Origin of the sequence: Kitasatospora sp. NPDC088264, assembly GCF_040685715.1 — a bacterium.
GTDB lineage: Bacteria > Actinomycetota > Actinomycetes > Streptomycetales > Streptomycetaceae > Kitasatospora.
The window spans coordinates 1-45901 of the sequence record NZ_JBFBIR010000062.1 but is presented as its reverse complement, the minus strand read 5'-3'; the positions used below and the strand labels follow the sequence as shown (position 1 = coordinate 45901).

The window sequence follows — 45901 nt, the reverse complement described above, 5'->3', positions numbered from 1 at the left end:
TCGGGCAGCGCCCTCGGCAGGTGCAGCCAGCTGCGCCCCACGGCCGTCCGCCCGGGCGAGGGGCACATGATCCGCGACTGCGGCTCCTGGAGTCCCGGGGCCTGGGCTCAGACGGCCGTGAAGGAAATGCTAGGGCGTGCCACGGGGCCCTGAACAGAGTCCTGAACTGGCCAATTCCCGCCCAGGACATGCCAGCTGGGGCAGCTGACCGACGTTCCGTCAACCACCGGTCAGGCCGCCGCCCGCACCGGGGCCTGCTGCGCCGCCGCCCGGCCGCCGGCGCAGCCGCCGTGCAGTCGGGCCAGCCCGGCGGCCAGCCCCGCCCGATCCCCGGCGAGCCACAGGCGCAGCGCGGCGGACAGTGCGGCGCTGGCCGGTCCGCTCGACGGGCCGCCGGTCCGCGCGATCCGCTCGCCCAGCAGCGGCAGCAGGTCCGCGATCGGGGCGGGCAGCCAGAGGGTCAGGGCGCAGGGGGCGGGCCGGGCCAGGACGCGCCGCAGCGGCAGCGCGGAGGCGTCGTCGTGCAGCGCGGGGATGACCTCCAGCAGGCCGTCGACCACCACCTCGGAGACGTCCCCGCCGTGGCCGCGCGCGAGGGCCCGCAGCAGCGCGCGTTCGGCGGCGGTGATCCGGACGGTCAGCATGACCTCGTCGCAGTCCATGGTCCCGGTTCCCCTGTCGTGGAAGTCGTGGCGGTCGTGGCGGTCGTGGCCATCGAGGCCGATGGGCCCGCCCCGGTGGTTCTCCTGCCCGTCAACGAGGCTCCGCTACCGGCGTTATCAGGCCGTAGTGGCCGTCGTAGCGGCGGTAGAGCACCCGGGCGCGGCCGTCGCCGGGGTCGGCGTAGCAGACGAACGGGCCGCCGGTCAGCCAGAGCCGCCGGGCCGCCTCGGTGAGGTCGAGCGGGCCCGCCGGGTCGGCGCCCGTGGACCGGCCCGCCCCGGGCGCGCCGCTGAGCGGGCAGCGGTCGACCAGCGCGTCCCGGCCGGTCGCGGCGTCCGCGAAGAGGTGGAACGGCCGGTCCAGCGCGAGCAGTTCGCGGGTGGCCTGCTCGGGGGTGCGGCGGGCGAGGACGACCTCCTTGCGCCGGGCGATCCGCCGTTCGGCGAGCGGTCGGGCGGCGTACTGCGGGCGGTAAGCGCTCTCGTGGGCGGCGGCGAATCCGATGTCGCCCTGCTCGCGCAGCCGGCCGGCCCGGCCGGCGAGGGTGCCCAGGGCGACGTCGACGGCCTCACGGGCGGTGACGGCGGCGAGTTGCACCCGGACCGGGCCGACGCCGGCCAGGTCGGCGTCGGCCTGCGCGAGGGCGGGCCGGGTCATGGCCCGGTCGCGCACGCGGGTGAGCCTGATGCGCAGCACGCGGGTTCCGGGGCCGAGCCCGGCCGCCGTGTCCAGTGCCTGCGCCCGGGCGTACTCGGCGTCCTCGCGCGGCAGCTCGCCGCGGATCTCCACCCGGACGTCGATGGCGGGCCGGTGGCGCAGACTGGTCATCAGGGTCCTCCTTCTCCCCGACCATGCTGGCCCTCGGGCGGCCAGGCGGCGAGGGTCCAAAGACCCTGCGCGAGGGGCCCGGCCCGGATCTTTCCGGTGGGGCCTTCACCGCAGGTCAGCAGCACGTTCCGGGGCGGTCGGAGCCACTGCGGATGATCGACCGTTGGAGTGATCCGCCCGCGTTCGGCGCAACGCCCGTCGGACCGGCGCGTTTGCCATGACGTGCGCCCCTCCAGCCGGGGCACGCGCGGATCCGCGCGAGCCGGCCCCCCACCTCCCGGCCGGCCCGTCGGGGCCCCCGGTATCGTCCGCACCGGCTCCTCTGATGAGAGGTACTGACATGACCCTGCTGACCGAGACGCGGCAACGGGACCTCCCCCCGAGAACCGCACCGACCGCACCCCGCACCACCCGTGCGGCCGTCCCCCCGCTCGCCCCCGGCGCGGTCCCCGGCCTCGGCCACGCGGCCGCCCTGCTCCGCGACCCGCTCGGATTCCTCGGCTCGCTCTCCCGGCACGGCGGCGTCGTCCGGATCCGGCTCGGGCCGCGCACCGTCTGCGTGGTCACCGACGCCCCGCTCGTCCACACCCTGCTCGTCGCCCTCGCCTACGACTGCCCGCGCGGCGCCGTCCAGGACACCCTCAAGACGGCGTTCGGCGACGGCCTGCTGATGTCCGAGGGCCAGGCCCACCGCGACCGCCGCCGGATCATCCAACCCGCCTTCGGGCCGGACCGAATGGCCGAGTACGTCGCCGTGATGCACCAGGTCACCGAGGAGCGGGCCGGGCGCTGGCACCCCGGGCAAGTCCTCGACGTGGCCAAGGAGATGAACCACCTCGCGCTGGAGATCGTCACCCGCTCGCTGTTCGACGCCCGGCTGAGCGAGGACGCCACCCTGGCCTTCCACCAGGCCCTGCCGGACCTGGTGAAGGGCCAGATCGTCCAGTCCCTCTACCCGCACCCGGCGCTCGCCCGGCTGCCGTTGCCCGTCAACCGGCGCTTCGACGCCGCCGTCCGGGTGCTCAACCGAGTCGTCGACCAGGCCGTCAGGCCGACGGGCACCCGGTCCGCCGAGCGGGGCGGCACCCTGCCCGCCCTGCTGCGTGCCGCCACCGACCCGGGCACCGGCCGGCCACTCACCGAGGCGGACGTCCGGTCCGAGGCGATCACCATGTTCGGCGCCGGCACCGAGACCGTCTCCACCACGCTGACCTGGCTCCTCGACGAACTCCTGCGCCACCCCGAGGTGGAGGCCCGGGTGCTCGCCGAACTCGACGAGCACCTGCCCGCCGGCGCCGCCCCCACCCCCGAGGCGCTCGCCAGGCTCACCTACACCCGCAGCGTCACCCAGGAGGTGGTGCGGCTGCACGCGCCCAACGCCTTCCTGATGCGCACCGCCCAGGTGCCGGTGGACCTCGGCCCGTACCGGATCCCGGCCGGCACCGAACTGCTCTACAGCCTCACCGCGCTGCACCGCGACCCGGACCGCTACCCGGACCCGCTGCGCTTCCGCCCGGATCGCTGGCAGTCGGGCGGGGCCGGACGGCACTCCTTCCTCCCGTTCGGGGCCGGCAAGCACAAGTGCATCGGGGAGGCCTTCGCCTGGGCCGAGCTGACGGTCGCGGCGGCCGCGATCCTGCGCCGCTGGCGACCGGTGGCCGTCCCCGACTCCCGGGCCCGGGAGGTGGTGTGGACGACGGTCCAGGCGCACGGGCTGCGCGTGCGGCTGGCCCCGCGCGGCGCCCGGGTGCCCCGCCCGGACAGCCCGCCGGACGACCGGGCGGGGGACGACCGGGTGCCGGACGACCAGGTGGGGGACGACGGGGTGGGGGACGACGAGGTGGGCGTCGAGGCCCCGCCGGCGGCCCGCTGCCCGGTGAGCATCCCCGACCCGGCCCCCGCCGCGCCCCAACTCCCGCAGCGGTCCGGCGAACTGCGCACCGCCGCGGCCCGGCACGCCGCCTGGGTGGTCGGCCGCAACCTCCTCACCCCGCCCGAGATGACCCGCTACGGGGCCTACGCCCTGCACGAGTTGATCGGCCACGCCTTCCCCCGCGCCCACGGCGCCAACCTCGACCTGCTGGTGGACATGCTGGGCTGGTTCACCATCCTCGACGACCGCTTCGACGGCCCGCCGGGACGCCGCCCCGCCGAAGCCCGCGACGTCGTCGACCCGCTCATCGACGCCCTGCGCCGCACCGGGGCCGATCGGACGGGCGCCTCCGCGCCGGTCGGCGAGGGCCCGGCACCGCGCTCGGGCGACCACCTGCTCCGCGCCTGGCACGACCTGTGGAGCCGCCAGGCGCAGGGCATGTCGCTCAACTGGCGCGTCCGGGCCGCCCGGGAATGGCAGGCCTGTCTGGAGACCTTCCCCGCCGAGGCCGAACACCGCGCCCACGGCACGGTCCCCGCCCTCGGACTGCCCGAGACCATGCGGCTGCGCCGCCACGGCAGCTGCCTCTACCCGTTCATGAACATACTGGAACGGGTCCACGGCGCCGACGCCCCCGCCGCCCTCCACGCGGAGCCCGCACTGCACCGGCTGCGCGCCAACACCGCCGACGCCGCCACGCTGATCAACGACCTGTACTCACTGGAGCGGGAGGAACGCCAGAGCGCGGCCGCCTTCAACACCGTCCTCACCCTGCAACGGATCCGCGGCTGCACCCGCAGCCGGGCCGTCGGCGCCGTCCGCTCCCGGGTCGCCCGGCTGCGGCGGGAGAACGAAGCCCTGCGCAGCGACCTGCGCCGCCGCCACCCGGCCGGGCGCTGGTACCTGGACGGCACCCGGGAGCTCATCGAGGGCGTCCAGGCCTGGACCAGCACCAGCGACCGCTACCTCGTGAAGGACGGCCCTCGGACGTAGGAGGTGCCTACTTGCGGCCGCCGAGCGCGAACAGCAGCAACACGAAGCCGGCGAACAGGTGCGTGGCGAAGATGTAGATGCCGGCCCGGATGAGCATGGCCTTGCGTCGGCGCTTCTCCTCGCGCGTGCCGTCGCTCGTGCTCTCGCTCATGGCGGGGGTTCTCCTCGGGTCGGCCGGCCGGGTCGGGCGCGGGTTCAACGGGCTGGCCGGGCTCTCCGGGCTCCTCGGGTTCAGCCGGCCCGAGGGCCTCGGCGGGCTCAATGGTGCGGCCGGCCGCCGGGCTCGCGCAGTTCGGTGAGCAGCGCGCCCTGGTCGGTGATCAGCTCGGTCAGGATCCGGCGCGCGGCCCGCAGCAGCTCGGCCACGTCCGGGGTGCTGAGCGCGTACACCACGGTGTTGCCCTCGCGGGTGGCGGCGACCAGCTGGGTACGGCGCAGCACCGCGAGCTGCTGGGAGAGGTTGGAGGGCTCGACCTCGATCTCGGCCAGCAGCTCGCGCACCGGCCGGGGCCCGTCCTGGAGCAGTTCCAGCACCCGGATCCGGACCGGGTGGCCGAGGGTGCGGAAGAACTCCGCCTTGGCCTGGTACAGCGGGACGGGCATCGTCGGCGCCCCTCCCTCGGGTACGGCTCGCTGGGCGTGCGGCCGCGCCCTCAACGGCGGCCGGCAAGCATCATCGCCACAGATGAAGGTTTCTTCAAGTCGTCACAGTGGGCGCCCGGCCGTCGCCTGGCGGTCGCCCGGCCCGCCGGGGCCGCCCCCGAGTGGTCCACGTCACATCCGGAGGGCGTGCGGGAACGCCGGAAGCCGAGCCCGGGACGCTGCCAACTCCCGGACTCGGCGGCCATGGTGAGGTTCCGTCAGCAGCCTACAGGTACATCCACCTCGACCGGGGCCGGACCCCGCGAGATCGACTCGACGGAGAAGGTCGCGTGAAGGACCGAACCGCACGGCACGGTGACGCTGATGCCGTCGACCCGCACGGTGGCGGTCGTGAACACGGCGCGCACGCTCGCCGAGCCGAGCGACTCGCCGCCGACCACCCCGGCCGACAGGCGGGTGAGCAGCTCCTGCGGCTTCGGCGGCCACGGGGTGTCCGGGGTGGGCGGACCGGCCAGGCCGATCTGCCCGTAGAGCACGACACTGCCGCCGGTGACCTCGGCGCAGACCTTGGTCGACAGCCCGGCCTGGAGACCGTTGTAGCCGCAGGTCGTCACCGTGGCGACGGTCCCGGCCGCGCCGCCGGCCGACGCGGCGAGCGCCGGCGCCGGCGCCGCGAGCAGGGCGACGGCACCGGCCGCGCCCGAGGCGATCCGGGTGATGCGGTTCATTGTCTTCTCCTTCGGAGGGTACGAGGAACGATCAGAACAGGCGAGGTCACATGTGACATTTCACATGTGCCATGACGGTACTTTGCCATGCGATTCCCATGCCACGACCGGGATTCTGCCTTCGAAGTGCCGAGCCGACCGAAACCAGACCTTCGATGGCGTAATCCCACCCCGGAGGGTCGGGATCCGCGCACCTGCCACGGCCGGTCTGCCCGGCGCCCGGCGCGGGGCGGTCGCCCGCCTCGCAGGCGTCGGCCTGGGGACGGCCCGCACGGCGCCCGCGCCCACGGGCGGGCCACTGTCGGCCACCGCCGGCCGACCACCGCCGGTCGGCCGCCGCCGGCTCAGTCCAGAGAGGCCCGCAGGGCGTCGACCCGGGTGACGGCGTCCGCGAAGGCCGCGCGGTCGAGACGGCCGGAGTCCAGGGCGTCGGCGAGGGCCGTGGTGGCGTCCTCGGCCTGCTGCGGGTCGCGGGCGGAGCAGAGGATCAGGTCCATCCCGGCCTCGGCGGCAGCGACCGCACGGGAGCCCGCGCCGCCGTACGAGGCGAGGGCCTCGGCCTCCAGGGCATCGGTGACCGTGACGCCCTGGAAGCCCAGGCGTCCGCGCAGCTCGCCCTGGACCACGGCGGGCGACATCCCGGCCGGGCGGTCCGGGTCGAGCGCCGGGTAGACCGCCCAGGAGGCCATCACCAGCCCGACACCCGCCGCGATGGCCGCCCGATAGGGCTCCTCGCCGCGGGCGCGCAGCTCGTCCAGCGGCACGGACAGGGTGACGGGGCGGTCATCGGTGTTCTCGCCGTTGGCGGCCGAGCCCAGCCCGGGGAAGTGCTTGGCGGTGGCGGCCACGCCCAGGCCCTGCTGGGCGGCGAGGAAGGCGCTGCCCAACTCGCCTACACCGGCCGGGTCCTGACCGTAGGAGCGCTCATGGCGGTCGATGAAGTTGCCCGGGGTGTCGTAGACGTCCAGCACCGGCGCGAGGTTCACGTTGAGCCCCGCGTCCGCGAGCGTCCCGGCGGCGCCGACACCGGCTCGGCCCGCCGCGCCGAGCGGGTCGGGGTCCGATCCGGTCCGGCGGGCGGAGAGTTCGGGCGCGCCGGGCAGGCGGCGCACCTTGCCGCCCTCCTGGTCGGTCATCAGCAGCAGTCCCTCGGGCACCGGCGACTGCGCCGCCGCCTCCCGCAACTGACCGACGGCCTCGGCGAGTTGCGCCGGGCTCGTGACATTCTCGGCGAACAGGATGACCCCGGCCGCCCGCCCCTCCCGGATCGTCCGCAGCACGCCCGGCGGCGGTGTCGGACCGGCGTACGAGAGTACGATCCGGCGCCCAGCGAGCTGCCGCGCGTCCTGATCGGCCATCTCCGCCGCCACCGCCCCCTCTCCCGGGGCAACTCCGCGCCCCGGTATCGACTCCGGTATCGACTCCGGTATCGACGCCGGCGCGGACACCGGTGCCGACGCCGGTGCCGACGCCGGTGCGGACGCCGGTGCCGACCCGGCCGGAACCGGCCCGAGCGTGGCCGCCAGCACCACCAGCATCGCGCCGAACTGGACGGTGCGCCGAAGCACGGCCATCACGCCTCCCTGAGGTCGGCAGCGGGATACGGCCCGTCAAGGCACCCACGCCTGTCAAGGCACCCGAGCCCGTCGCCACCATAGCCCGGACCCCGGAGGAGCACACCCGCGCCGGCGCGGACGGGGGACCCGGGCGCCGGACGCCCTCAGCAGCCCTACCGGCGCAGCAACCGCCCCAGGACGGCGACCCCCTCCGCGATCTCCCCCGGCGCACCCGCCGCGTAGCCGAGCACCAGCCCCGGCGGGTACGGCAGGCGCGCGTGCCAGGACAGCGGCTGCACCTTGACGCCCTCGGCGAGCGCCGCCGTGGCCAGTTCGGTGTCCGTACAGCGGGCCCCGGGCGGCAGGGTGAGCATCAGGTGCAGGCCGGCCGCCGCGCCGTGGACGGTGGCGCCGGGGAGGTGGGCGTGAACGGCGGCGATCATCGCGTCCCGTCGTCGGCGGTGGCGGTGGCGCAACAGCCGCAGGTGGCGGTCGAGTTCGCCGGACTCCATCAGCCGGGCCAGCACCAGCTGCGGCAGCACCGGGTTGCCCAGGTCGGCGAACCGCTTGGCCTCCAGGACGGCCTCGCGCAGCCGCGGCGGCACCAGCAGCCAGCCGGTGCGCAGCGCGGGGGCGAGCAGTTTGGAGATGCTGCCCGCGTAGCAGACCTGCTCCGGCAGGGCGGCGCGCAGCGCGGGGACGGGCGGGCGGTCGTAGCGGTGCTCGGCGTCGTAGTCGTCCTCGATGACCAGGCCGCCCTCGCCCGCCCAGCGCAGCAGTTCGCGCCGCCGCTCGCCGCCGAGGACGACCCCGGTCGGGTACTGGTGGGCCGGGGTGAGCAGGACGGCCGGGGCACCGGTGGCGCGCAGCGCGTCGACCCGGACGCCCTCGGCGTCGACCGCGACGGGCGGGGTCGCGGCGAGCCAGTGGGCGAGGTGCTGGCGGGCGCCGAGCGAGCCCGGGTCCTCGACGGCGACCTCGGTGACGCCCACCCGGCCGAGCGCCCGGCCGAGCAGGGCGAGGGCCTGGGCCGTCCCGGCGACGATCAGCACCTCGTCCGGGTCGGCGCGGATGCCCCGGTTGCGGGCCAGCCAGTGGGCGACGGCCTGGCGCAGCGCGGGGGTACCGCGGACGTCTCCGTAGCCGAGGTCCGCGGCGGCGAGGCCGTCGAGGACGGCGCGTTCGGCGCGCAGCCAGGCGGCGCGGGGGAAGGCGGCGAGGTCGGGCACACCGGGGGTGAGGTCGATCCGGGCGGACGTGCCGCGCAGCAGGTCGAACACCTCGGGGTCGGGGTCGGCGTGGAACAGGACAGGCTCCGGCCGGGCGCGCGACGAGGCCGGGGACTTGTCCGACCACGGGGATGTGGCCGACCACGGGGGCGCGGGCGGCGCCGGGGCCGCGACGACGACGGTGCCGCCCCTGCCCCGGCCGGCGATCTGGCCCTCCTCGGCCAGGCGCCGGTAGGCGTCGGTCACCACTCCCCGGGAGACGCCGAGTTCGGCCGCCAGCCCCCGGGTGGCGGGCAGCCGGCTGCCCGTGGGGAGACGGCCGTCGGCGATGGCCTCGCGCAGCCGGCGGGCGAGCCAGCCGGTCAGGCCGCCGGGCGGGGCGTCGGCGGTGTCGAGCTGGAGGAAGTCGGCGCCCGGGTCCGCCTGTTTGGACCTGCCGTCTGGCGCTTCTTTGGACCTGTTCACCGGGCCATTGTGGCGCGAAGGTGGGGCCATGACCACGGAAACGGCATCACTGAACGACCGGCAGGACGCCGCAGGCCCCGGCCCCGGCCACGACTACGCCCCGGGTTACGTCCACGGCTACTCGGAGACCGAGGCGCAACGGCTCGGCGACCAGGCGGACACCCTCGCCGAGCTGCTGCACGCGGGCACCGCGTACCCGGCGGGCAGCCGGGTGCTGGAGGCGGGCTGCGGGGTGGGGGCGCAGACCGCGCACCTGCTGGCCGCCGGCCCCGGCGTGCTGCTGACGGCGGTGGACGTCTCCGCGGACTCGCTGGCGCGGGCCCGGGCCCGGGTGGCGGCCGAGGCGCCCACCGCGCGGGTCACCTGGCACCACGGCGACCTGCACCGACTCGCCTTCCCGGACGGCTCCTTCGACCACGTCTTCGTGTGCTTCGTGCTGGAGCACCTGGCCGACCCGGTGGCCGCGCTGACCGCGCTGCGGCGGGTGCTGCGGCCGGGCGGCACGATCACGGTGATCGAGGGCGACCACGGCTCGGCCTTCTTCCACCCGCAGGGCCCGGCGGCCCGCGACGCGGTCGACCTGCTGGTGCGGCTCCAGGCGGCGGCCGGCGGTGACGCCCTGCTCGGGCGCCGCCTGTACCCGCTCCTGACGGAGGCCGGCTTCCGGGACGTGGCTGTCCGCCCCCGCACCGTCCACGCCGACGGCGCCCGCCCCGCCCTGGTCGAGGGCTTCACCCGGCGCACCTTCGTCGCGATGGTCGAGGCCGTCCGCGCCGAGGCGCTGGCCGCCGGTCTGACCACCCCCGACGCCTTCGACCACGGCATCGCCGAACTGCGCCGCACGGCCGAGCCGGGCGGGACGTTCCACTACACCTTCTTCAAGGCGGTGGCGGTCAACCCGTAGGCCGGTCGGGCGGGGAGGTCCGCCCGCGCGCCCGCCCGCTCACTCCGGGCTGTCGCCGAGGGCGGCCAGGAGGGTGCGCATGGCGTCGACGAGGGTAGCGGTCCCGGGGTCGTCGAGGCCGGCGAGGAGGGCGCGCTCGGTGGCGAGGTGGTCGGGGAGGGCGCGGTCGATCAGGGCGTGGCCCTCGGGGGTGAGCGCGACCACGCGGCTGCGGCCGTCCTGGTCACTCTGGGTGCGGGTGACCAGGCCGCGGGCCTCCAGACGGTCGAGGCGCTGGGTGATGGCGCCGGAGGTGACCATGGCGGACTGCATCAGCCCGGTGGGGGTGAGGCGGTAGGGCGGGCCGCTGCGCTTGAGGGTGGCGAGGACGTCGAAGGAGGCGGCGTCCAGGCCGTGTTCGCCGAAGGTCCGGTTGAGCTCCGCATCCACCAGGCGGTAGAGGCGCTTGAGCCGGCCGAACACCTCCATCGGAGAGACGTCCAGGTCGGGGCGCTCGACGGCCCATTGCGCGACTACTCGGTCCACATGATCTGCATCTGCCACAGGTTCAGGGTAGGGGATCCCGGCGGGATTCCTTAGCGATGAGGTAACTGTGAGCCACGCCACCCCGCCAAAGCGGTGAGAGATGCCTTAGCGCTGAGATACATTTGCTTAGTGCTAAGAAATCGCCTCGGAATCGTGCTGGTGACGGCGACAGCCCCCGCCGTCTGGGGGTCGACGTACATCGTCACCACCGAACTGCTCCCGCCCCACCGTCCACTCCTCGCGGCCGTCCTCCGGGCCCTGCCCGCAGGGCTGCTGCTGATCGCCGTCACCCGCCGGCTGCCGAAGGGCAGCTGGTGGTGGCGCGCGCTGGTCCTCGGCGCGCTGAACATCGGCGCCTTCCTCGCCCTCCTCTTCATAGCCGCCTACCGCCTCCCCGGCGGGGTCGCCGCCACGGTCGGCGCCGTCCAGCCGCTGATCACCGCCGGACTCTCGGCCGCGCTGCTCGGCGACCGGCTCACGCCGCGCACGGTGATCTGCGGCATCGCGGGGATCGCGGGCGTCAGCCTGCTGGTCCTGCGGGCCGACGCCCAACTGGACGCCGTCGGCGTGGCCGCCGCGTTCGCCGGCGCGGTCGTCATGGCCACCGGCGTCGTCCTCTCCAAACGCTGGGTCTCCCCCGCCCCGCTGCTCGCCACCACCGGCTGGCAGCTCACCGCCGGCGGACTGCTGCTGGTGCCGGTCGCACTGTTCGTCGAGGGCGCCCCGCCGTCCCACCTCACCGGCGGCAACCTGCTCGGTTACGGCTACCTCAGCCTGATCGGCGCGGCGCTCACGTACGCGCTCTGGTTCCGCGGGATCCGGGCACTGCCGCCGACCTCGGTCTCCTTCCTCTCGCTGCTCAGCCCGGTGGTCGCCACCGCGATCGGCTGGCTGGCCCTCGGGCAGGACCTCAGCCCGCTCCAGGCGCTCGGCGCACTGATCGTCCTCGGCTCGCTGATCGCGGCCCAGACCCGGCGCCGCCCCGGCACCGCCACGCCCTCGGCGCCCTCCGCGCCCGCCGCCCCGGACGCCCCGGCCGCCCCCGCCTCCGCCTCCGCACCGCCCGTCCGCGAGAACGCCTGACCCCGCCTCGTCTCCGCCGAATCCCCTCCCGCACTCCCCGATCCCCGCCCAGCAGCCGCTGGCACCCACCGCACCAGGAGAACCTCCATGCACATCACCGTGTTCGGCGCCACCGGCAACGTCGGCAGCCGGGTGGTGACCGAGGCACTCGCCCGCCGCCACCGGATCACCGCCGTCCTGCGCGACCCCGCCAAACCGCACGGCCTGCCGGCCGCCGTCGCCCTCGGTGTCGGCGACGCCCGTGACCCCGAGGACGTCGCCCGCCTCGCCGCCGGGCAGGACCTGGTGATCACCGCCACCCGCCCGGCGCCCGGCAGCGAGCACGAGCTGTCCGCCGCCACCCGGGGCCTGCTGGCCGGTCTCGCCGGAACGGGCGCGCGCCTGATGGCCGTCGGCGGCGCGGGCAGCCTCACCCTCCCCGGCCGCGGCGGGACGGCCCTCGCCGACGACCCCGGCTTCCCCGCCGAGCTCCGGCCGATCGCCCGGGCCTGCCGCGAGCAGCTCGACCTCTACCGCGCCGCCGACCCGGACGTCGACTGGACCTACCTGAGCCCCGCCGCCCTGCTCGAACCCGGCGAGCGCACCGGCCGCTTCCGGCTCGGACGGGACGAACTGCTGGTGGACGCCGAGGGCGCCTCGGTGATCTCCATGGAGGACCTCGCCGTCGCCCTGCTCGACGAGGCCGAGCAGCCCGCGCACCGCCGCACCCGCTTCACCGCCGCCTACTGACCTGGGGCGATCCTCCGTGTCCGGGGTGTACCCAGCACCACCCCGGACACGGAACCCCGCATGATCGACCGTCAGGGCGAGCTCGGACAGGATCATTCCCGTGAACACCAACGCATCGAACACCACGGCCTCGCACCCCATCACGCCGAGCACCACCGCGCCGAACACCACCGCCTCGCACACCCCGGCGGCCGGCGCCACCGCCTCCCGCACCCGGCGCGCCGCCCTGGCCGTCGCCGCCGCCGTCCTGGCCGGCCTCGCCGTACCGGCCACCGCCAGCGCCGCCCCGGACGCCGGCCGGAACCCGGGCGACGCCGAGGTCGCCCCCGCCCGCTACACCCACCAGACCCTCGCCTGGCAGCCCTGCGCCAAGCAGCCGGCGCTGGACTGCGCCACCATGACCGCCCCGCGCGACTGGCACCACGCCGACGCCGGCGCCGACGTGACGATCGCCGTCTCCCGGCACCGCGCCGGCGACCCGGCCAAGCGCAAGGGCACGCTGCTGATGGCCGCCGGCGGCCCCGGCGCGTCGGGCCTGCTGCGCCCGGCGAACCTGGCCACGGCCGCCCCGGCCGTCGGCGCCGCGTACGACATCGTGGGCTTCGACCAGCGCGGGGTCGGCGAGAGCACCCGGGCCGTGTGCCAGACGCCGGAGGAGTTCCAGGACTTCCTGGCCGGCGACTTCCGCGACCAGTCCCCGGCGGCGATCGACCGGGTGGTCGCCAACTCCAAGAAGCTGGCCGCCAGTTGCCAGGAGCGCACGGGCGACCTGCTGCCCTACCTGAACACCGAACAGACCGCCCACGACATCGACCTGTTCCGCGGCCTGCTCGGCGAGCAGAAGCTCAGCTACTTCGGCCCCTCCTACGCCTCGATGATCGGGGCCTACTACGGGACGCTCTTCCCGCACCGGGTCGAGCGGATGATCCTGGACAGCAACATCGGCTTCGACGGCACCTGGGAGAAGTTCGAACTGGGCCAGCCGATGAGCTTCCAGCGCCGCTTCGACGAGGACTTCGTGCCGTGGCTGGCGGCCCGCGACGCCACCTACCACTGGGGCTCCACCCCCGAGGATGTGCAGGCGCACTGGGAGCAGCGGCGCGCCGCGCTGCACGACCAGCCCATCGTCGACGGCTCCCTGACGATCGGCCCGAACCAGCTGGACAACGGCGCGATCAGCGCGATCTACGAGCGGGACACCTTCCCCTTCCTCGCCCAGGCCCTGACCGCCGTCGACGACTGGCAGGGGGCCGACCCCGCGGCCAGGACGATGGCCGGGCGGCTGTTCGGCCAGTACCTCAGCCCGGAGTTCCTCGCCGAGTACTTCTCGGTGACCTGCAACGACACCCCGTGGACCAAGGACATGGACACCTGGGTCCAGCGCGGCGCGGAGAACACCGCGCGCTATCCGCTGGCGGGCGCGCGCACGCTGGCCTTCAGCGCGGTCTGCGCGGCCTGGCCGACTGCGCCCGCCCCCAAGGTCAAGGTGACCGGCGCCCACCTGCCGACGGTGCTGATGCTCAACTCGGTGCACGACCCGGCGACGTACTACGAGGCCGCGCTCGGCGCGCACCGCGCGCTGCGCGGCTCCAAGCTGGTGACCGTCACCGGGAGCGGCGACCACGGCCAGTACCCCACCGCCAACTCCTGCGTCACCGACGTCGTCGAGAGCTACCTGCTGGGCGGCCGCGCCCCCGAGCGCGACCTCGTCTGCCCCACCCCGCAGGCGGGTTGAGTGCCCGGCCGCTCGACCGCGGCCGTCGGGGCGCGCGTCGGGTGAGGCACGGCGGGGCGCCGACCGTCACGGGTCGACGCCCCGCCGTGCCGGCGCCCCTCGGGGCGCGTTCGTCCAGCAGGCGGCCCGCGACTGGCCGAAAGACTGCGAAAGCCCGAGCGGGCGGCCGCTGTTGTGCCTCACGTCCCCCGGCTCCGGGGAATACTCCCATGGCCGTAGTCGCCATACACAGGAGCGAGCCCATGGTGAAGGTCGTCGAGACCACGGATACCCAGATCACCGCCGCAGTGGCCGAGCAGGCGCAGCAGGCCGGCCTCGGCCTGCTGCGCCAGTGCTTCCTGGTGCTGACGAAGACACGGCTGTTCGGCAAGCCGCGCGAGGAGGAGAAGCTCCGGGTCTACCACTTCGACCACGGCCTGGTGCACGAGGGCGGGGGCCTGGAGCTCACGGTCTTCCGCTGGGACGAGGTCTCGACCGTGATGCAGGCGACCGTCGCCCACTACTCGCACAACATCTACACCGAAACGGACTTCTCCTACCGGTTCATCCGGGACGACGGGGAGACGTTCACGATCGACGGCAAGTACCGCGACCCCCGGCGCGCCAAGCTCAGCGGCGGGGACAGGGGCACCCAGCTGGGCAGGTGGGCGGAACTGGGCGAGGTCGCCGCGCACTACGTCGCGGCCACCCAGCTGTCCGGGGCCCGGGCCTCGCTGGCGGACGGAGGGGAACTGGCCTTCGGCGACCTGCTGGTCAGCTCGGCCGGTCTGCGCACGGTGAAGCGCGGTCTGGTGCCCTGGTCCGACATCAAGTCGATCAGCGTGGTCAACGGCTACCTGGTGGTCAAGAAGGACGGCAAGTTCCTCTCGCTGTCGAACACCGCGGTCAGCCGGATCCCGAACTACGCGCTCTTCATGATGCTGCTGGGCCGTTCCGGCTGACGCACGGCCGGCCCGGACAGGCCCTGGATCGCCGTCAGGACCGCGAGTCGCTCGCCGCACGCCCCAGCCGCGACCGGAGCCAGGCGAAGGCGGCGGCGAGCCCGGCGAAGCCCCCGACGGCGAGCTTGATGCCGGCCTTGGCGACGATCCAGCCGACCCAGGGGACGCTCCAGCCCAGCCAGTGGAAGACGGCCAGCAGGACGGCGGCGCCGCAGAGGGCGGCGAGCACCGTCACGGCCACGGCGGCGGCCCGCGAGAGCTCTCGCGGGCCGTCGTCCGTCGCGTCCTGCGCCTGGTCGCCCGTCAGCTGCTTCGTGTCCCCATCACCCATGGGGATCATCCTACGGATTCCTCACCGGCGGGCGCGATGGGTGTCGCCGAGGTGCTCGCCGGTCTCGTCGTCGGGAAAGCTGACGGCGAGGGTGACGCGGTACTCGTCCACGTCCTCGCGGTGCCCCGGCACCCGGGCCCAGGCGAGCGAGTGCACCTCGGCCCCGGGGGCCTGCCGGCACCAGGCGGCGGCCTCCTCCAGTACGCGGGCGGCCGAACGCCCGGTGCACACCACCGCGGTGTACGCGGCGACGGCGAGGTCCCCACCGCTGCGGGCGACCCGCGAGACCGCCCGGACGGCGGCCGCGGCCTGGGTCAGGTCGCGGGCCAGGTCGTCGACCGCCCGAGGGGGGGCCGGAAGGACGACCGCTCCCTCGGCGACGGTCTCGGGCAGGTTCGCGCTCACAGTCCGGGCCTCCATCCGCATGGTCACGGGGCACAGCATGCCGGGCGGAGATTCCTGGCATGCCCTTTTCACCAGAACGTCACCCGTCCAGGGGCGAGTTGGGGCCGCCCCCTGGTGTCCGCACGCCCGCCCTGGTAGGGAAGCGCCCGCCCGGCGGCGGACATCCACGCAGGTCAGGAGGGTCGGAGGCGGGCGCCGCCGGGGAGCCCGGAACGACGCGCACGCACCACCCCCGCGCCCCGGACCGCCGGTCCGGGCCCCTGCACGCCCGGCCCACCACCGGCACGCCCTCGGTCAACTCCCTTGGCAGGAAAGGGAGATAACGTCGAAGCTCGACCCGCACAGCCCTCCGGTGCCGCCACCGGGCCCGCGGACGGAACCCGTGGCGGACGCGCACGCACCCCAACTCCCTTACCCGGCCGGGCCGTCGGCCAGCCTGGCCGCGACGCGGATCGAGTCCCGGCCCGAGCCCGAGCGGGCATTCCCCCACCCCTGCTGACCTGCGGTATTCGATGTCGGCGCCGGGCCGCGGCAACCTCCGGCCACCCCTGTCGCGTCAGACCGTCGTGATACTAATCGTTGCGACGGCGGGAGCCGCCGTCCGGCGGCAGGCACGATGACGACGGTTCATCCGTTCCGGCAGGGTCGGGACGGCTACGGGGAGGGGCACGGTATGACGGCGAGGTTCGGCAAGGTGCAGGGCGGGCGCGGGCTGCGGCTCGGCAAGCGGGTCACGGGGACGGCTGCGGCCTTCACCGCACTCGCCGCACTGACGGGCTCCCAGGTGACGGGCTTCGGGCTCGCCCCGGTCGCGGCCGCCGACGCCGTGACGTCGCCGGACGCCTCCGCCTCCCAGCCCGGCGGCAGCCCGACCGGCGGCGCCGGCAGCGCCTTCGGCACCGGCGTCCCGGCCGACGGCGGCGGCACCGTCCAACTGCCGCAGCCGCCCGGCACGGTGCCCGGCGCGCCCGCCGCCGGCCCCTTCGCCGCCACCGGCCCGGCCCTGCCCGCGACCGTGCTCGCCGCCTACCGCCAGGCCGAGGCCTCGGCCGCACAGCGCTCGCCCGGCTGCCACCTGCCGTGGCAACTGCTGGCCGCGATCGGCCAGGTCGAATCCGGCCAGGCCAACGGCGGCCAGGTGGACGCGACGGGGACGACCCTCACCCCGATCCTCGGTCCGGCGCTGGACGGCAACGGCTTCGCCGCGATACCCGACAGCGACGGCGGGCGCTACGACGGCGACGCGCGCTGGGACCGCGCCGTCGGGCCGATGCAGTTCATCCCCTCCACCTGGGCGACCTGGGGCACGGACGCCAACGGCGACGGCAAGGCCGACCCGAACAACATCTTCGACGCCGCCGAGAGCGCCGCCCGCTACCTGTGCGCGGGCGGGCGCGACCTCGCCGACCCGGCGCAGCTCGACCGGGCGATCCTCAGCTACAACAACTCGGGCGAGTACCTGCGGACGGTCCGCAACTGGATGGCGCACTACGGCAGCGGCAGCGTCACCACCGTGCCGAACCGCCCGGCCTCCTCGACCCCGCCGGCCTCGTTGCCCTCCCCGCTCCTGCCCCTCGCGCCGCTGCTGCCGCCGACCGGGACGACTCCTGGCGCCACCCCCGGGACGCCGAGCGCCCCCGGGACCACCCCGCCCCCGGGCGGGCAGCCCTCGCCGAGCGCGCAGCCGACCTCGCCGGCCCCGACGCCGTCCTCCTCCGCGCAGCCGACGACGGACCCGAGCACCACCCCGACGGGCACGCCCGGCACCACACCGCCGTCGACCGCGCCGGCCACGCCGTCCGGCACGCCGTCGACCACTCCGTCGGGCACCCCGTCCTCGACGGCCACCCCGACCGGCACGCCGTCCGGCACCCCCACCACGACGCCGACCACGACGCCGACCGGAACGCCCACCGACTGCCCGAGCCCGACGGCCACGACCACCCCGACGGGCAGCCCGTCCCCGACGGCCACCCCGACCGGCACGCCGTCCGGCACCCCGGCCGCCCCCGGGTGCGCCACGGCGACGCCGACCCCCGGCGGCACTCCCACCCCGGGCGGCACCCCCTCCTCCGCCGCCCCGAGCACGACCCCCAGCGCAGGCCTCTCCCCCTCGGCCGCCCCGCCGACCCGCTGACACCGCCCCATCCGCCGACGGCCCGCACCCCTGGTGCGGGCCTTCCGCGTTCCCCACCCCGCCGCACCAAGCTCCCGAGACCGAGCTCGAGACCGAGAGCTGGACCGAGACCTACGCCGGATCCGACCCGGCCCCGGCCCTGGGCAGCGCCCCCGGACCCAGCGTCGCCCGGTGCACCCGCCACCGCGCGAGCATCCCGTGCAGTTCGTCCACCATGAACGCGAAGAAGGCCGCGCTCTCCGCCAGCCGCTCCCCCGCGACGGTGCCCGCGCCGACGGTGGCCTCGCCCTCCCTGAGCACCCGCACCCAGCGCAGCAGGTACTCGTCGCGCCGGGTCAGCGACTCGAACCAGACGTCGTTCAGCACCCGGTAGCGGTCGCGCCGCGAGCCCGGCTCGCGCTCCTTGGCGGCCAGGCCGATCTGGGTGAGGTAACGCATCCCGCCGGACACCGCGGCCGGGCTGATCCGCAGCCGTTCGGAGAGCTCGGCGGAGGTCAGGACGCCGCTCTCCTCGGCCATCAGGCAGGAGAAGAGCCGGGCCGGCATCCGGCCCATGCCCGCGGCCACCAGCTCGGCCGCGAACCGTTCGACGAAGTCCGACACCGCCTGCTCGTCGCGCTCCTTCTCCGCTTCCCGCTCCACCACGCGCGCCTTCCCCTCTCCGGTGATCAACAACTCGACTGAACTTTAACGCCTTCCCAATATTCACGTTTTTCTGAAACTACGGTAGCTTCAGCAGCATGACGAAGGCAATCGCTCTGACCGGCCTCCGCAAGACCTTCGGCCGGACCACCGCGCTGGACGGCCTCGACCTCACCGTCGAGACCGGCGAGGTGCACGGATTCCTGGGGCCCAACGGCGCCGGGAAGTCCACCGCCATCCGGGTGCTCCTCGGTCTGCTGCGCGCCGACGGCGGCAGCGCCCGGCTGCTCGGCAAGGACCCCTGGCACGACGCCGTCGAACTGCACCGCCGCCTCGCCTACGTCCCCGGCGACGTCGAACTGTGGCCCAACCTCACCGGCGGCGAGGCCATCGACCTGCTCTCCCGGCTGCGCGGCCGGCTCGACCGCCGCCGCCGCGACGAGCTGATCGAGCGCTTCGACCTCGACCCCACCAAGAAGGGCCGCAGCTACTCCAAGGGCAACCGGCAGAAGGTCGCCATCGTCGCCGCGCTCGCCTCCGACGCCGAACTGCTGCTGCTCGACGAGCCGACCTCCGGCCTCGACCCGCTGATGGAGGTGGTCTTCCAGGACGTCGTCCTCCAGGCCCGGCGGCAGGGGCGGACCGTCCTGCTGTCCAGCCACATCCTGGACGAGGTGGAGAAGCTCGGCGACCGGGTCAGCATCATCCGCCACGGCCGGGTGGTGCAGACCGGCAGCCTCGGCGAACTGCGCCACCTCACCCGCACCACGGTCGAGGCCGAGACCCACCGCCCCGTCACCGGGCTGGAGACGCTGGAGGGCGTGCACGCCGTCCGCACCGAGGGCGCCCGGGTGCGCTTCGCCGTGGACGGCGCCCACCTCGACGCCGCCGTCCGCCGCCTCGGCGAGGCCGGGCTGCGCAGCCTGGTCAGCCACCCGCCCACGCTGGAGGAGCTGATGCTGCGCCACTACGGCGACGAGCTGGCCGCCAACGGGCACCCGGTCGACGGCGAGGCCGCCCGATGACCGCCACCACCACCGCGACCAGCGCGCCCGCCACGGCCCCGCGCCCGCCCCGCCCGCGCACCACCCTGGCCGGCACCGCCACGCTGCTCCGCTTCGCCCTGCGCCGTGACCGGCTCCGCCTCCCCGCCTGGGTGCTCGGCCTCGGCCTGCTCACCCTCGCCAGCGCCAACAGCGTGCACACCCTCTACCCGACCGCCGCCGACCGCGCCTCGATCGCCCACGCCTCCGCCGGCCCGGCCGTCCTCGCCATGACCGGCCCCGGGCACTACCTGGCCGACTACACCTGGGGCGCCATGCTCGGCCACCGGCTGCTCGGCCTGCTGGCGGTGCTGGCCGGGCTGATGAGCGTGCTGACCGTCACCCGGCACACCCGGGCCGAGGAGGAGAGCGGGCGGGCCGAGCTGGTCCGCTCCGCCGCCGTCGGCCGGCACGCCCAGCTCGCGGCCGCCCTCGGCGCCGCAGCCGTCGCCGACCTCGCGCTCGGCCTGCTGCTCGCCGCCGGGCTGCCCGCCCTCGGCGTCCCCGGGCTCGACACCGGCGGCGCGCTGCTGTTCGGGGCCGCGACCACCGCCGCCGGACTGCTGTTCGCGGCGGTCGCCGCCGTCGCCGTCCAGGTCACCGCGCACGCCCGGACGGCCTCCGGGCTGGCCCTCGCGGTGCTCGGCGCCGCCTACGCGGTGCGCGCCGCCGGGGACGCCGGGTCGAACGGGCTCTCCTGGGCCTCCCCGATCGGCTGGCTCCAGCGCAGCTACCCCTTCGTGGACGACCGCTGGTGGCCGCTGCTGCCCGCGCTCGCCCTGGCCGCCGTCACCGGGGTGGCCGGCTTCGCGCTGAGCACCCGACGGGACGTGGGCGCCGGGCTGCGCGCCGCCCGCCCGGGGCCGCCCACCGCCCGCCCCGCCCTCGGCACCCCGCTCGGCCTCGCCCTGCGCCTGCACCGCGGCCTGCTGGGCGGCTTCGCGGTCGCGCTGCTGCTGCTCGGCGCGATGTACGGGTCACTGCTGGGCGGCGCCGACGCGATGGTCAAGGACGTCGACCAGCTGAAGGAGGCCCTCGCCCGGCTCGGCGGCCGCTCGCTCACCGACTCCTTCGCCGCGATGACCCTGCTGGTGGTGGCGGTGGTCGGCGCGGTCTACGCGGTGCTGGCGACGCTGCGCCCGCGCGCCGAGGAGAGCGCCGGGCGGGCCGAGCCGGTGCTGGCCACCGGGGTGTCCCGGTCCGGTTGGCTGGGCGGGCACCTGGCGGCGGCGATGCTGGGCTCGACCGCGGTGCTGCTCGCGGCGGGGGTGGGCTTCGGCCTGGCCGGGGCGCTGTCCACCGGTGACGCCGGCGCGTTCCCGCGACTGGTCGGCGCGGCCCTGGCGTTCGCGCCCGCCCAGTGGGTGACGGTGGGGTTCGCCGCCGCCGTGTACGGCTGGCTGCCCCGGGCGACGCAGCTGGCCTGGCTGGTGCCGGCGTACGCGTTCGTGATCGGGTACCTGGGCCCGCTGCTGAAGCTCCCCGCGGGCCTGGACCGGCTCTCCCCGTTCGGGCAGGTGCCCCGGCTCCCGGCGGCCGCCATGGACTGGACGCCGCTCGCGGCGCTCACCCTGGTCGCGGCCGCCCTGATCGCCCTGGCGCTGGCCGGGTTCCGGCGCCGCGACCTCGAAACGCGCTGACTCCCGGGGCTGCGGCGGGGGAAGCGGACGGGGCCGGCCACGGCGGGCCGGCCCCTGGCCGGGTCACAGGTGCTTGACCAGCTCCGGCATCAGGTCCTGGAAGGTCCGCCCGCTGGCCGGCTGCCCGATCGCGGTCATCTGCCAACCGGCGGGCGTGCGCTGCACCTTGGCCATGATCTGCGCGGTGTACGGGCCGCCCCCGGTGAGCGTGTACCGGGCCAGCTCGGCGCCCGTCTGCTCGTCGACCAGCCGGCAGAAGGCCGCCTCGACCTCCTGGAAGGTCTGGCCGGTGAAGGAGTTGACGGTGAAGAGGATCTGGTCGACCTCGGCGGCCATCTTGGTCAGGTCGACGGTGATCGACTCGTCGTCGGTCGCGTCGCCCGCGCCGCCGACCAGGTTGTCGCCGCTGTGCCGGACGGAACCGTCATTGCTGTTGAGGTGCTGGAAGAAGACCACGTCCACCGGCCGCCCCTGGGAGAACAGCACCGCCGAGGCGTCCAGGTCGATCTCCCGACCGGCGGCCAGCAGCTTGGCGAAGAAGCCCTTGGGCTGCGCGGCCTTCCAGCCCAGGCCCATCCGGACCACACTCAGCTGACCGCCGCCCGGCTTCTCCAGGCTGATCTTCTGCCCCTTGGCCAGCGAAACGCTCATCGTGCCCTCCTCGTCCCTGCCGCCGCTCCGTGCCGTGAATCTACAGCACTGTCGAACATCTATGATCATCCGACCGGCGCGCTCCCAGCACCCCTACCCCGCACTCCCCCCGCCGTCACCACCGGGGGCGGTCTGCACACTGTCAAGCGCCCCGGGGAGGAGCTTGCGCGGGGCGGCGCGCAATCCGGCTCGGCCAACCTGGCAACCGGCGATTCCGACGTCTGGCGTAGCCGCGAGCAGGGGCCGAACAGGCGGGCGGCCTGCGGACTAGGGTCAGCTCGGAGGCGCCGCCGACCGGGAGAACGGCCGCCGACGCACCGAGCGTTCCGCGCACGTTCCCGTGATCCGCCAACCCACGCTGGGGGGACCACCATGTCCGAGCACGAAGGAACACCGCCCGCACCCGCCACCGCCGCCACCACCTCGCGCCTCGGCCGCCGCCGCCTGCTGCGGGCCGGCCTGGGCACCGGCGGCGCGCTCGCCGCCGTCCGGCTGCTGCCCGGCGGCCAGGCCTGGGCCGCCGCCCCGGAACCCGCGCCCGCGCCCGTACCGGAGTCCGTGCCCGCCACCCTCCCCGGCGGCGGCGCCGCCACGGCGCAACCCTGGCCGGACTGGGCCCGGTTCGCCCGCGTCGGCGACGGCACCTTCAACGAGCCCGCCGACATGCAGAGCGCCGTCGACGCCCTCAGGGCGCAGAACGTCAGCGTCATCGAACTCGACACCCTGCTCTCCAACTGGCTCACCGACGCCGAGTTCGCGGCCCACATGGCCGAGGTGAAGACCTTCACCGGCCTGGCGCACGCCGCCGGCCTCAAGGTCGTCATGTACTACCCCTCCCTGGAGCTGATCTCCCCCGGCGGCGAGAAGGGCCGCTCGTTCTACAAGAACGACCAGGGCGGCGCCTGGGTCCAGCGCGACCTCGCCGGAAAGCCCAACGTGTTCTACGGCAGCGTGGTGGTCTGGGTCGACCCGGGCGACGAGAGCGTCTGGCTCAGCCCCAACTCGCCCTGGCGGGACTACTACCTCAAGCGGATCAAGGGCGTGGCCGCCACCGGTGTGGACGGCATCTGGCCGGACGTCCCGATCTACTTCGACGGCGTGCTCTCCTGGTGCGACGCCTCCACCTGGGGCGCGGCCGCCTTCAAGGCCGACAGCGGCCTCGCCCTGCCCAAGGCCGCCGACTTCGCCGACCCGGTGTTCCGCCGCTACCTCGAATGGCGCCACCGCAACCTGCTCCAGTTCCAGCTCGACATCGCCGCCGCCGGACGCGCGGTCAACCCCGACCTGGTCACCTTCGTCGAGACCGTCTCGATGGACTACCGCTACGCCACCTCGATCGGCCTGGACGGCGGCTACCTGCGCCAGGCCGAGGGCGCCGTCAGCCAGGTCTGGGAGGTGGACATCCTCGGCAACTACGACGGCATGCGGCACGCCACCGCCTCCGACTGGGTCTGTCTCATCTCGATGTACAAGTACGCGCGCGGCGCCAGCGGCACCAAGCCCGCCTGGGCGTTCTCCTACGGCTGGCAGGCCGACGACGCCTCGCTGGTGATGTCCCAGCTGATCGCGGCCGGCTGCAACCCCTACGAGGTGAAGACGCCGTACAAGAACGACACCGTGGACGCGGCGATGCGTGCCCGGATGTACCGCTTCGTCCAGACCAACCAGGAGCGGCTCTACAACGCCGCCTCGGCCGCCCAGGTCGGCGTCTACCACTCCAGCCCGTCCCGGGACTACGTCAGCCCGGGCGCGGGCATCGGGATGTACGTCAACGCGACCGCGCCGGCCGGGATCAGCGACTGGTGGGGCGGCGACGACCCGGAGCAGAGCTGCGCCTCCGTCCCCTGGCTGGGCGAGTTCCGGGGCGCGGTGAAGGCGCTGGTGTACGCGCACATCCCGTTCGACACGGTGCCCAGCCCCGGCCTGGCCGCCGCCGACCTGGCCCGGTTCAAGGTGCTGCTGCTGCCCGACCTCCAGGCTGTCTCGGACGCCGAGGCGGCCGTGCTGCGGGGGTTCGTCGCGGCCGGCGGGACGATCGTGATCACCGGCCCGGCTCCCACCGCGCTCGACGAACTGGGCGGCCAGCGCGCCGAGTTCGCGCTCTCCGACGTGCTCGGGCTGCGCCGGGGCAGCCCGCTGCCGGCCGGCAAGCAGAACCCCTACGGCAGCGGCACCTGCTGGTACGTCCGCAACCGGGCCGGACTCAGCTACCTCACCAAGACCGACCAGGCCTCGGCCGACCAACTGCTCGCCCCCGTCCGCCAGTCCGCACCGCCCGCCGTCACCCTGGCCGGGGACCCCCGGATCTTCCTGGACGCGCGGCGGCTCGGCAACGACGCCGTCGTCCACCTGGTGAACTTCACCAACTTCGGCGACACCCCGGCGGCCTTCCGCACCACGCCCGCCAACTGCACGCTCTCTTACGCCCTCCCGGTCGGCGCCGCCGTCACGGCCGTCACCGTCGCCACCCCGGACGGCACCGACCCGACGCCCAAGCCCGTCCCGTACACCGTCACGGGAGCGACGGTCAGCGTGCCGCTGACCGTCGTGCAGTACTCGGTGGTGACGGTGACGGTGAGCTAGAGCGCGGGCGCGGGGATGCGCCAGAGGGCGGCGGGGTTGGCCTCGCCGCCCGGGGCGGACTCGAAGGCGATCCACTTCCCGTCCGGGGACCAGCTCGGCGCGCCGTCGTACGAGCCGTCGTCGCCGGTCACCCGGACGGGGCGTCCGCCGTCGGCCGCGACCACGAAGACCTGGGCGTTCGGCAGGTTGCCGAGGTTGGAGGAGAACACCAGGTACCGGCCGTCCGGGGACCAGGTGGGATCAGTGTGCTCGCCCGGCACGTCGGTGACCTGGCGCAGGCCGGTGCCGTCCGCGCCGACCGTCCACAGCGCCCAGTTCTCGCCGCCGGCGGCGCGCCGCTGGAAGACGATCCGGTCGCCCCGGGGCGACCAGTTCGGCTGCCGGTTGTCGGTGCCGGTGCCCTTGCCGTCGACCAGCCGGAGGGGGGCGCCGCCGTCGCGGCGGACCTTCCAGAGCGAGTCCTGTTCGGCGTCGTCGCCGTGCACGGCGGCGTGTTCCGGCTCCCAGCTCTGCTGGAAGACGATCCACGCGCCGTCCGGGGAGAAGCTCGGCTCGCTGTAGCCGCTGCCGTCCTCGTGCCGGGTGACCCGCTCGGGGCTGCCGCCGGGCGTCATCAGCCAGACCTCGTCGTGGCCGGACTCCCGGTCGGTGGCGAAGGTGAAGGCGCCGGTGGCGGCGTTCCAGCTGGTGCCCGGGAGGTTGACGGCGGCCTTGTCGGGATCCTCCAGGACCTTCTGCGGCGCGCGGGCGCCGTCCAGCGGCAGCACCCCGAGGGCGGCGGCGCCCTTGTTGTAGCCCTCGCTGAACTCGGTCAGCAGCACCGAGCGGCCGTCCGGGGCGAAGGCGGGGTTCTGGGCGCTGCGGCCACCCTCGGCCCGGTAGAGCAGCTCGGCGCCGTCGGCCCGGCGCTCGCCCCCGGTCGGCGGCGCGCCGCCGGCCCGGGTCGGCCGGGGCTGCGGCCCGTCCTCGGAGCCGGATTCGGCGCAGCCGGACAGCAGCAGCATTGTGACGGCCGCGGCGGCGAAGAACGTGCGAGTCCTCATGACCCACAAGCTAGTTGACGCTTCGTCACATCGCGTACGCCCGCAGGCGGATCAGGCGTCGCCGTCCAGCAGGTGCTGGCGGACCTCCTGGAAGGTCCAGGCTCCGCCGGCCGGGCGGGCGAACACCCAGACCAGGTCGAAGCGGTCCGGCCAGGTGGCGGGTGCGCCGCTGCCGGCGGCGCCGAGCGCCTCGACGATCCGCGGGATCCCCGAGTGCTCCCAGCAGATCAGTACCGGCTGGGGCCCGGCCAGGGCGGCGCCGGCCAGGGCGGTCTCCTGGGACTCGGCGTACCCGGTGTCGACGGTCAGCCCGAGCTTGGCGGCGAGCGGGGTGACGGTCTGCCGCATCCGGTGCGCCCCCGCCAGTGGGCCCTGGTCGGCGGCGGCGAGGATCCGGGCGGGGGTGCGCAGGCCGGGCGCGGGCGGGGCGAACAAGGTGGGCAGCGCCCGGGCGCGGGACCAGCCGCGCTCGGTGAGGGACTTGCCGTCGTGGCCGCCGTTCTCGTCCAGTCCCGGGTGGCCGCCGTCCGGCTTCTCGCCGTGCCGGATGATCATCACCAGGGCCTCGCCGCCCGCGTCGCTCGCCCTGGCCGCGCCGGCCTCCTTGCCCGCCTTCTTGCCGGCCTTGCCGGAGGAGGCCGAGCAACCCGCCAGCAGCACCGGAGCGGCGATCGCCAGGCCGGTGAGCAGGGTGCGCCGGGTCGGCCGCGCCGCCACTCGGTGCTCCATCTCTCGGCCCCCCGTCACCTGGTCCCCCGCCACTCGGTGCCCCGTCACTCGGTCCCCCGTCACTCGGCACCCCGCTCCAGGCGCACCAGCGCGTCGACCGCGACGCCGTCGCCCTCGCCCTTGTGCCCGGGCTCCGGGCCGACCGTCCGGTGCACCCGTTCGGCCCGGACGGTGCGCAGGCCGCGGTCCGCGAGGTCGGCGAGGACGTCCTCCGGGGTGAACAGCACGGCCGGGTCCTGCGGGCCGCCGACGCCCTCGGTGAGGTTGCTCAGGTCGTGCCCGACCACCAGCAGGGTGCCGCCGGGAGCGAGCGCGGCGGCGGCGCGGCGCAGCGCGGCCCGCCGGTCCCGGGCGGGGACCTGGAGGTAGGCGACCAGGATCAGGTCGTAGCCGGCGGCGGGGGCCTCGAAGGTGCGGGCGTCGCCGTGCCGCCAGGTGAGCCGGTCGGCGACCTCGTCGGGCAGGTCGGCGGTGAGCCGCTCGGCACGTTCCAGGGCGACGGCGGAGTAGTCCAGCCCGGTGACCTCCCAGCCCCGGCCGGCCAGCCAGATGGCGTTGCGGCCTTCGCCGGCGGCCAGGTCGAGGGCGTGGCCGGGGACGTGGGCCGGGGTGAGGCCGGTCAGTTCGCGGACCACCCAGCGGTTGGGCTCGGCGCCCCACACCAGCTCGGTCGCGGCGTAGCGGTCGTCCCAGTCCTGGCTGTCCATCGCGAGTCCTCCGTTCGGCGGGCCTGCTCCGCAGCGGTCAACCTACCGGGCCCGGGCGTCGGCGGCCCGGAACGGTCCAGCGGGCGGACACCCTTGACGGCGAATATTGGTCCAGTCCAATCTGTGATGTCGTGACGCGAGCGGGTCAGCCGACCCGCCGCGCCCGCCGTCCGTACGTCGGCACGCTCCACCTGCCCGCGCGCCCCCACAGCGCCCGGGCGGCTCCCCCGGCCCACCCCGGGCCACGCACCGCCGGAAACCCCCACACATCCGGAGGACAACCGCATGCACGACCGCGTCATGCCCGCACGGCCCGCCCAGGCCGCCGGGCACCGGACCGCCCCGCGCAGACGGGCCATGGCCCTGGCCCTCGCCGCCACGCTCAGCACCAGCGGCGCCGCCCTCGCCCTGACCCTCAGCCCCGCCTCGGCCGCCCCGGTGAACCTGCTGGCCAACGGCGACTTCGAGGCCGGCACCCTGACCGGCTGGACCTGCGCCAACGGCTCCGTCGTCACCACCCCGGTGCACGGCGGGAGTTACGCGCTCAGCGGCGCGGCCTCGGCCTCCGACACCGCGCAGTGCCAGCAGACCGTCACCGTCCAGCCGAACACCACGTACACCCTGTCCGGCTTCGTCCAGGGCAGCTACGTCTACCTCGGCGCCACCGGGACGGGCGTCAACTCCTCGGTCTGGACACCCGGCGGCACCGGCTGGAACCAGCTGAGCACCACCTTCACCACCAGCGCCACCACCACCTCGGTGACGGTCTTCACCCACGGCTGGTACGGCACCGGCGCCTACTACGCCGACGACCTCAGCCTGACCGGCCCGGCCGGGCCCACCTCCACCGGCAGCCCGACCGCGAGCGGCAGCCCGACGGCCTCCACCAGCCCGACCGCGTCCAGCAGTCCGACCGCGTCCGGCAGCCCCACCGCGAGCGGCAGTCCGACGGCCAGCGGCAGCCCCACCGGATCCGGCAGCCCGACCGCGACGGCCACCGCCAGCGGCCCGGCCGGGGACGGCAAGGTCACCACGCCCACCGGCGTCGCCGTCACCAAGGTCACCGCGGGCGCCGTGGTGCTCACCTGGCAGCCCTCCACCCTGACCACCGGCGACGGCCCGATCGCCTACAAGGTGTGGTCCAACGGCCAGCTGGTCGCCACCTCGATGGGCACCTCCGTCGCCGTCAGCTCGCTGCTGCCCGGCAAGGCGTACACCTTCAGCGTCCAGGGTTACTCCGGCTCCCACGCCTCCGCCCAGTCCGCCGCGGTGAGCACCACGACGGCCGCCGCCCCCGCGCAACAGCCCGTCCGCTCGGCCTACTTCGACCAGTGGGGCGTCTACGAGAACGCGTACTACCCGAAGAACGTCGACACCAGCGGCGCCGCGGGCAAGCTGGACGTCATCCACTACGCGTTCGCCAACATCGACCCCACCAAGCTCACCTGCTTCCAGGCGGTGAAGGCCTCCGACTCGACCAACGAGAACAACCCCAACGCCGGTGACGGCGCGGGCGACGCCTACGCCGACTACCAGTCCGACTACAACTCCGGCACCAGCGTGGACGGCAGCAGCGACACCTGGGAGCAGCCGCTCAAGGGCAACTTCAACCAGCTGCGCCAGCTCAAGGCCAAGTACCCGAACCTGCGGTTCACCATCTCGATCGGCGGCTGGACGTACTCCAAGTACTTCTCCGACGCGGCCGCCACCGACGCCTCCCGGAAGACCTTCGTCTCCTCCTGTGTCGACATGTTCCTCAAGGGGAACCTGCCGACCGGCGTCGCGGGCGACGCCTCCGGCGGCGCGGCCACGGCGGCCGGCATCTTCGACGGCGTCGACCTCGACTGGGAGTACCCGGGCTCGGCCGGCGGCCACACCGGCAACCACTACTCCCCCGCCGACAAGCAGAACTTCACCCTCCTGCTCAAGGAGTTCCGCACCCAGCTGGACGCGATCGGCTCCGCCCAGGGCAAGCGCTACCTGCTGTCCGCCGCCCTGCCCAGCGGCCAGGACAAGATCGCCCAGCTGGAGACCGACAAGATCGGCAACTACCTCGACTACGCCGACGTCATGTCCTACGACATGCACGGCGCCTGGGACGCCAAGGGCCCGACCAACCACCAGGACCCGCTGCACGACAGCCCGGCCGACCCGACCACGCCGATCACCCCCGGCACCCGCAAGTACAACGTCGACACCATGCTCGCCGCGTACACCACCGGCCTGCCCGAGTACGGCATCCCCGGCGGCTTCCCGGCCAACAAGCTGGTGCTCGGCATCCCGTTCTACTGGCGCGGCTGGACGGGTGTCCCGGCCGGCTCCAACTACGGCCTGTACCAGAGCGCGACCGGCCCGACGGCCGCCAAGCCGCTGAGCCAGGAGGCCGGACTGGCCGCCTGGAAGGAGCTCAACCCGACCGCCGCCACCACCCACTGGGATCCGGTCACCGAGAGCAGCTGGGTCTACGACGGCACCAACTTCTGGACCGGCGACACCCCGCAGGCCATCCAGGCGCGCGGGGCCTACACCAAGAGCAAGGGCCTCGGCGGCCTGTTCGCCTTCTCCCTGGAGAACGACGACGCCTCCGGCACGCTGCTCAACTCCATGGACGGCAGCCTGCGCTGACGTCCGGCACGCCGGTGGGCCCGCGCGGATCTCCGCGCGGGCCCACCCGCTTCGGCGAGGTTCGGCGGGCCCTGCTCAGCCCTTGAGCCCGAGGGAGGGGAACAGGTCGACGAACGGCTGGGTGGTCACCGAGACGCTCCGGCCGAACGGATCGTCGAAGTCCCAGATCATGAACAGCAGGAACGCGATCAGCGCGCTGAAGCAGCCCGCCAGGATCAACTCCCTCGGCGTGCGCCGGATCTGCAGCGCGAACAGCATGCCGACGGTCACCACGGCACCGGTGATCAGGCCGAACCAGACGACCCCGGGCATGGTCGGCCCGGCGTTCTGCCCGCGCGAGTTGCGGGCGTCGTCGGCCTGGCTGATCCGGTCCATGATCGGCTGGTAGGACTGCGACTCCAGCTCGGAGGCCGGCGGCCGGGTGGCGACGTCCACCCGCAGCTTGTCCAGCAGTTCGGTGCCCTTGTCGGAGATCTCGCCGTTCTTGCGCATGTAGTCCCACTCGACCTTCACCACGTACGAGACGTAGGCGTCCACGTCGGCCCGGACCTGGTCGCGGAACTCGGCCGGGTAGACCACCGCCCGGTCGCTCACCTCCTGCAACGACTGCGCCTCCCGGAACAGGTCGTCCTGGGCGGCGCCGCGCGCCTCCCAGACACCCGCGAGGGCGAGGCCGAGGACGATCGCGTAGACCACGCCGATCATCATCGTGATGTAGTCGATGACGTCCGGGGTCTCGTCGACGTTCTTCTCGGTGCCCACCCGGCGGTGCCGCAGCACCACCACCGCCACCACGACGGCACAGGCCGCCGCCATCGCGATGGCCAATGCCAACCATTCGGACATGGGAACTCCCTTCTCTGGCTCGGCTTGTGACGGAACAAAGGATCGAGGCCGGCCCCGGGCCAGGCAGGTCGGGCTCCAGGGCCGGACCGGGGGCCGGGGCGGGCCGCCTCGGTGGGGCGGTCAGGACCGCCCGGAACGGCCGCGGCCGCGTCCACGGCCCGGGCGCAGGGCCGCCGCCGCCAGGATGGCGGGCACGGTGACCAGCAGCATGGTGGTCGTCGCCGGGGCGTTGTGGTGGTGCTGCGGCGGGACCGGCGGCTGCGCCGCCCGCACGTGGTACACGGGCTGCGCCGCCGGGGTCGGCCACAGCGGGCTCGGGCGCACCGGGCTCGGCGCGTCCGGGCTGGGGGCCACCGGGTCCGGTGGGGGCGCCGGTGCTGCCGGGGCCGGCGCCGGGGGTGCGGGCGGGTTCGGCGCGGGTGCCGCCGGCGGCGGGGTGGGCCCAGGTGTCCTGCTGGGAGCCGGCGTTGTCGGCGCGGGGGTCGGCGACTGCGTGGGGACGGGTGCCGGAGTCGGACTGGGCTTCGACGTCGGCGAAGGCGTCGGCGTGGCACTCGGCGTCGGGGTCGCCGTCGGGCTGGGCGTGCGGGTGGGGCTCGACGTCGGGGTCGGCGTCGGCGTGGGGCTCGGGCAGGGGTGCGGGTGGTGATGGTGGTGGTGCCACCAGTCCCCGTGCCACCAGTCCCCGTCGTGGCCCCCGTACCCGCCGTGCTCGTCGTCCGGGCGGCCGGGCTGCCCACGGACCCCCGTGGTGTCCGAGGGCCGTGGTGAGGCCGGTCCGGGCACGGCCTTCGGCGTGCGGCAAGGGTGGTGCCGGTGCGGGAGCCCGGGCCCCTGGTGTCGCGCGTCGACCGTCGGGGCGACGGTGACGCCGACCTGGACGTCCACGTCGACCCCGACGTTCACGTCCCCGCCCGGCCCGACCTGCACCGACACGTCCGTCGCGGTGCAGACGCAGGAGTCGACGGTCGTGCCGTGCTGCTGCTCCCCGCCGTGGTGTTCGGTGCCGGACGCCGAGGCGCCGCCGACCAGGGCGCACATCGCGACCACTCCGACCGCGGCGCCGATCAGCCTGGTCCGCCGACCGGAGGCCGCACCCCCACCGCCGTCCAGCGATATCCGTCGGGACTGCCGGCGCTGCGGCATGGGCTCCACTCACCTCTCGGGTCGCCGGGGACGGGATCAGAACAGGGCGATCCGCCCGGCCCGCAGGAGGACGCGGGCAGGCGCGATCAGACGTGATGAGGCACGATCAGGCGGACGGCCCGCCTTCCAGGGGCGGGCCGTCCGTCATCAGGTCAAACGATCTTCGAGCCGGCCGGTTACGGCCCGGCCCCGTTGTCGGCCGTCCTCAGTGGCGGCGGTGCGCGATCTCGACGTTCTCCAGGACGCCGACCGCGTCCGGCACCAGGATCGCGGCCGAGTAGTAGGCGCTGACCAGGTAGGAGATGATCGCCTTCTCGTCGATGCCCATGAAGCGGACCGACAGCGACGGCTGGTACTCGTCCGGGATGCCGTTCTGGTGCAGGCCGATGACGCCCTGGTTGTCCTCACCGGTACGGATCACCAGGATGGAGCTGGTGTTCTCCTTGGTGATCGGGATCTTGTTGCACGGCAGGATCGGCACCCCGCGCCAGGCCGGCACCTGCTGCCCGCCGAGGTCGACGTGGTGGGGGTACAGGCCGCGGGCGTTGAACTCGCGGCCGATCGCGGCGATCGTCCGCGGGTGGGCGAGCAGGTAGTCGGGGTCGCGGCGGCGGTTGAGCAGCTCGTCCAGGTCGTCCGGGGTGGGCGGGCCGGAGTGGGTCTGGATCCGCTGGTCGAAGTCGGCGTTGTTGAGCAGGCCGAACTCCGGGTTGTTGACCAGCTCGTGCTCCTGGCGCTCGCGCAGCGCCTCGATGGTCAGCCGGAGCTGGTGCTCGATCTGGTTCATCGGCTCGTTGTACAGGTCGGCGACGCGGGTGTGGACCTTGAGGATGGTCTGCGCGACGCTCAGCTCGTACTCGCGGGGCTTGAGCTCGTAGTCCACGAAGGCACCGGGCAGCTCGAACTCACCGTGGTGGCCGGCCGACATGGCGATCTCGGCCTCGCCGCGCTCGTTCTGGGCCTGCTGCGGCAGGGCCAGGAACCCGAGCAGGTGCTCCTGGAGGCTCGGCGAGTTGTCCCGGATGGCGGCGAAGTCACGGCGGGTCAGCGTGAGCGCGACGCCGGCGGTGGCGGTCGTGGCGGTGAACTCCCAGACGGCGTCCGGGTCCAGCAGGGCGTCGTCGCCGAAGCGGTCGCCGTCGCCGGCCACGCCGACCACGGTGTCGTCGCCGTACTTGCCGGTGCCGATCTTGTTGACCTTGCCGTGCGCGATCAGGAAGATCCGGTCGGCGGCCCCGCCCTGGGTGGTGAGCACCTCGCCGGGGCCGAAGTCGCGCTGCTCGCAGCGGTCGGCGAGGGCGGTCAGCACCTCCTCGTCCTCGAAGCCGCGCAGCAGGGCGAGCTCACCCAGCTCGGCGGGGATCACCCGGACCTGGGAGCCGGTCTTGATGAACTCGACCACACCGTTGCCGACGGTGTAGGTGAGCCGTCGGTTGACACGGTAGGCGCCGCCGGCGGCCTGTACCCAGGGAAGCACCTTGAGCAGCCAGCGGGAGGTGATCTCCTGCATCTGCGGTGCGGACTTGGTCGTGGTGGCGAGGTTGCGGGCAGCGGCCGTCGTGAGGCTGGACTGCTGCGGGACCTGCGCTGTCTCCGGGCTCGTGTCCACGGGCATCGGCAGGGGTCTCCATTCATCTGGTCGGATCACGCGGTCAGGGAAGGACGGCGACGGGGTCGCCCCGATCCACCCCGACTGATGCCATGACGGCTCATCAGACACGCGTATCGATGGGGGTGTTGGCGATTCATCGCGATCACGGCCACCGTCTCCCGGCGGCCCATCGGGAACCCTAGATCACCAGCGCCCGACCGGGCCCGCACGGAGGCCGACTACCCCCCGATAGGGTGAATCTGAAGCAGTCCCATTCCGCTCGGGCCCCGGGTCGCGAGAACATCCGTTCCCCGCCGCGGATCCCGCGCGACCGACCCCCGTGCGCGGACAGCGGACAGCGGACAGGCGGCGTACCCCCCGTACGACATCGGCGGGAGCGGGTCGTCAACGGGGGGCCGGCACAACGGGGCCGACGCAACGGGGCCGGTCAGCTGCGCCCCGACCATGGGCGCCGGCCCGCCACCGGGATCCGGGCACGCGAACGGCCCGTCAGGTGCCGGGACGGGGGCGGCCGGCACCTGACGGGGGATCGGGGATGCGCAGTGGGGGTGCGACGGGGAAGCGGCGAGGGAGCGCCGGTCGGGCGATGCGTCAGGCGCAGGCGATCTGGCTGCCGGGGATGCCGACGATGCCGGAGTTCTTGGCCTCGCCCCCCTTGTACTCGTAGTACAGGTAGGAGTAGAAGTCGATCCTGGTCGCCGCGCCGCAGGTCGAGTCCGGCGCCACGGTGTAGGTGACCGTGAAGCTGCTCGTGGCACCGGGGGCGAGCGGCACGTTGTACCGGGCGATCCCGCCGTGGACATTGTCGCTGCAGCCGTTGGTCTGGGTGCCGCAGGCCGTGGCGGTGAACTTGAGGCCGTTCTCCAGACTGGTCTGGTAGGTCGGCTGAACGCTCTGGTACACGAACTGGATCGGCGTGTCGTACGGGTTGCTGAGCGTCAGGGTCAGGGTGAACTCGCCTCCCCGGACGGTCGTTTGCCGGTCGGAGACGGCCGTGAACGGCAGCGGGGTGTCGGCCTGGGCGGGTGTGGCGGAGAGGAGCAGACCGACGGCGAGGGCCGGGCACGCGGCGAGGGCGACACGGCTCAAATGTGTTCTGCGCATGACCAAGGAGCGTAGGGCGCGGTACCGGTTCCGTTGCCCCGCTCCGCCCCGGTCCGTACCGACGCACGAGTCGGGGGCGGACACCGCGGACCACCCCGGCTGCGTTCCGCCCCCACCGCCCCGCCCGGGGCCCTATGCTTCGCCCGCCGCCCCGGACGGCCACCCGGAGCCGGTCGCCCGGCAGGCCGGTGCCGGTCCGGCCGCCCCGGGCCCGGCCGGTTCAGGCGGGCGGCGGCAGGATGTCGCAGAGCGCGGCGAGCGCCGCCGGGTAGGCGTGGTCGGGCGGCGTGGCGTAGCCCACGACCAGGCCGTCCATGGCCGGCATGGCCTCCGGGCCGATCCCCGGGTGCCGGTAGTCGGCGAGCCCGTCCAGGCCCAGGCCCCGGCGGGCGGCGGCCTGGAGCACCGCGTGCTCGGTGCCGGGCTCCAGCCGCAGGACGGCGTGCAGGCCGGCCGCGACGCCGGAGACCCCGATGTGCGGGGCGCTCCCCGCCAGCGCGGCCACCAGCTGGTCGCGGCGCTCCCGGTAGCGGCGGCGCATCCGCCGCACGTGCCGGTCGTAGCCGCCGGAGTCGATCAGCTCGGCGAGGGTCAGCTGGTCCAACGCGCTGGCCCAGCCCTCGCGTTCGCCCTTGGCGGCGAGCACCCGGTCGACCAGATGGTCCGGCAGCACCATCCAGCCGAGCCGCAGCGCCGGTGACAGGCTCTTGCTGACCGAGCCGAGGTAGACCACCCGCTCGGGGTCGAGCCCCTGGACGGCGCCGACCGGCTGGCGGTCGTAGCGGAACTCGCCGTCGTAGTCGTCCTCCAGCAGCAGGCCGCCGCGCCCGCGCGCCCAGTCGACCACGGCGGCGCGGCGGCCGGCGTGCAGCGGTCCGCCGGTCGGGAACTGGTGGGCGGGGGTGAGCAGGGCCGTCCGGACGTCCTGACGGTGCGCCAACCCGCCGAGCCTGGCGCCGTGTTCGTCGACCGGAAGGGGCACGGTGGCGACCCCGGCGGCGGCCAGCAGCCCGCGGTGGAACCCCAGCCCGTACGCCTCGACGGCCAGCGGCCCGGTCGACTCGGGCGGCAGGGCGGGCGCCCCGCCGGCGAACAGCAGCCGCAGCGCGTGGGCGAAGCCCGAGCAGACCACGATCCGGTCCGGGTCGGTGCGCACCCCGCGGACGCGGGCCAGGTAGTCGGCGAGGACGGTGCGCAGTTCGCGCCGCCCCTGCGGATCGCCGGGCCCGAAGGCCTCGTTGGGCGCCGCGGTCAGGGCCCGGCGGGCGGCGGCCAGCCAGGCGGCGCGCGGGAAGGACGCGGCGTCCGGCCGGCCCTGGCGCAGGTCGTGGACGGGCCCCGGCCGCACGGAGGGTCGGGGGGACGGGCTCGGCGGGACGGGCTCGGCGCGCTCGGCGACGGCGGTGCCGGAGCCCTGACGGGCGGTCAGCCAGCCCTCCGCCACGAGTTCGGCGTACGCCTCGGCGGCGGTGTTGCGGGCCAGCCCGAGGTCGGCGGCGAGCGCGCGGTACGGCGGCAGTCGGGTGCCGGGGGCGAGCCGGCCGCTGCGGATCGCCTCGCGCAGGGCCGCCATCAGCGCGGCACGGCGGCCCCCGACGGCGGGGAGGTCGAGGTGCAGGTCGCTGCCGGTCGGGTGGGCGGGCCCGGTGGGGTGCGCGCCCGGCGTTTCCGTCATGGTCACGCACCCTACCCGCCGCCACCCGGCCCCCTGCCGGGCGGCCCGGCCGCGCTACGGCACCACGGTGACCGGCCAGCGGCCCGCCTTCACCAGGCGGACGGCGACCGAGCCGATCACCCGGTGCCCGGCCTGCTCGGAGGCGCCGACCACGACGGCGTCGGCGCGCAGTTCGTCCGCGAGCTTGGCCAGCCCCGTATAGGGGTCGCCGCGCATGGTGAGGAAGCGCCATTCCACCCGCCACACCTCCTTCACGTGGTGCTCGGCCTCGCGCAGGGCGGTCAGCAGCTCGTCGGCGATCTCCTGAGTGGTCTCCTCCACCACGGCCCCGGCCAGCGCGGTGGCCGCGCCCAGGATCGGCTGGACGTACGCGACCGCGAGGGTGGCGCCCTGGCGGCGGGCCAGCCCGGCGGCGTAGGCGGTGGCGCGCCAGGAGGAGTCGGAGCCGTCCAGCCCCGCCAGGATCACCTTGGGCCCGTCCGTCCCCAGTTCGAAGCCCGCGGGGGCCGCTGCCGCCCTGGGCTCCCCGGCGCCGCCGACGGCCTCCACGTCCTCTGCATCGCTCTCGTTGCTCATGGCCCCGAGGCTATGCCCGCCACCGTGCGTGACCGGAGGGGGCCCTCCCGGTGAGGGTTGTGGCGCGGGCCACCCGGGGCGCCGGGCGGTGCGGCGATTTCGACACCGGGGGCTGGTGGGACGTCACGCGCTGTCGACGATGTGGGCGGGCTCACACGACTTTCGGCGTGACGCAGGCCACTTCGGCGGGTGGTTTGATCTTGAAAATGGTGGCAAATCGGGCCAAATCATGTCATTTCCTTGATCCTTACGCCCGGTAACGGCCCCCTGACGTGCCTAAACCTCCAAATCCTTGAAACCGCCTCAACCGCCCCCGTACCTTCGAATCCGTTGCACCAAGCACTCCGCTCCGGTCGGCTTCACCGCCCCGGAACCGGAACGGTGCCGGACCACGCGAGTGACGTGTCCCCCGAAACCAACGGCCTTCCGAGGGCCTGGTTCCGCGCGCTCGCAGCCTCCTCCGAAAGGAACCGCATGACCTTCCGTAACGAGACTGCCGCTACCACCACCACCGCCACCCCGAAGCGCCGCAACCGCGTCCGGATGGCTCTGATGGCCGGGGCGATCACCGCCCTGCCGGTCGCCGGCCTCGTCACGGCCACCAGCGCCTCCGCCGCGCCGGCCACCGTCTGGGACAAGGTCGCCTCCTGCGAGGCCACCGGCAACTGGGCCGTCAACTCCGGCAACGGCTTCTTCGGCGGCCTGCAGTTCACCTCCAGCACCTGGGCCGCCTTCGGCGGCACCGCGTACGCCCCGCAGGCCCACCAGGCCACCAAGGAGCAGCAGATCGCCATCGGCGAGAAGGTCCTCGCCGCCCAGGGCCCCGGCGCCTGGCCGATCTGCTCCGTCAAGGCCGGCCTGGGCAAGTAGTCCCCACCCCCCGGCCCGCCTGTCCCGGGCCCCCGACGCCGCCGCACCCTCCCCGGGTGCGGCGGCGTCGTCGCGTTCCCGCCCGCTGCGGCCGACCGCACGCGCCGGCCTGCGGGCCGCGCCCACGGGCGGCGGTCGGGCTACCGGACCGGGGCCCGTTCCGGGCCGCCGCCGGGCGGGCCGGCCGCCACCGTCACCGAGAAGTCGGTGTGCCAGTCGGGCGAGGGGCAGTCCTCCTGACCGGACACGTCCAGCGTCCCGCCGGACAGCACCTGGCCGGCGGTCGTCGCCGGATCGATCACCACGGCCGGGTCGATGAAGATCGCGTCCTGGTAGCGCGGCCCGACCCCGTAGTGGCAGGTCAGGGTCCGCGGCCCGGCGGCCGTGCAGTCGTACGGCGTCGGGCCGGTCAGCGTGGTGTGCTCCGGCACGGTGATCCGCACGTCGATCGGGTGGGTCGAGTACGACGGACCCGCGTTGTACACCCACAGCGGCAGGTCGATGGTGGCCCCGGGTGCGCCGGTGAGGTCGCCCGGCTGCGGCACCGGGTGCCCAGCCTGCCAGGCGGAGGAGGCGCCGACCATGAAGTGGGCCCGGGTGTCGGCGGTGGTGAAGCTGTACGGCGTGGTGTGGCCGGACTGGTCCGGGTCGCCCGGGTAGAAGGCCTGCACGTCACCGCTGATGGTGGTGAACGGCGAGGTGATCGGCGCGACGTACAGCGACAGCCGCTCCACGGACGTGGCCCCCGGCGCCAGGCCGGCCGGGACGAAATAGGAGCTGCCCGTCCCGAAGTACGTCAGCTCCACCGACGGGTCGGCCGACTTCACCACGCCCGGCGGGGGCAGGTGGACGACCACCAGGGTCGGATCGGTGGTCGCCGCCGGGCCCTGGTTGGTGACGCGCACCTCCAGGGTCCCGTTCTCGCCCGGGACCACCGGGCCCCGGGGCGGGCAGAGCTCGACGGACAGCCGCGCGGTCGCCGACCGCTCCGCGCGCGGGGCAGTGACGGCCTGAGCCGGCCAGGCCACGAGTACTAGGGAGAGCGAGGCCAGGGCGGCGGCACGCAGGGTTCGTATCATGACCATCACGCTCCCCCCGTCCGACACTCAGGGCAACCGGATGAATGCCGTCCGTAGCGAGTCCGGCGGCGCCGTTCCGCTCCGGCACGAGCTTGCCCGGGGCCCCGGAGCGTACCGAGGTGGCGACGGTCCGGCCGCGAGCCGGTCACGAACCGACCCGGCGCACCGCACGGCAGGTACGGTCGGTTCGCCGGGACCGTAGGCGAATTCCACCGGGGGGACCATGCGCCGCACCTGGGCCCTGCTCGTGCTCGTGTCCTCGCTCGGGCTGGCCGCCTGCGATCCGCACACCGATCCCGGCCGCACGCTGCCGCCGGACGACCGGCCCGGCTACGCGATCCCCGCACCCAGCCCGCCCCACCCGCCGATGCCCGAGCTGCGCGGCCAGACCGTCCTGGCGGCACGGGCGCTGCTGCCCCTGTGGTACCCGGTCAGCGTGCGGGACGCCGGTCCGCGGGGGCGGGTCGTGGTGGTGCAGTGGGAGTGGCGGGTGTGCGGGCAGAGCCCGGCGGCCGGCGAGGTGCTGACCGGGCAGGCGATCGGCCTGACCGCGATGCGCGTCGAGGAACCCTGCCCGTAGCACGGGCCTGACGGGCCTGCTAGGTCCTGTCCGGTCGGGGCGGGAGCGGCAGCGGGAGAGCGGGGAGGCCGTCGATGCTGGTGCCGACGTACTGCTTGCCCTCGCAGTAGGTGCTGAACTCCTCCTCGTCCTTGCGGCCGAAGAACTGCGCGTGCAGTTCGCGGTCGGCGCGGTAGTCCATCAGCGGGACGGCGAACCCGCAGGAGTCGCTGACCCGTTCGGCCCGCACCAGCACGATCGCACGCAACCCGGAGCCGTCGGCGGCCGGGTCGAAGCGGCCCAACAGCCCGGCGAAGCGCGGGTCGTCACGGAACACCGGCTCGCCCCGGCCGTGCACCCGCACCACGGTCGGCGGGCCGTCGAAGGCGCACCACATCAGCGTGATCCGGCCGTTCTCCCGCAGGTGGGCGATCGTCTCGGCGGTGGATCCGCCGAAGTCCAGGTAGGCGAGGGTGAGTTCGTCGATCACCACGAGCGTGCCGGAGCGGCCCTTGGGCGAGACGTTGACGTGCCCGTCGGTGGAGAGGGGCGCGGTCGCGACGAAGTAGAGGGGCTGCCGTTCGATGAACTCCCGCAGCCTGCCGTCGATGCTCTCGTACTGCTTTCCCATGCCCGCCAGTGTGCGCCCATCTCGCCTGGCAAGAAAGGATGATCCGCTGGGCGAGACGGCCGCCTCGCCGGGGGCGCCCACCGGGACGCCCGCAGAGCGGCCGAACTCGGCGGCCCCGGTGCGCATTTGTCCAAGACGCCCGCCCCCGCCGCGCGGCACGCTCGCCACCGGCCGCCGATACTGGGAACGTGACGACGGAAACCCCCGAGACGTCCGCAGCCGGCGCAACCGGGCCCGCGGCCGCAGCCACAGCCGACGAGGCCGCAGACACGGCCGCCGACACCGACGCCGGCCTGGTCGACGAAGCCGTCCGCGCCCGGCCCGCGCCCGCGCTGCGCCCGTACGTGGCCTGGTACTCCGGGTACCGCCAGCGCGGCATCCCGCCCGCCCTGCACCGCGGCCTGCCGTCCCCGTACCTGACGTTCATCCTCACCCTGGACGAGCCGCTGGTGATCACCGGGCACCCCGACCCGGCGCAGCCGCCCGGCAGTTACCCGACGCTGCTCGGCGGCCTGCACACCGGCCCGGCGCTGATCACCCACGACGGCCGGCAGTCCGGCGTGCAGATCGCCGTGCACCCGCTGGCCGCCCGGGCGCTGTTCGGGCTGCCCGCCGGCGAGCTGGCCGGGATCGACCTCCCGGCGGAGGAGGTGCTGGGGCAGCTCGGCCCGCGCCTCCAGGAGCAGTTGCAGTCCGCGCGCACCTGGTCCGAGCGCTTCGCCGTGCTGGACCGGACGCTGCTGCGGGCCGCCCGCCCGTCCGGGCAGGTGCCGCCGGAGGTCGGCTGGGCCTGGCGGGCGCTGCGGCGCAGCAACGGCACCCTGCCGGTGGCGGCGCTGGGCCGGGAGACCGGCTGGAGCACCCGGCACCTCCAGGAGCGGTTCCGCCGGGAGACCGGTCTGACGCCGAAGGCCGCCGCCCGGGTGATCCGCTTCGACCGGGCCCGCCATCTGCTGGCCGCCTCGCCACCGCCCCGGCTCGGCGACCTGGCCGTCCGCTGCGGGTACTTCGACCAGGCGCACCTGGCCCGGGAGTTCCGCGCCCTGGCCGGGGCCGCGCCGAGCGCGTGGCTGGCGGCGGAGGGGCCGGAGGAGGCGAAGTTCCGAAACGTCCAAGGCGGGGCGGGTGCGGCGGCCGCAGAGTGGGAGGCGTAAGCAACCCGCCCCCCCGAGGAGACAGCCATGGACGGCACCGCCCCCGCCCCGCAGGTCTGGCCCAGCCTGCGCGCCACCGACGCCCGGGCCCTGATCCGCTTCCTGGTCGACGCCTTCGGCTTCCAGGAGGTCGTCGCCTACGGTGAGGGCGGGTTCGTCGCCCACGCCGAACTGGCCTGGCCGGAGGGCGGCGGCGTGATGCTCGGCTCCGACCGGGAGACGCCCGAGGGCGGCGCGCCCTGCCCGGGCCGGCCGGGCGGTTTCACCGCGTACGTGGTCACCGCGGACCCGGACGGCGTGCACGACCGCGCCGTCGCCGCCGGGGCCCGGATCACCACCGCGCTCACCGAGACGGACTACGGTTCGCGCGACTTCGCCGCCGCCGACCCGGAGGGCAACCAGTGGTACTTCGGCACCTACCGGGGTGCGCCGCGGCCCGCCGCCCCCGCGCGGGGCTGAGCGGCCCGCCTCCGACGCCGGTGGACCGGCTGCGCCCCCGCCGCCGCCCGGGCAGACTGGCTGCGGGGGCCACGCACAGGCCCACCCAGGCTCCGGGGAGCACCCATGCCGCAGCTCACGGTGGACGGGCGCACCCTCGCGCTCTCCCACCTCGACAAGGTGTACTACCCGCGCACCGGCACCCTCAAGGGCGAGGTGCTGCGCTACTACGCCGCCGTGCACGGCGCCCTGCTCCCCCACCTGCGCGACCGCCCGGTCTCCTTCCTGCGCTGCCCGGACGGCGTGGAGGCCGAGGTGTTCATCGCCAAGAACCCGCCGGCCGGCACCCCGCGCTGGGTGCGCACCGTCGAGGTGCCGAGCAGCGGCGGTGGCCTGCGCCAGGTCGTCCTCGACGACGGCGCCGCGCTGCTCTGGGCCGCCAACCTGGGCTGTCTGGAACTGCACGTCCCGCAGTGGCACGCGGCCGCGCCCGGGCTCGCCGACCGCCTCGTCCTGGACCTCGACCCCGGTGCGGGCGCGTCCGTCCTCACCTGCCGCACCGTCGCCGTCCTGCTGCGCGAGCGGCTCGCGGCGGACGGCCTGGCGGCGTGGGTGAAGACCTCCGGCTCCAAGGGCCTGCACCTGCTGGTCCCGATCGAGCCCACTCCCAGCACCCGGGTCTCGGCGTACGCGAAGGCGCTCGCCGCCGCCTTGGAGGGCGACCGCCCGGAGCTGGTGGTGCACACCATGGCGAAGGCCCGGCGGGCCGGCCGGGTGCTGGTCGACTGGTCGCAGAACAACGCCAGGAAGACCACCGCCGCGCCGTACACCCTCCGGGCCCGGCCGCTGCCGACCGTCTCCACCCCGCTGACCTGGGCCGAGCTGGAGCGCGCCGGCACGGCGGACGACCTGGTGTTCACCCTCGCCGAGGTGCCGGAGCGCCTCGCCGCCCACGGCGACCTGTTCGCGCCGCTGCTGGACCCGGAGCGGGCCCGGCCGCTCCCCACCGGCCCGGCGACCCGGCAGGAGCAGCCCCGCCAGGTGCTCCACCCGCCCGTCGAGGTGATGCGCCCCGCCGCCGTCACCGCCGTCCCGCCCGCCGACGGCCTGGGCGGCGCGGGCGTGCAGTACGAGCTGAAGCTGGACGGCTTCCGCTGCGTCGCCTTCGCCCGCGGCGCCCGCCCGCCCGTCCTGCAGTCCCGTACCGGCCGCGACCTCGCCCCCGAGTTCCCGCCGATCGCCGCCGCCGTCGCCCGGCTGCCCGAAGGGCTGGTGCTGGACGCCGAACTCGTCGCCTGGCGGGCCGGCCGGTTCGCCTTCGGGGAACTGCTGCGCACCCGCCGGGCCCGGGCCGCCGCCCCGGACGTCGTCCTCGGCCTGATCGCCTTCGACCTGCTCGCCCTGCCGGGCCGCGACCTGCGCCGGCTGCCGCTCACCGACCGGCGCCGGCTGCTGCTCGCCGCGCTGGCCGACGTCCCTCCGCCGATCCAGCCGGTACTGGCCACCACCGACCGGACGGAGGCGCTGGACTGGATGGCCCGCCTCGCCGACACCGGCGTCGAGGGCCTGGTCTGCAAGGCCGCCGGCTCCCCCTACCGCCCGCGCGGCACCGGCCGTGCCTGGGTCAAGTACCGCCGCAGCGACACCCTCGACGCCACCGTCCGCGCCTTCACCGGTCCGGCCTCCCGTCCGCACGCCCTCGTCCTCGAACTCGACGACGGCCGGGTGCTCCTCAGCACTCCCCGGCTCACCCCGGTCCAGGCCCGCGAGGTCGCCGAGGCCGTCGGTCCCCTCGCCGGCCCGCCCGTCACCGACCCCGAGCACGGCCCGGTCCACCCCCTCACCGGACCGCTGCGCGCCGAACTGACCCTCACCGGCCGCCCACCCGTCGCCGCCTTCGTCCGGCTGCGCGGCGACTGACCCCCCTGCGCGGCTCGCGCCGGGCACGCCGGGAACTCCCCGGGACGGGAAGCGGGTTCACCCCTTCCGCCGCTTCGCCGCGTGGACGAACTCGGTGACCAGGGTGTCGTTGAAGACCGGCAGGTCGGCGGGTCGGCGGCTGGTGACGAGGGGGCCGGGGCCGGCGCGGCAGACGTGCACCTCCTCGTCCACCCAGTGGGCTCCGGCGTTGCGCAGGTCGGTGCGCAGGCTCGGCCAGGAGGTGAGGGTGCGGCCGCGGACGGCGTCGGCCTCGATCAGGGTCCAGGCGGCGTGGCAGATCGCGGCGACCGGGCGGCCGGAGGCGCAGTAGGCGCGGACGAAGACCACCGCGGCCTCGTCCAGCCGTAGCGCGTCGGGGCTCGCGACGCCGCCGGGCAGGACCAGGCCGTCGAAGGCGGACGGCCGCGCCCCGGCGACGAGGAGGTCGACGGCGAAGGTGTCGCCCGGGGCTCGGTGCCGGACGGCCTGGACGCGGCCGGGCCCGGTGGACAGCAACCGCGGGGTGCCGCCGGACTCGGCCACCGCCTGCCACGGCGAGGTCAGCTCGACCTGCTCCGCCCCGTACGGCGCGACCAGGAAGGCGATCGTCCGGCCGGTGAGCGTGGTGGACGGCCAGCCCATGGCTCAGCGCCGGTGTGGGTCGCAGGCGGAACCCAGGTGGACGGCGGCGGCCGGGGCGGGGCTGAGCCGGGCGCGCGGGCAGTCCAGGTGGACGGTCAGCTCCAGGTGGTCGATCCGCGACACCAGACCGACCGGAACGGACAGCCGGGTGCCCGCCACCCAGGGCCCGGCGTCGATCAGCAGGTGGTCCCCGGTGTCCTGTTCGACCCGGCCGAGCGGGCCGTCGGTGGCCTGCACCTCGTACCCGGTCAGGTTCAGGTCGGCAGCGTGGTGGGGTCCCGGACGGTACTCCCACAGGTCGGTGGTCATCACGCCTCCGGTTGGTCCCAGGGGCGGCGTTCGCGGCGCTCGTCCCGGTCGGGGGGTGCGGCACGGTGTTCGCCCCGGTCCCGGCCCGCAGCCTGGTCCCGGCCCTCACCCCGGCCCGCGGCCCGGCGGCGCAGCAGCGCCGAGGTGGCGATCGCCGCCGCCACCGAGGCCGCCCACACCAGCCCGAGGGCGGTCAGCACCGCGGTGGTCGGGGTCCGCACGCCGATGCTGAGGCAGATCGCGGACATCACCAGGGCGGTCAGCACCACCCCGGCGGACAGGCGGCGCCCGACGCCGCGCAGCACGCGCCGGGCCCGGCTCGGCGACTTGGCGCCCATCGTGCTCAACTTCCGGTCGAGGCGCGTGTCCTGGCGCAGATCGGACTCGATCTCCTCAAGGAGCCGTCGCTCCCATCCGCTCAACGCGGGTCCGTCCATCTCGGTCACCTCCGACACTTCCGGTGACGTGCTCGCACCCGGGCGGTTGCCCGGTACGGGCAGGCGCTAACCGCTCAGGGGGCCGCCGGTTGCGGCGTGTGGTGCGGCGCCGGCGGCGGCGCCCACGGGGCCGAAGGCCCGGGGCCGGGCCAGCAGGCTGTCGTCCAGGACGCGCAGCAGGGCGTCGGCGTCGCGGTGGACCTCGACCGCGCCCGCCGCCCTCAGCTCGGGGCCGGCGTCCGCACCGGCCGCCAGGGCGACGCACGGCACCCCGGCCCGCCGCGCGGCCAGCACCTCGCGCACGCTGCCGGCCACCGCCACGGCGTGCGGCGGTGTGCCGCCGACCAGTTCCAGCGCGGCCCGCACCGGGTCACGCCCGGGGGCGGTCACGGTCAGGGCCGGTGCCCCGCCCGGCCCGGGCCCGGTCAGCACGACCGTCCAGCCCCGGGCGGCGCACTCGCGCAGCAGTTCGGCGGAACCGGGCGGCGCAGGGCGCCAATCGGTACCGAAGAGAGCCGCCGAGATCACCGTCATGGCCGACCGTTTCCCTTCCCGGGCCACGCACCGTACGCGCCCTTCCAGGTTAGGCCGCTCCCCCGCCGTGCGCGCAGCCTGCGGCCCACCGGTTTCCCGGCACCGGGAGGACCCGCGCGGCAGCCGGTCGGCGAACCCGGCTACCCGGCGTCCGGGTCGGTGGCGAGGCGGGCGTGGAGGTGTTCGTCGACGTAGTCGCCGTCGCCGTAGCGGTAGGAGGCCCGGGTGGTGCCCTCGTGGCGGAAGCCGCCGCGGTCGGCGACGCGGCAGGAGGCCTCGTTGCCGACCGCGTGCCAGAGCTCGATGCGGCGGGCGTCGGCGGTGGCGACGGCCCAGCGGGTGACGGCGGTGACGGCGCGGGTGGCGATGCCCCGGCCGCGGACGGTGGGGAGCAGCCAGTAGCCGACCGTGGCGATGCCGTCCGACTGGTCGGTCCAGCCCAGGAAGGCGTTGCCGTGGAGGGTCCCGTCGAGGGCGTCGGTGATCGCGAAGGCGGCCGCGCGCCCCTCGGCCCAGCCGGTGTCGCAGCGGTCGAGGTAGGCCTCGGCGCCGGCCGGGTCGGCGATGCGCAGCGGGTTCCAGCGGGCGATCTCCGGGTCGGCCGCGGCCGCCACCAGGGCGGGGACGGTGCCGCCGGGCACGTCGAGGGCCCTGCCCCAGGGGCGCAGCGCGACGTCGCCCAGGTCGAGGGTGGCGGGCCGCAGGACGCGCCGCTCGGCGGAGGTCTCGGTAGTGCTCATCCGGCCTTCCTATCCCGCCCGCTCCGGTGCCCGCCAGCGAATTTTCCCGGCCGGCAATCCGCCCCCGCCCGGCCGGCGGGGGCGTGCGGCCCGGCCGGTGGTCGAGCGGCCCGGCGGTGACGCCCGGGACGTCCGGTGAGCGGGGACAGGAACTGGTCGAGCAGGTAGCCGTGGGCGCCGTGCAGCTCGACGCCGTCGAAGCCGATCCGCTCGGCGGCCGCGGCGGCCTCGGCGAACG

The 45901-nt window shown here is 75.0% G+C and carries 44 protein-coding genes and 2 pseudogenes; 17 read left to right on the top strand and 29 right to left on the bottom strand.

The window, feature by feature from the left end; genetic code table 11:
- Positions 1-230: 230 nt before the first annotated feature.
- Together AB0O82_RS32150 and AB0O82_RS32145 are read right to left on the bottom strand one after the other, a co-directional pair.
- Complete coding sequence (locus AB0O82_RS32150; protein ID WP_063350641.1) at positions 231-662, bottom strand: hypothetical protein; 432 nt, start codon at positions 660-662, stop codon at positions 231-233.
- A gap of 91 nt (positions 663-753) precedes the next feature.
- Positions 754-1491, bottom strand: coding sequence for a sigma 54 modulation/S30EA ribosomal C-terminal domain-containing protein (locus tag AB0O82_RS32145; protein WP_363587506.1), 738 nt, complete (start codon positions 1489-1491; stop codon positions 754-756).
- Between the two features lie 340 nt (positions 1492-1831).
- Between AB0O82_RS32145 and AB0O82_RS32140 the strand changes: the two genes are divergently transcribed.
- Positions 1832-4357, top strand: coding sequence for a cytochrome P450 (locus tag AB0O82_RS32140; protein ID WP_363587504.1), 2526 nt, complete (start codon positions 1832-1834; stop codon positions 4355-4357).
- A 7-nt stretch (positions 4358-4364) separates the two neighbouring features.
- Here the strand turns inward: AB0O82_RS32140 and AB0O82_RS32135 are convergent, their stop codons facing one another.
- From AB0O82_RS32135 to AB0O82_RS32115, 5 genes are all read right to left on the bottom strand, one after another.
- On the bottom strand, positions 4365-4508 hold the full coding sequence (locus AB0O82_RS32135) for a DUF6126 family protein (protein WP_159398578.1): 144 nt from the start codon (positions 4506-4508) through the stop codon (positions 4365-4367).
- A gap of 107 nt (positions 4509-4615) precedes the next feature.
- Positions 4616-4960 (bottom strand): metalloregulator ArsR/SmtB family transcription factor, encoded by a 345-nt coding sequence (locus tag AB0O82_RS32130; RefSeq protein ID WP_363587502.1) that lies wholly within the window; start codon positions 4958-4960, stop codon positions 4616-4618.
- A 257-nt stretch (positions 4961-5217) separates the two neighbouring features.
- The gene (locus AB0O82_RS32125; protein WP_363587500.1) at positions 5218-5688 is read right to left on the bottom strand and encodes a hypothetical protein; all 471 of its coding nucleotides are present in this window, start codon (positions 5686-5688) and stop codon (positions 5218-5220) included.
- A 344-nt stretch (positions 5689-6032) separates the two neighbouring features.
- Positions 6033-7046 carry a glycoside hydrolase family 3 N-terminal domain-containing protein gene (locus AB0O82_RS32120; protein WP_363587498.1) on the bottom strand — a complete coding sequence of 338 codons (1014 nt, stop codon included), beginning with the start codon at positions 7044-7046 and terminating at the stop codon, positions 6033-6035.
- A gap of 371 nt (positions 7047-7417) precedes the next feature.
- Entirely contained in the window at positions 7418-8938 is a 1521-nt protein-coding gene (locus tag AB0O82_RS32115; protein ID WP_363587496.1) for a PLP-dependent aminotransferase family protein, read from the bottom strand.
- Positions 8939-8966: 28 nt separating this feature from the next.
- Between AB0O82_RS32115 and AB0O82_RS32110 the strand changes: the two genes are divergently transcribed.
- A complete protein-coding gene (locus AB0O82_RS32110) occupies positions 8967-9842 on the top strand; it encodes an L-histidine N(alpha)-methyltransferase (RefSeq protein WP_363587494.1) in 876 nt (291 codons plus the stop codon).
- Positions 9843-9881: 39 nt separating this feature from the next.
- Here the strand turns inward: AB0O82_RS32110 and AB0O82_RS32105 are convergent, their stop codons facing one another.
- Positions 9882-10385 (bottom strand): MarR family transcriptional regulator, encoded by a 504-nt coding sequence (locus AB0O82_RS32105; RefSeq protein ID WP_363587492.1) that lies wholly within the window; start codon positions 10383-10385, stop codon positions 9882-9884.
- A gap of 141 nt (positions 10386-10526) precedes the next feature.
- On the opposite strand from AB0O82_RS32105, the gene AB0O82_RS32100 reads away from it, so the two are divergent.
- The 4 genes from AB0O82_RS32100 to AB0O82_RS32085 all read left to right on the top strand — a co-directional run bounded on the left by AB0O82_RS32100 (position 10527) and on the right by AB0O82_RS32085 (position 14855).
- Positions 10527-11450: an EamA family transporter gene (locus AB0O82_RS32100; protein WP_363587490.1), complete on the top strand. Its 924-nt coding sequence runs from the start codon at positions 10527-10529 to the stop codon at positions 11448-11450.
- A gap of 87 nt (positions 11451-11537) precedes the next feature.
- Positions 11538-12179 (top strand): NAD(P)H-binding protein, encoded by a 642-nt coding sequence (locus AB0O82_RS32095; protein WP_363587488.1) that lies wholly within the window; start codon positions 11538-11540, stop codon positions 12177-12179.
- A gap of 100 nt (positions 12180-12279) precedes the next feature.
- Positions 12280-13914 (top strand): alpha/beta hydrolase, encoded by a 1635-nt coding sequence (locus tag AB0O82_RS32090; protein ID WP_363587486.1) that lies wholly within the window; start codon positions 12280-12282, stop codon positions 13912-13914.
- Positions 13915-14156: 242 nt separating this feature from the next.
- Positions 14157-14855, top strand: a complete 699-nt coding sequence (locus AB0O82_RS32085) for a DUF6585 family protein (protein WP_363587484.1) — start codon at positions 14157-14159, stop codon at positions 14853-14855.
- A gap of 34 nt (positions 14856-14889) precedes the next feature.
- On the opposite strand, the gene AB0O82_RS32080 is transcribed toward AB0O82_RS32085, so the two are convergent.
- Complete coding sequence (locus AB0O82_RS32080; protein WP_363587482.1) at positions 14890-15186, bottom strand: hypothetical protein; 297 nt, start codon at positions 15184-15186, stop codon at positions 14890-14892.
- 21 nt (positions 15187-15207) lie between these two features.
- Positions 15208-15591, bottom strand: a complete 384-nt coding sequence (locus AB0O82_RS32075) for a hypothetical protein (RefSeq protein ID WP_363587480.1) — start codon at positions 15589-15591, stop codon at positions 15208-15210.
- 673 nt (positions 15592-16264) lie between these two features.
- Here AB0O82_RS32075 and AB0O82_RS32070 point away from each other — a divergent pair.
- Entirely contained in the window at positions 16265-17728 is a 1464-nt protein-coding gene (locus AB0O82_RS32070; RefSeq protein WP_363587478.1) for a lytic murein transglycosylase, read from the top strand.
- Between the two features lie 111 nt (positions 17729-17839).
- Here AB0O82_RS32070 and AB0O82_RS32065 read toward each other — a convergent pair whose 3' ends face one another.
- The gene (locus AB0O82_RS32065) at positions 17840-18373 is read right to left on the bottom strand and encodes a MarR family transcriptional regulator (RefSeq protein ID WP_363587476.1); all 534 of its coding nucleotides are present in this window, start codon (positions 18371-18373) and stop codon (positions 17840-17842) included.
- A 95-nt stretch (positions 18374-18468) separates the two neighbouring features.
- Here AB0O82_RS32065 and AB0O82_RS32060 point away from each other — a divergent pair, with 95 nt between their 5' ends.
- Both AB0O82_RS32060 and AB0O82_RS32055 read left to right on the top strand, forming a co-directional pair.
- On the top strand, positions 18469-19395 hold the full coding sequence (locus tag AB0O82_RS32060) for an ABC transporter ATP-binding protein (protein WP_363587474.1): 927 nt from the start codon (positions 18469-18471) through the stop codon (positions 19393-19395).
- A complete protein-coding gene (locus AB0O82_RS32055) occupies positions 19392-21053 on the top strand; it encodes an ABC transporter permease (RefSeq protein WP_363587472.1) in 1662 nt (553 codons plus the stop codon). The genes AB0O82_RS32060 and AB0O82_RS32055 overlap by 4 nt, the downstream gene beginning before the upstream one ends.
- A 63-nt stretch (positions 21054-21116) precedes the next feature.
- On the opposite strand, the gene AB0O82_RS32050 is transcribed toward AB0O82_RS32055, so the two are convergent.
- Positions 21117-21704, bottom strand: coding sequence for a TerD family protein (locus AB0O82_RS32050; RefSeq protein WP_350879397.1), 588 nt, complete (start codon positions 21702-21704; stop codon positions 21117-21119).
- A gap of 372 nt (positions 21705-22076) precedes the next feature.
- On the opposite strand from AB0O82_RS32050, the gene AB0O82_RS32045 reads away from it, so the two are divergent.
- Positions 22077-24287 (top strand): hypothetical protein, encoded by a 2211-nt coding sequence (locus AB0O82_RS32045; RefSeq protein ID WP_363587470.1) that lies wholly within the window; start codon positions 22077-22079, stop codon positions 24285-24287.
- Here the strand turns inward: AB0O82_RS32045 and AB0O82_RS32040 are convergent.
- Genes AB0O82_RS32040 through AB0O82_RS32030 form a run of 3 tightly spaced genes read right to left on the bottom strand, consistent with a single transcriptional unit; the run spans position 24284 to position 26766 of the window.
- Positions 24284-25330 (bottom strand): hypothetical protein, encoded by a 1047-nt coding sequence (locus tag AB0O82_RS32040; protein WP_363587468.1) that lies wholly within the window; start codon positions 25328-25330, stop codon positions 24284-24286. The two genes, AB0O82_RS32045 and AB0O82_RS32040, sit on opposite strands and share 4 nt — an antisense overlap.
- A 51-nt stretch (positions 25331-25381) precedes the next feature.
- Positions 25382-26059: a hypothetical protein gene (locus tag AB0O82_RS32035; protein ID WP_363587466.1), complete on the bottom strand. Its 678-nt coding sequence runs from the start codon at positions 26057-26059 to the stop codon at positions 25382-25384.
- 59 nt (positions 26060-26118) lie between these two features.
- Positions 26119-26766, bottom strand: coding sequence for a class I SAM-dependent methyltransferase (locus AB0O82_RS32030; RefSeq protein ID WP_363587464.1), 648 nt, complete (start codon positions 26764-26766; stop codon positions 26119-26121).
- 357 nt (positions 26767-27123) lie between these two features.
- Between AB0O82_RS32030 and AB0O82_RS32025 the strand changes: the two genes are divergently transcribed.
- Positions 27124-29391 carry a glycosyl hydrolase family 18 protein gene (locus tag AB0O82_RS32025; protein ID WP_363587510.1) on the top strand — a complete coding sequence of 756 codons (2268 nt, stop codon included), beginning with the start codon at positions 27124-27126 and terminating at the stop codon, positions 29389-29391.
- A 75-nt stretch (positions 29392-29466) separates the two neighbouring features.
- On the opposite strand, the gene AB0O82_RS32020 is transcribed toward AB0O82_RS32025, so the two are convergent.
- The 6 genes from AB0O82_RS32020 to AB0O82_RS31995 all read right to left on the bottom strand — a co-directional run bounded on the left by AB0O82_RS32020 (position 29467) and on the right by AB0O82_RS31995 (position 36350).
- Positions 29467-30237 (bottom strand): DUF4239 domain-containing protein, encoded by a 771-nt coding sequence (locus AB0O82_RS32020; RefSeq protein WP_063350621.1) that lies wholly within the window; start codon positions 30235-30237, stop codon positions 29467-29469.
- Positions 30238-30357: 120 nt separating this feature from the next.
- Positions 30358-31383: a hypothetical protein gene (locus AB0O82_RS32015; RefSeq protein ID WP_363587462.1), complete on the bottom strand. Its 1026-nt coding sequence runs from the start codon at positions 31381-31383 to the stop codon at positions 30358-30360.
- 205 nt (positions 31384-31588) lie between these two features.
- Positions 31589-32998, bottom strand: coding sequence for a family 2B encapsulin nanocompartment shell protein (locus AB0O82_RS32010; RefSeq protein ID WP_363587460.1), 1410 nt, complete (start codon positions 32996-32998; stop codon positions 31589-31591).
- Positions 32999-33586: 588 nt separating this feature from the next.
- Positions 33587-34099: a hypothetical protein gene (locus AB0O82_RS32005; RefSeq protein WP_363587458.1), complete on the bottom strand. Its 513-nt coding sequence runs from the start codon at positions 34097-34099 to the stop codon at positions 33587-33589.
- A gap of 220 nt (positions 34100-34319) precedes the next feature.
- On the bottom strand, positions 34320-35774 hold the full coding sequence (locus AB0O82_RS32000) for a PLP-dependent aminotransferase family protein (protein ID WP_363587457.1): 1455 nt from the start codon (positions 35772-35774) through the stop codon (positions 34320-34322).
- Positions 35775-35828: 54 nt separating this feature from the next.
- Positions 35829-36350, bottom strand: coding sequence for a universal stress protein (locus AB0O82_RS31995; RefSeq protein WP_363587455.1), 522 nt, complete (start codon positions 36348-36350; stop codon positions 35829-35831).
- A gap of 474 nt (positions 36351-36824) precedes the next feature.
- On the opposite strand from AB0O82_RS31995, the gene AB0O82_RS31990 reads away from it, so the two are divergent.
- Entirely contained in the window at positions 36825-37220 is a 396-nt protein-coding gene (locus AB0O82_RS31990) for a transglycosylase family protein (RefSeq protein WP_363587453.1), read from the top strand.
- A gap of 140 nt (positions 37221-37360) precedes the next feature.
- Here AB0O82_RS31990 and AB0O82_RS31985 read toward each other — a convergent pair whose 3' ends face one another.
- Positions 37361-38299, bottom strand: a complete 939-nt coding sequence (locus AB0O82_RS31985; RefSeq protein WP_363587451.1) for a hypothetical protein — start codon at positions 38297-38299, stop codon at positions 37361-37363.
- Positions 38300-38522: 223 nt separating this feature from the next.
- Here AB0O82_RS31985 and AB0O82_RS31980 point away from each other — a divergent pair, with 223 nt between their 5' ends.
- Positions 38523-38879 (top strand): hypothetical protein, encoded by a 357-nt coding sequence (locus AB0O82_RS31980; protein WP_363587449.1) that lies wholly within the window; start codon positions 38523-38525, stop codon positions 38877-38879.
- A 19-nt stretch (positions 38880-38898) separates the two neighbouring features.
- On the opposite strand, the gene AB0O82_RS31975 is transcribed toward AB0O82_RS31980, so the two are convergent.
- Complete coding sequence (locus tag AB0O82_RS31975) at positions 38899-39489, bottom strand: pyridoxamine 5'-phosphate oxidase family protein (protein ID WP_363587447.1); 591 nt, start codon at positions 39487-39489, stop codon at positions 38899-38901.
- Between the two features lie 188 nt (positions 39490-39677).
- Between AB0O82_RS31975 and AB0O82_RS31970 the strand changes: the two genes are divergently transcribed.
- The 4 genes and pseudogenes from AB0O82_RS31970 (at position 39678) to AB0O82_RS31955 (ending at position 43001) form a co-directional block, all read left to right on the top strand.
- Complete coding sequence (locus tag AB0O82_RS31970; RefSeq protein ID WP_363587445.1) at positions 39678-40643, top strand: helix-turn-helix domain-containing protein; 966 nt, start codon at positions 39678-39680, stop codon at positions 40641-40643.
- Positions 40644-40670: 27 nt separating this feature from the next.
- Positions 40671-41102, top strand: coding sequence for a VOC family protein (locus AB0O82_RS31965; RefSeq protein ID WP_350879418.1), 432 nt, complete (start codon positions 40671-40673; stop codon positions 41100-41102).
- A gap of 105 nt (positions 41103-41207) precedes the next feature.
- Positions 41208-42086, top strand: a pseudogene (ligD, locus tag AB0O82_RS31960) (non-homologous end-joining DNA ligase); the annotation flags it as partial.
- Positions 42087-42146: 60 nt separating this feature from the next.
- A complete protein-coding gene (locus AB0O82_RS31955) occupies positions 42147-43001 on the top strand; it encodes a DNA ligase (protein WP_363587508.1) in 855 nt (284 codons plus the stop codon).
- Between the two features lie 57 nt (positions 43002-43058).
- On the opposite strand, the gene AB0O82_RS31950 is transcribed toward AB0O82_RS31955, so the two are convergent.
- The 6 genes and pseudogenes from AB0O82_RS31950 to AB0O82_RS31925 all read right to left on the bottom strand — a co-directional run.
- Positions 43059-43643 (bottom strand): type 1 glutamine amidotransferase domain-containing protein, encoded by a 585-nt coding sequence (locus AB0O82_RS31950; protein WP_363587443.1) that lies wholly within the window; start codon positions 43641-43643, stop codon positions 43059-43061.
- A 3-nt stretch (positions 43644-43646) separates the two neighbouring features.
- Entirely contained in the window at positions 43647-43952 is a 306-nt protein-coding gene (locus AB0O82_RS31945) for a PRC-barrel domain containing protein (protein ID WP_363587441.1), read from the bottom strand.
- Positions 43952-44389: a hypothetical protein gene (locus tag AB0O82_RS31940; protein ID WP_363587439.1), complete on the bottom strand. Its 438-nt coding sequence runs from the start codon at positions 44387-44389 to the stop codon at positions 43952-43954. Before AB0O82_RS31940 ends, AB0O82_RS31945 begins: the two co-directional genes overlap by 1 nt.
- Positions 44390-44455: 66 nt before the next feature.
- A complete protein-coding gene (locus tag AB0O82_RS31935) occupies positions 44456-44923 on the bottom strand; it encodes a hypothetical protein (RefSeq protein ID WP_363587437.1) in 468 nt (155 codons plus the stop codon).
- A gap of 140 nt (positions 44924-45063) precedes the next feature.
- Positions 45064-45663, bottom strand: a complete 600-nt coding sequence (locus AB0O82_RS31930) for a GNAT family protein (protein ID WP_363587435.1) — start codon at positions 45661-45663, stop codon at positions 45064-45066.
- Positions 45664-45809: 146 nt separating this feature from the next.
- Positions 45810-45901, bottom strand: a pseudogene (locus tag AB0O82_RS31925) (NADH:flavin oxidoreductase/NADH oxidase); the annotation flags it as partial.

What these genes read in the sequence shown, in the direction of transcription:
- AB0O82_RS32000 (WP_363587457.1), bottom strand. Translation starts at nt 35,774, where the DNA reads ATGACGGAAACGCCGGGCGCGCACCCCACCGGGCCCGCCCACCCGACC.
- AB0O82_RS32110 (WP_363587494.1), top strand. Translation starts at nt 8,967, where the DNA reads ATGACCACGGAAACGGCATCACTGAACGACCGGCAGGACGCCGCAGGC.
- AB0O82_RS32015 (WP_363587462.1), bottom strand. Translation starts at nt 31,383, where the DNA reads ATGCCGCAGCGCCGGCAGTCCCGACGGATATCGCTGGACGGCGGTGGG.
- AB0O82_RS31975 (WP_363587447.1), bottom strand. Translation starts at nt 39,489, where the DNA reads ATGGGAAAGCAGTACGAGAGCATCGACGGCAGGCTGCGGGAGTTCATC.
- AB0O82_RS32150 (WP_063350641.1), bottom strand. Translation starts at nt 662, where the DNA reads ATGGACTGCGACGAGGTCATGCTGACCGTCCGGATCACCGCCGCCGAA.
- AB0O82_RS31990 (WP_363587453.1), top strand. Translation starts at nt 36,825, where the DNA reads ATGACCTTCCGTAACGAGACTGCCGCTACCACCACCACCGCCACCCCG.
- AB0O82_RS31980 (WP_363587449.1), top strand. Translation starts at nt 38,523, where the DNA reads ATGCGCCGCACCTGGGCCCTGCTCGTGCTCGTGTCCTCGCTCGGGCTG.
- AB0O82_RS31930 (WP_363587435.1), bottom strand. Translation starts at nt 45,663, where the DNA reads ATGAGCACTACCGAGACCTCCGCCGAGCGGCGCGTCCTGCGGCCCGCC.
- AB0O82_RS31995 (WP_363587455.1), bottom strand. Translation starts at nt 36,350, where the DNA reads ATGAGCAACGAGAGCGATGCAGAGGACGTGGAGGCCGTCGGCGGCGCC.
- AB0O82_RS31985 (WP_363587451.1), bottom strand. Translation starts at nt 38,299, where the DNA reads ATGATACGAACCCTGCGTGCCGCCGCCCTGGCCTCGCTCTCCCTAGTA.
- AB0O82_RS32120 (WP_363587498.1), bottom strand. Translation starts at nt 7,046, where the DNA reads ATGGCCGATCAGGACGCGCGGCAGCTCGCTGGGCGCCGGATCGTACTC.
- AB0O82_RS32140 (WP_363587504.1), top strand. Translation starts at nt 1,832, where the DNA reads ATGACCCTGCTGACCGAGACGCGGCAACGGGACCTCCCCCCGAGAACC.
- AB0O82_RS32080 (WP_363587482.1), bottom strand. Translation starts at nt 15,186, where the DNA reads ATGGGTGATGGGGACACGAAGCAGCTGACGGGCGACCAGGCGCAGGAC.
- AB0O82_RS32025 (WP_363587510.1), top strand. Translation starts at nt 27,124, where the DNA reads ATGGCCCTGGCCCTCGCCGCCACGCTCAGCACCAGCGGCGCCGCCCTC.
- AB0O82_RS32125 (WP_363587500.1), bottom strand. Translation starts at nt 5,688, where the DNA reads ATGAACCGCATCACCCGGATCGCCTCGGGCGCGGCCGGTGCCGTCGCC.
- AB0O82_RS32130 (WP_363587502.1), bottom strand. Translation starts at nt 4,960, where the DNA reads ATGCCCGTCCCGCTGTACCAGGCCAAGGCGGAGTTCTTCCGCACCCTC.
- AB0O82_RS32060 (WP_363587474.1), top strand. Translation starts at nt 18,469, where the DNA reads ATGACGAAGGCAATCGCTCTGACCGGCCTCCGCAAGACCTTCGGCCGG.
- AB0O82_RS32070 (WP_363587478.1), top strand. Translation starts at nt 16,265, where the DNA reads ATGACGGCGAGGTTCGGCAAGGTGCAGGGCGGGCGCGGGCTGCGGCTC.
- AB0O82_RS32030 (WP_363587464.1), bottom strand. Translation starts at nt 26,766, where the DNA reads ATGGACAGCCAGGACTGGGACGACCGCTACGCCGCGACCGAGCTGGTG.
- AB0O82_RS32095 (WP_363587488.1), top strand. Translation starts at nt 11,538, where the DNA reads ATGCACATCACCGTGTTCGGCGCCACCGGCAACGTCGGCAGCCGGGTG.
- AB0O82_RS32040 (WP_363587468.1), bottom strand. Translation starts at nt 25,330, where the DNA reads ATGAGGACTCGCACGTTCTTCGCCGCCGCGGCCGTCACAATGCTGCTG.
- AB0O82_RS32010 (WP_363587460.1), bottom strand. Translation starts at nt 32,998, where the DNA reads ATGCCCGTGGACACGAGCCCGGAGACAGCGCAGGTCCCGCAGCAGTCC.
- AB0O82_RS32005 (WP_363587458.1), bottom strand. Translation starts at nt 34,099, where the DNA reads ATGCGCAGAACACATTTGAGCCGTGTCGCCCTCGCCGCGTGCCCGGCC.
- AB0O82_RS32085 (WP_363587484.1), top strand. Translation starts at nt 14,157, where the DNA reads ATGGTGAAGGTCGTCGAGACCACGGATACCCAGATCACCGCCGCAGTG.
- AB0O82_RS31965 (WP_350879418.1), top strand. Translation starts at nt 40,671, where the DNA reads ATGGACGGCACCGCCCCCGCCCCGCAGGTCTGGCCCAGCCTGCGCGCC.
- AB0O82_RS31955 (WP_363587508.1), top strand. Translation starts at nt 42,147, where the DNA reads ATGCGCCCCGCCGCCGTCACCGCCGTCCCGCCCGCCGACGGCCTGGGC.
- AB0O82_RS32145 (WP_363587506.1), bottom strand. Translation starts at nt 1,491, where the DNA reads ATGACCAGTCTGCGCCACCGGCCCGCCATCGACGTCCGGGTGGAGATC.
- AB0O82_RS32020 (WP_063350621.1), bottom strand. Translation starts at nt 30,237, where the DNA reads ATGTCCGAATGGTTGGCATTGGCCATCGCGATGGCGGCGGCCTGTGCC.
- AB0O82_RS32045 (WP_363587470.1), top strand. Translation starts at nt 22,077, where the DNA reads ATGTCCGAGCACGAAGGAACACCGCCCGCACCCGCCACCGCCGCCACC.
- AB0O82_RS31940 (WP_363587439.1), bottom strand. Translation starts at nt 44,389, where the DNA reads ATGGACGGACCCGCGTTGAGCGGATGGGAGCGACGGCTCCTTGAGGAG.
- AB0O82_RS31950 (WP_363587443.1), bottom strand. Translation starts at nt 43,643, where the DNA reads ATGGGCTGGCCGTCCACCACGCTCACCGGCCGGACGATCGCCTTCCTG.
- AB0O82_RS32035 (WP_363587466.1), bottom strand. Translation starts at nt 26,059, where the DNA reads ATGGAGCACCGAGTGGCGGCGCGGCCGACCCGGCGCACCCTGCTCACC.
- AB0O82_RS32055 (WP_363587472.1), top strand. Translation starts at nt 19,392, where the DNA reads ATGACCGCCACCACCACCGCGACCAGCGCGCCCGCCACGGCCCCGCGC.
- AB0O82_RS32050 (WP_350879397.1), bottom strand. Translation starts at nt 21,704, where the DNA reads ATGAGCGTTTCGCTGGCCAAGGGGCAGAAGATCAGCCTGGAGAAGCCG.
- AB0O82_RS31935 (WP_363587437.1), bottom strand. Translation starts at nt 44,923, where the DNA reads ATGACGGTGATCTCGGCGGCTCTCTTCGGTACCGATTGGCGCCCTGCG.
- AB0O82_RS31945 (WP_363587441.1), bottom strand. Translation starts at nt 43,952, where the DNA reads ATGACCACCGACCTGTGGGAGTACCGTCCGGGACCCCACCACGCTGCC.
- AB0O82_RS32135 (WP_159398578.1), bottom strand. Translation starts at nt 4,508, where the DNA reads ATGAGCGAGAGCACGAGCGACGGCACGCGCGAGGAGAAGCGCCGACGC.